The following is a 57,671-nucleotide window of genomic DNA, read 5'->3' on the forward strand; positions in this document are numbered from 1 at the left end:
TACAAAGTACTCCACCGCATTATTAGGGAAAAATTCCTTAAACTCACTGTATAATTGACCCGCTAATGTCTTATTATGAGCAATAATTAATGTTGGTTTATTCACCTGTTGAATCACATTGGACATCGTAAATGTTTTACCTGTACCTGTTGCACCAAGCAGGGTTTGGTGCTTTTCACCACGCTCGATGCCTTCAACCAGTTCCTTGATGGCATTCGGCTGATCGCCTTGTGGCGTATAATCAGATACTAATTCGAATCGATTCTCCGTTTCCATTTGGACAACCTCCGTTCATACACTATTCATCAATAGTCTACCACAATAGTTTATCATTCTAACATAAAACGAACAAACATTCGGTTTTTATTTTATAAAATTGATGAAAGTAGCATTATATAGTTGTGGATTGCATGAAATTATCATGTATTTGCACATTAATCTAATGTTTTGCATATTCGCGAGATTAACTGCACATTTGATAGCAAAATTGCATATTTCACTCGCTTTATTACACATTTGCGAGGAAAGCTCAAAAAATCTCACTACACAAAACGGTAGTGAGATTTCACTTTCAATTATGAATAAGACTGATCGTATTGGTTCACTTCAAATAAATCAATCAATTCTATATCCTCATGTTTATCTTTAAACCAACGAAGAGAGAAATCATTTTTAAATAACACAAGTGGATTTCCTTCGCGGTCAACGGCAAGCATATTTCGTTCATCGAACATGGACTCATCTACCTGGTCTTCCGGAATCCAGCGAGGAATCCGTTCACCCATGGATGTTAACTCCACTTCGACATTGTACTCATTTTTCATTCGATATTCAAACACTTCATATTGAAGCTCTCCAACGGCTCCAATAATATAGTCTTCAAATCGATAACGCTTGAATAATTGGATCGCTCCCTCTTGCACAAGCTGCTCCAACCCTTTTTTAAACTGTTTCGACTTCATTACGTTTTTGGCCGTCACTTTTTTGAAAAGTTCTGGCGGGAACTGTGGAAGTTCATCGTATTCGAAGTTCTGTTTTCCGGTCACAATCGTATCGCCAATTCGGTAAATATTCGGATCATAAATTCCGATAATATCACCGGCGTAGCCTTCTTCTACCGTTCCTCTTGATGAAGCGACAAACTGCTGGGACTGAGCCAGCTTGAATGTCTTACCTGTTCTTGAAAGCGTCACATTCATTCCACGTTCGAACTTTCCGGAACAAATCCGCACAAATGCTATTCGATCCCGGTGTTGCGGGTTCATATTGGCTTGAATTTTGAAAACAAAGCCGGAGAACTCTTCATGATCGGGTGAAACGATCCCTTCCGTTGAACGTCGCGGTGCCGGTTCAGGGGCGAAGTCGATAAATGTATTGAAAAAAGTTTCCACCCCGAATGGTGCAAGTGCACTTCCGAAGAAGACAGGCGTTTGGTCTCCCTTCATCACTTTTTCCAAATCAAAACCATCACCGGCCTCATCAACGAGCATCATCTCATCTTCTGCCTCTTGATAAGTCGGATCATCTGTCAACTCTTTATGACTGTCAAGCTGATCGTATGGGATGTACGTCTCTTCTTCGTTCCCGGTGAACTGAACAAACTGCTCATTGTGACGATCAAACACACCTAAGAAACGCTTACCCATGCCTGCTGGCCATGTCAGCGGATACGTTTCGATATTTAATGTGGATTCAATCTCCTCCATCAATTCAAGCGGTTCGCGTCCTTCACGGTCCATCTTATTGATAAAGGTAAAAATCGGGATTCCCCGCATTTTACATACTTTGAAAAGTTTAAGCGTCTGCGCCTCAATCCCCTTCGTGGCGTCAATCACCATAACGACACTATCAACCGCTGTTAATGTTCTGTACGTATCTTCACTGAAGTCTTCGTGCCCTGGGGTATCCAGAATATTAACCTGATAGTCTTTATACGGAAAATTCATCACACTTGAAGTGACTGAGATTCCACGCTGCTTTTCAATTTCCATCCAATCAGATGTGGCAAACTTGCCCGATTTCTTCCCTTTAACCGTCCCTGCTGATCGAATCAGATTTCCAAACAGCAGCATCTTTTCGGTAATCGTTGTTTTCCCGGCATCCGGGTGAGATATAATCGCAAACGTACGACGTTTTTTCATTTCATTCTTTATAGTCATCGTGATATCCTCCAAATCGTAGTCTCTTACATTTTATATGCTTCAGGCAGGATATACGTATCACATTGGCCTCTTCACTCCATACAAAAACCGCTCACCCGAAGCAAGCGGTCTCCTCAATTTATCTTACTCCATACACTTGAAAGTAGCACAACCCACCCATAAAATCAATCGTGATATTTCCTTCCACCTCAGGTCATCCAAAAAATGGATGACCTGAGGTGGAAGGAAATGGTGTAATAGAAATGTTACCCCTTCTCCTGTTATAATGGAAAAAAAGATAGTTAGGATGCCATCTATGCAGTCATACCTTTTACAACCTAATGATATTAAGAAAATAACAGGTGCTACGTTTTATGAACGGGGCGAAACATACTACAACCAAGGGAAAGTGTACGGTCTTTCTCACAATAGCGCCATCAGATCCTGGCGTGCGGTAGTAACGGGTACTCATGACTATGAAGTACGCGTTTTCTTTTTTGAGGATGATGATCTGGAGGCTACTTGTGAATGTCCTGCCTATGACTCTTATTATAGTTGTAAACACATCGCTGCTGTGCTGCTGGCTATTCGTGAGCAAGCCATTTTAAAATCAGCACCCAAAACGGAAACAGTTTCTCCTTCGAGAGAACAGTTTTCCTCCATGAGTCATGATCGATTATTCGCGAAACGCCTATCAGAAACATTTCGTAACCGACAGGAAAATAAGTATGCGCAGTCTGTAAAACGCCCTTTGCAGATCCAATATTTCCTGCATGTTCAATCTCTGTTAGGGAGTAAGAGCCTCGGAATTGAACTTAAACTGGGGGAAAGCTATCCCTATGTGATTAAAGATATCCGCCAGCTTCTCCAACATGTGCGGCAAGAAGAACCCTATAGACTCTCTAAAAAGTTCAGCTTTGACCCTGCTGAACATTATTTTACAGACGAAGATAAGCAAATTTTCGACTCGCTATTTAAAGCTTATGAACAAGAGCTATTTTACGATCGACATTGGAATGGTGGAGAACAGAAAATATTAGCCATCCCTCCTTCACTCGCACCAGAATTACTTCAAATGCTTGAAGCAGCAGAGTGTGAAGTGATCGAACGCGGAGAAAAAGTTGGGCCTTTGCAAGTAGAAAAGGAATTCCCTAAGCTCTCCTTTTATATTTCTGAAGAGCGAGGAAGCTACCACATGCATATGAACCAGCTTAAAACCTTTGAATATGTGAAAGATTATCACATGCTCTATAAACAGGCTTGCTTTTACCTTCTCGATCAAACTAAAGAAGAAGTCGTCCAAACTCTGCACGCTCTACTGCCTTACAATTCAAACGGAAACCATACAGTTGGCCAGATGGATATGGAAGGCATTGTATCTTATGTACTGCCAGAGCTTGAATCCATTGCTCATGTTCAATTGAATCACACGGCTAAGGAAAAAATAATTCAGGAGGAACTCAAACCTAAAGCCTACCTCGACTTTGCAGGCTGGGCATTAACCGTTGATGTCCAATTTCATTACGGTGAACATATGATCCAGCCTTTTAAGCAATCGAAAGATTCAAATCAACTGATCATTCAACGTGATAACGATACAGAGCAGGCCATCATCCAAATCATTGAACAGGCCGAATTTAAATTTGACGGCGAAACCGTTTATATTGAGGATGAAGAGGAGCTTGAAGAGTTTATGACTGTCTATCTTCCGAAACTGCGGGAGCTGGCAGAAGTCTACACCTCTTCTTCAGTACGCTCCCTGCTCGAAGACCAGCATCGTGAGCTGATCCCATCCGTTCAAATCGAAGGAGATGGCAGCTGGCTCGATATTCGTTTTGGAATAGAAGGGATATCAGATGATGATGTCACGGCTGCACTTAGAGCAGCCATTGAACGCAAGAAATATTACCGACTGTCGGACGGTGCTTTTCTATCACTTACGTCAGAGTCCTTTGAGCGTTTTCAAAGACTGGCAGATGAACTTGAATTAACCACCTCTGATGTTGACGATCACTCATTACAAGTAGCCAAAGTACGCAGTTTGCAAGTTGATGAAGCCCTTCAGCTGGAAGCTAAGGAGCGCAATGAACGGTTCGATCAACTTGTTCAGCGATTACGATCACCACAGTCGCTTATGATTGATCCGCCTGAACGTTTAGAAGCGGATCTTCGTACTTACCAGCTAACCGGCTTTCGCTGGCTGAAGACACTGGCTGCTTATGGATTAGGCGGTGTTTTAGCTGATGATATGGGGTTAGGGAAAACAGTCCAAAGTATTGCCTTTCTTCTCTATGAAAAAGAAGAACAACTCATGGACAATCCTGCTCTTATCGTTGCCCCCGCATCCCTTGTCTACAATTGGAAAAAGGAGTTCGAGAAGTTTTCTCCAACCTTATCTGTTCAAGTCATAAATGGGGATCCTCTCGCAAGAAGGGAACAGATTGAACAAAGTACGGCTGACATTCTTATCACCTCGTACCCGTTACTGAGACAGGATGCTCCAGCTTATAAACAAGTGAACTTCCACGCTATGATCTTAGACGAAGCTCAAGCGATTAAAAATGAGGCTACGAAAACAGCCCAAGCTGTGCGCAGTCTCCAGGCGAAGCACCGTTTTGCCTTAAGTGGAACACCTATCGAGAATTCCTTGCACGAACTCTGGTCGCTGTTTCGTACGATTATGCCGGGCTTTTATTCCAGCAAGAAGAAGTTTCTTCAAATGAAACCAGAGAAAATCGCTCGCATGACGCGGCCATTTATTTTAAGAAGGATGAAGACAGAGGTGCTGGAAGAGCTTCCAGATAAAATTGAGACCGTGCAATATTCCGAACTGACACGACCACAAAAAGAAGTCTATTTAGCTTATTTAGAAAAAATCCAATCCGATATTCAGGAAACCATTGCTCAGAAAGGATTCCAGCGGGGTAAACTTGAGATCCTGGCCGGGCTGACCCGCCTTCGCCAAATCTGCTGCCACCCCTCTTTGTTTTTGGAAAACTATGAAGGAGAGTCAGGCAAGCTTGAGCAGCTTAAAGAGCTGGTAGCTGAACTGAAGGATGGCGGGCACCGTATCCTTATCTTCTCTCAATTCTCAAGCATGCTCAAAATCCTCCATCAAGAGTTAACTAAAACGGGGCTGGATGCCTTTTATTTAGACGGGCAAACGAAGAGTGAACAGCGTGTTGAAATGGTAGAACAATTCAACCAGGGAGAAAACGATGCTTTCCTCATCTCCTTGAAAGCCGGAGGTACAGGATTAAACCTTACGGGCGCTGATACTGTGATACTTTATGATTTATGGTGGAACCCGGCGATTGAGGAGCAAGCCGCCGGCCGGGCCCATCGAATCGGTCAGGAAAAAGTCGTCCAAGTGATCCGAATGATTTCAGAAGGAACGATTGAGGAACGTATCTACCAGCTTCAGCAAAAGAAACGTGATTTAGTTGACCAGATTATCCAGCCAGGTGAATCTATGCTCACATCATTAAGCGAAAAAGAGATCCGGGAACTGTTTCAATAATAGACACGTCCCTCTTATCGTTTTACAAAAAAGCTGACTCCGGTGAGTTCTAAACTTATCCGGCGTCAGCTTTTTATCATAAAAAAACGCTGTGAAAGATTATCTCTCACAGCGCCAGCTTATCATATTCCTTTTTTATCTAATTTAAACCAATACCCACCGAGAATACTGCCGCCAATTACCGTTGTGACCGTAGAAATGATCATATGAAGTGATGAAGCAATTACTACATTTCCTGTAACCACAATGACAAACCCTACGACAGCATTGGATAAAATCGAAATCAAATACAACCAGGATAAGGCCACATGGTATTTAAATTTAGATGCATAGATAACAAACCAGATGGCCGCAACAAATATAACCACTGTAGCTACCCAGTGAAGGGAATAAATCATATTAGCGATGGCTTCACTTCTGATTAAATACTCCATAGCCGGAATGTCCAATAGTACATTACTTGCTGCACTATGTTTAAAGAATGCTCCTAAAATGATTTGAACCATGTATATGGAAAAACCAATTAAAAAGGCACGGTAGCTCATGCTCACCGTCGACCAACTCGTCTTATCCAGTTCTACTTTTTCGTTATGAAGACTGTAGCTTAGCAGCACTAAGATAAGCAAGAGAACTTGACTGAATGTCACATCAAGAGTTGTGAATCCAGGAGGCGTTCCCAGCAAAACATTGAAGCCGCCTATCAATGATTGAAAGACCAGCATGGCAAGACTCATAACTGCCAAAATAAAGACAGAACGCCTTTCCCGATGTTTTGCAATAGCTCCCACGGCATTAACAAACGTCAGCATAGCCAATAACGGCACCATTAAGCGATGGGAATATTCGATGATCACGTGATAATTTGTAATATCCGGAAAGATTGAACCATTACATAACGGCCATGTCGTTCCGCAAGCATCACCTGAATCCGTCGCTACAACCAGATTACCAAGGATGAGCGCAAGAAAAGTGATGAAAGTTGTTAAAATGGAGAATTTCTTCATCGTCTTACCCTTTCTCTATTGAAAATAATGATGAATAGTAAATGTCCTATCTATCAAATCATATCATGAAACAGCTTGAAACAAGAGTACAATGTGTACACATCCACATGAATTTTTTGTGAACTCGCCTCATCTCATAGTCTCCCATAGCCAGATAGCTGAGAAAACTCTCTCACAACAAGCCTTTCGGCCATTTATAGATCAAGCTGCTGTTTATTTGTAAACAGGACAGGGAAAGCAAAACTTGAAAGGAGCGAACTGTAACATGAATTACCAGGCTTATGTTTTTGATGCCTACGGAACGTTGTTTGATGTTCATTCTGTGAAAGATGCGATACACCGCTGCTACCCTGAGAAAGGACCCGACATTAGCGAAGACTGGCGAAACCGTCAAATTCATTATTGTATGATTCGCCAGCTTATTCAAGGGTACCAGCCCTTTGATCTTGTTACAAAGTGGGCTTTATTAGATGCCCTGACTACGAATGATGCAGGCTTTAACGATGAAACGGTTGATCAGCTTATGAACCAATATCAACATCTGAAGCCTTACCATGAGGTCTCCCAGCTAGCTGTGAATAATCCCGATAAAGAATTGACGATATTCTCTAACGGAACGCGTTCGATGCTGCAGCCTTTACTCGAGAACAATCAACTTACGAATAGCTTCTCTCTTCTTAGCGCAGATGATCCAAAAGTTTATAAACCACACCCAGATGCTTATCAATTTGCACAGGAAAAATTGGACCAGGAGAAGGATGACATACTTTTCTTCTCCAGTAACCCGTGGGATATTGCCGGTGCTACACAATACGGTTTTCATACTGCCTGGGTAAATCGTAATAAGATGAAGTGGCCTGAACTTGGACTGCAACCGACCCATACACTTAAAGACCTTTCCCATATTCCAGACAAGCACTCATAAAAGGATGGCTTCGGACCAAGCAAGACATAGATCCGAAGCCATCCTTTAATTCCCATCCATATCCTGATAAAAACAGATCGTGCCCTTTCCATGTTGTTTACCATAGTACAAGGCCTGATCAGCCGTCGAAAAAGTTCGTTTTTTGAAACAACATCGTCTGGATAACAACATAAAAAAAGACACAAATAGGATTTTTTGCCCATTCGTGTCTTTTTTATTTCAGACCGTTTGTCTCTGTTGTAATTGTGTCTGTGGCTGCTTTTGCGCCTCTGCCTGGGCTTGTTTAATTAAACAGCGCCCTTTGCCGTGGGGAATACACATTGGTGTACCAAAAATCGGATCCTCACGAACATCACAAGTCATTTCGAAGACGTGCTGCATTAACTCACAGTTGATCACTTCTTCAGGTTTTCCTTGTGCGTACACCGTTTTATCCTTAACCGCTACAATATGATCAGCATAACGACAAGCAAGATTAATATCATGCAAGACCATGACAACAGTACGGCCATTATCCTGATTGAGATCAAATAATAAATCTAGAATGTCAATCTGGTGTGTCATATCTAAGTATGTGGTCGGCTCATCCAGTAATAGTAAATCCGTGTCCTGAGCCAGCGTCATAGCAATCCAGGCACGCTGCCGCTGACCGCCTGACAAAGAGTCTACCGAGCGCTCTTTTAACTCAGTTAAGTTTGTATCTGCGAGAGCCTTATTAACCGCATCCTCATCTTCCTGAGACCAGCGCTTTGCCCAGCTTTGATAAGGATAGCGTCCTTGTTTTACAAGCTGATAGACACTTAATCCTTCCGGTGTTGTCGGACTTTGCGGTAAAATCGCCATTTTTTTGGCAACATCTTTCGTACGCATTTTTGATATGTCTGAACTATCAAGCACAACTTCACCTGATTTTGGCTTGAGCAGTCTCGCTAAGGAACGGAGCAGAGTTGATTTACCGCAGCCATTCCCTCCGATTAAAACGGTTACTTTTCCTTTAGGTATCTTAATATCTAATGAGTCTATGATAATTTGGTCACCATATCCAAGTGTGAGATTGTTTGCCAACAGTGAATCCATCTGTTATATCTCCCCTTTACAAACGCTCCGAGGCTCATTTGTATATTGGTTGCGTAATCAGTTACTATTCTGAAAAATTTCACGATCTATTTGTCTGCACTTTCTAGTTTATGAGCAAAGTGGACCGTTGTCAATGAATTTGAGAATCATTTTCATTAAGAAAGTCTATGTAAAGTCGTTTTGAACTAGAACAAAAAATGCCCAAAAGCCTTGAAGTCAAAGCTTTTGGACACTTTGTTATTCTGCCAATTGTTTACGGAAAGATTCCTGAACAAATAGGATTCCTAATTCATGATGCTCCCCTTCATACGTGGCTCGCTGGGTAAACCGATTTTCCCCTCTAAAGTCCTTTACCTCAATTTTACTCAGAGCCCGATTGGTTTGTAGTGCTTCATAAAACTCTTCAACAGAGGTAACAGGGATTGAATTAACACGCACAATCAGCTCCCCAGGCAGTAAGTCCATCTTATCCGCCGGACTTCCGGGTATAGTTCCAAGAATACGTACCCCACGGTGATCAGCCGTGAAAAAAGGCTGACGTTTTTCATGCATGCGGTGAAAAGCATAAACCATTTCCCTGCCCAGCAGACATACGGCGACTGCAGCCAGAGACAAAATGGGCCAGTATAAGCTTGCAGCCGATAACACTAAGGCGACAATCGCAATGATCAGTGTTTGTCGCCCTGCCTTCATCGCGACAAGTTTTGGTGTTTGAGCTCTTGCTACCCATTCCCAGCCTACTAATAACGGTACAAAAATTAACCCATAGCTGTTCGCACCAATTGAAAATATTGGCCACCAGGGAGCAAATGGTTCAATCGCACCAGCCGGAAGCAACCCCACCATCGGGATGAGCACTAACTTTTTCACCCGATGCTGACCGACCATCTTACCACGATTACCCTTTACACGTTCTGGAAACGTTCGCCTGGATGACGTTTTGGCCAAAATTACCCCTTCAATCAGGAACAGCACACTCATCATTAACGCCACTCCTTCAAGAGAGGTATTTTCAAGTGCGTCTGCCCATCCCTCTGGAAGGAAACCTGCTGGCATGTATGGAACGGCCATAAGTAACAAATATGTAATCCCAAATGTGTAAGCAGCCGACAGCCATGTTAGTTTCAAGGTTAAACTCAATAGAATCGTTACAAGGCTTAGCAGCAGTAAAAAGGGATACGTGACAACGATCCCCCCGCCAATCGCCAGTACAGATAGGACAGCCCCGCCGACAAGCGAGACACGCCATGTACTTCTGCCCTCAGCAAAAATATCATACACTCTCGTTCCGAAGGTGCTCCGTTCTTGTTTTATTCTACGAACCGACAACATAAATAGCAGAATCACAGACCAATAAAATAGAGGCTGAACAAAAAGTTTCGCCAACCCATTCCCTATCTCATCCCACCAAACATCCACAAGCCATTCTCCTCTCGATGATTCATGAAAAAGTCCGCAGTCAATGACTACGGACTTATTTCGCTAAAAAACGATTCAACTCCTGCCTATTGAAATAGAACTTCAAGAGCTTTTTTCATTTGACGATCATTCTCTTCATCACGTACTTTTTTCACGATCAGTTCTTCCAGTTTACCAGCTGTTTTGGCATCGACTTCGCCCGTTACGTTCAGCTGATGTTCAGACTGAAACGTCTCAACAGCCTCTTTCGTTTCTTCGCTGAAATAGCCATCCGTTCTTCCAGGTGAGTAGCCTAACCCTTTCAGCATTTCCTGAATACTTTTGATCTTATCCCCATTATTATTATAGGTCAGAGGCTCTTCTATTTCGACAGGACTAGTATAGAAATAATCAGGCTGCTTCACTTTAACCGTCGGTTCGATTCCTTTTTCATGAATCCAGTTCCCTTCAGGTGTCAGCCATTTGAATAGAGTCAGCTTGATCGTGCTTCCGTCTCCCATTGGGATCGTCTGCTGGACGGTTCCTTTGCCGAATGTTTTAGTACCGACAAGTTCATATCCGCCGGCCTCGTGCATGGCACCGGCAAGAATTTCTGAAGCAGAAGCACTCCCCTCATCCATTACGACTGTAATCGGATAATCTTTCTTAGACTCAATATCTGAGAAATATTTGGAGACCTCTCCTTTACTATTTTTCACTTGAACAATCGGGTGATCTTTCGGAATAAATTGCTTTAATATTTCCTGAACGTCTGTAAATAAGCCACCAGGGTTGCCACGAACATCAATCACTAAGCCTTCTATTCCGTCATTCTCCAATTTCGTCAGAGCCTTTTTAAAATCCTTTGCTGTTTCCTCTGAAAAAGAAGTAATTTCAATGATACCTGCTTTTTTGCCCTCAATAGTTTTCGTATCTGTATATATGGTTTCAAGTGGGATTTTATCACGAACGATATCAACCTTTAATGGTTCACTAACTCCTGGACGGTCGACTTTCAAGGTAACTTCGGAGCCCTTCTCACCGCGAATTTTTAACACAGCTTCATATAAATCCAATCCCTCTAAGCTTTCACCATCGACTTTCAGGATTTGGTCATTCGGCTTTAACCCTGCTTCTTCAGCAGGGGAGCCCTTAATCGGCGCCACAATCGTTACTTTATCGTTTACCATGCTTACTTCCGCGCCTATTCCCTGAAAGGAAGATTCGATCGTTTGATTAAATTGCTCCATCGTTTTCTTATCCATATACACACTGTATGGATCTTCTAATGTATCAAGCATCCCCTGAATAGCTCCCTCAACCAGCTGCTGCTGATCGACATCCTTCAAGGCATTACTTTTAATAATACTGAAGGCTTGGTCAACTTTTTTCAAGTTTTTATTGCCAGCCATTTTTTCTATGAACTCTTTCTGCTCTTCCTCGGAAAGACTGCCAAAGTTCTCCGCTTTTTCACTCGCGTTAGCCAGTCGTTCGGCTGGTGTTTCGTTCTCCGCTCCAAAATACTGCATCCCTATATACGAACCAGCAGCCCCGATCAGAACTGCAAGAATTACAATGAGTGCAGCGTAACGCGTCTTTATATTCATCGCCTTCACCCTTCTGTGAATAGTTTTCTATGAATGATTCTATCCTAGCAAACAAGGCACCACACCGTAAATGTGCGATGCCTGTACTACTTATGATATGCCGCTGCTCCTAAAGGCATGTCCAAGCTTCTCTCATTTTTCATATATTAATTTAACCTTTGGACTGCTATTACAATTAACTAAATAATACCACATATAAAGTCTTAACTATAACAAAAACATGAAAAAGCATACTTCTGGCATAGCTGAACCGGTCCGAACGATAAGAGAGGAATGATAGAAATCCGTGAAAACGGTGAATCATTTTTTCCCGGAATATGAATGAGCCCACGCACATTACGCAACATATAAAGAAAAGTTACCATTAAGGAGATCACCCTATTATGATATTCTTTATTAAAATACTAACCTTATACTTAGTCACAATCGCCATCATGAGAATCATGGGAAAATCGACGATTGTACAAATGACTCCCTATGACTTAGTGGCCATCATTATCATCGGTACACTTGCTTCAGAACCCCTCATCAGCACAAAATTCATTCCAACCATTATCGCGCTAGGTATTCTCGTGCTATTGCACGTTCTTTTTTCACTCTTAACACTCAATCAGATTGGCAATCGCTTATTCTTAGGACAGCCTACCTTATTAATTAAAAAAGGCGAAATCCTCGAGGATAACTTAGAAAAAGCCCACCTTTCCGTCGGTCAGCTGCTGTCCATTCTTAGAAGTAAAGGATACCCGAAAGTAAGTGATGTCGAATATGCCTTGCTGGAACCAATTGGAGAGCTGAGTGTTATCCCTACTGCAGCAAATACTCCCGTGACCGTCGAACATATGAATATTACCATCCAGGATGAGGGACTGCCTATTGCCGTGATTGTTGACGGGAGAATTCAAAACCATAATTTAACCTTATTAGACCTTGATAAAGACTGGCTGGATAAGGAATTACGACATCAGGGGTCCGTACCTAAAGATATTATCTATGCCTTTGTAAATGAAAAAACAAAGCGGTTGATGATCAATAAGCGTAAATCTAAATCATAAAATTAAATTATTCTCTTGCACCTCAGCATGCCCTCCCTTAAGGTTAAAGAAACGACTACACGGGAGGGATTTGTATGTGGAAGCAAACGAGGTTAACGGAGTTATTAGGTATTGAACTTCCAATTATTCAAGCAGGAATGGCAGGCGGAATCACCACGCCGGAGCTGGTCGCTGCTGTCTCAAATGCGGGGGGCTTAGGATCTTTAGGGGCAGGATATATGGACCCTGATGAAATGCAAACCGTAATAAAAAGTATCAAGCAGAAGACTCATAAACCCTTTGCCGTCAATGTCTTTGTCCCTGGAAAAATAAGCAGTACCTCAACTCAAATTGACGCTTCAAACAAATTGTTACAACCCTACTTAAAGGAACTAGGAATCCAGGAAAGTTCAGGCGAAATCAAGCACGTATTTGAACAACAATTAGAAAAGATTATAGAAGAACACGTACAAGTTTGCAGTTTTACTTTTGGACTTCCTCCAAAAGAATGGATCAACAAATTAAAAGCAAACGATATTAAGTTAATTGGAACAGCCACTACAGTCGAGGAGGCCATACTCAACGAGGAAGCCGGAATGGATGCAATTGTTGCTCAAGGGTATGAAGCAGGCGGTCACCGCGGAACATTCAACGGCTCGTTTCAAAAATCAATGATAGGAACGATGTCACTTGTTCCCCAAGTGGTCGATAAAGTATCTATTCCTGTCGTTGCTGCTGGTGGAATCATGGACGCACGGGGACTCCTGGCCTCTATGATGCTCGGTGCGCAAGGTATACAGATGGGGACAGCCTTTGTCACAAGTAAAGAAAGTAGTGCGAAACACCAGCATAAGCAAGCCATCCTTACCAGTTCAGAGGATGCTACAGTGATGACTTCAGCTTTTAGCGGTAAAACGGCCAGAGGAATTGATAATCTCTTTATCAAGGATATGGCCCCTTACGAACATTCTCTACCTGACTACCCGATCCAAAATAGCCTAACAAAAGAAATAAGAAAAACGGCTGCTATCCAACAGAAGCCGCAGTACATGTCGCTTTGGTCCGGGCAAAGCCCGAGATTAAGCAGGGAGGACCGGGCAGAAGATATCCTGTCAGCCATGGTTACAGAGGCAGACTCCATTCTTACCTCCTACTCTCCACCTTTCTAAAGAAAAACATCGGACCTGAAGGGATCAACTTCCAAGGTCCGATGTTAACTAACAAAAATTCTTAAATGTACTTATTGAAAAGATCGACTATGCTTAAGCCAATACTAACAAATAGATTTGGCAAATGGCTCTGAATAGGAAAACCTGTCCCTGTATGATGAGCAGACTGAGCACTGGCATCTTTTTCGACAGAGGAATCAGGATCTTTTAATTGGAAGGAAGATAATACCTTACCAGCTTGATCGGTGATCTCCAATACTCCACCCGCTTTTACCTTTTCAACGACCTGTTTCGTTTTAAAGTGTGTATAGTAAAGCTTTTTCGGGGCAATATACTCTTTTCCATCTACATGATAGGCAGTGCCCTCTGAGATACTGGAAGTTTGAAAATTTTCAAACCCATAATTCAACAGTTTAATCGTATCATTATAGGCTCCTCTTTGGAACTTGCTGTTTAAGGTAATGATGATTAAGCTAATGTTATCTTTCTTTGCCGTAGTAGCTAACGTAAAGCCTGATTGGTTGACAAATCCCGTTTTTCCACCAGTTACGACCTTATCATAAAGTTTTTGCCTCGTTAATTTATGATGGCTATAAAGAGTAGTATCCCAGGCGGCGCCATCCCATTTCAGCTTTTTCGTACCAAAAATTGTTCTAAATACTTCATTATTCATGGCATATTTCGTGATCTTGGCTAAATCCTCGGCTGTTGTTACATGATTAGGGTTAAATAGGCCATGCGGATTTTCAAAATGAGTATCGCTTACACCGATCTCGGTTTTTAAATAGTCATTTAACTTCTCAGCAAACTCCTCGACACTGCCACTTATATGTTCAGCAATCGCTACACCAGCATCATTTCCCGAATTAATCAGCAGCCCTTGAAGCAGCTTCTTCAATGTCGCTCGTTCGCCTTCTTTTAAATATACACGCGTACCTTCTGTATGCCTGGCATTGCTGCTGACTGTTGCAACTTCATCCAGATCAACATGTTCGATCGTATAAATCGCTGTCGCAATCTTAGTCAAACTAGCTGGGTACATCTCTTTTTCAGCATTCTTTGCATATAGTACTTCACCTGATTTTGAATCCATCACGATGGCGGCTTCACTTTTTAGTTCAGGGGGAGATGGAGAATCCGTTTCGCCGAAAACGGTTGGGACGATGAACACTTGTAAAGTTAGAATGACGGTCACTATTGCTACAATTTTCCTCATGGTTACTCTCTCCCCTTTCTGTAAGAATTTACTCCTTTAAACAGGTATCCCCAATATTATAAAAAGCTATAACGTTCTCACAAATATTGGGATATATGTGAACTTGCGAAAAATGCACACCATGTCTCTAGAAGATCACGGTGTGCACAAGTTCTTTTGTCAAAAATTAAAAGTTTACATGGTTTCTTGGATTTACAGCATTGCTTTTCGAAGCATTCCAAGGTCCCTCATGAATTTCAAAATGCAGGTGCGGTCCGGTTGAATTACCAGTTGACCCCATTAACCCTAGCGTAGTTCCCTGACTAACAGATTGGCCAGTACTAACATTACGGTTTTGCATATGTGCATAAACGGTTGTGTAAACTTGACCATTCATATAGTGAGTTAAGAAAACAACATTTCCATAACTTTCGGAATAATAGGAGCGTAATACCGTTCCTGAAGCAGCAGCTACTACTGGCCTGCCGTTTCCACCAATGTCTATTCCTGGGTGGTTGCCTCCCCAACGAGCTCCAAACCCTGAAGTAACAGGTCCACTTGCAGGTCGAATAAACTTACCACTTGCAGATGGAAGGGAAACGGATGCTGGAGCAGATGAACTGCTGGCACTGGCGCTAGCACTACCATTACTGGAACTGTCTGATTCAGCCGCCTCGCGTTGTCTTTCCTGTTCTTTCTGTTTTTCAATTTCTGCCTTGATCTGAGCTCGTTCTTCTTTCGCATTTTGGATCGCTTGTTGGATCGTTGCTTCCTGGTTACTTAAAATGGCTTGTTCTTCCTCAAGTTCCATCTTATGTTTGTGAAGCTGTTCATTTTTAATCTCAAGCTCTTCCATGAGCTCTTTCTTTTCTGCCATCTTAGCATCAAGCTCTGCTTTAATAGACTCTAATTCTTGTTTTTGCTGTTCTAGTTTTTGCTTTTGCTTCTCTAATTCTTTCTTTCTTTCTTCCACTTCAACTTTCTTTTCTTCTAAAAGTTTCTTATCCGCCATATGTTTATCAAGAATATCTTTATCTTGGTCCATAATCGTCGTCACTGCAGATGCACGATCAATAAAATCACCGAAGTTTTGAGCTCCCATTAAGACTTCCAAATACTTAATATCTCCGCCACTTTGCTGCATGGCACGTAAGCGTTTGGTTAGAAGCTTCTCTCTTTTATCAATACGCTTTTTGAGAACCTTAATTTCCTCTTCCAGCTTTTTGATCTCTGCTTCGTTTTTCTTGATCGCTTCTTCATTGTCTTTGATTTCCGCTTCTTTCGTACGAAGCTGTTCCTGAATGTCTGTCAGTTCTTGATCAAGAGACGCCATTTGAGATTGAGTTTCTGCTTGTTCCTCTTCATTTTCTTCAATCTTTTCTTTCGTTTCACTTGCTTTCTCAGAAACATTGCCCTGTTTTTCATTTACATTTCCTTGTTCTTCTTCGAGATCACTTAGCTTGTCCTTTACATTATCGAGTTCTGAATTCGCCACTACGCTTCCAGTAGAAGTCAGCAGAGAGCCTAGTACGAATAAAAAGGCAACTAAGACTATGTTTATTTTCTTCATCAAATTCTTTCCCCTCTCCCCAATGGTCCTAGACTTTTAAGAACTTACGAACACTCATCACGCTTCCCCAAACGCCAATAAAGGCTCCGATTGCCAGAATAATTCCTGAGAGCTGCAAGGCAAATGGGTAAAACGGCAGCAGTTCAATAAATTCGAATTTAATGTTATCTCTTAAGTTGTAGTACAGATAGTAGTAACCTGTAACGACCGCAGCAATTGGAACAATTGATCCAAGGACTCCCAGCAGCAGGCCTTCTATGAAAAACGGCCAACGAATAAAGCCATTCGTGGCTCCTACTAGTTTCATAATTCCAATTTCCTTACGGCGTGCAATAATTGTGATTTTAATTGTATTTGAAATGAGAAAAATGGCAGTAAAGACAAGCCCGATTATTAACGCAAGTCCTATCGTTCTTGCATATTTGTTGAATTGGAAGATTTGCTGAACAACTTCTTCCCCGTAATCTACCTGATAGACGTTATCCATTTTCTCAATTTTTTCTGCTATATCAACCGTATCGATTGGGTCTTCCGGTTTAATGACAAAGGCATCATTTAACGGGTTGCTCTGTTTAAACAGTTCGAAGGCTTGTCCCTTCTCCCCGAGACTATCAATCAATTGGTTTAATTCTTCTTCTTTCGAGGAAAAAGTAATAGAGCCAACCTCAGGTATATCTTCAATTTTTTCTCTTAAATTATTGGTTTCATCTTCTGAGGTAGTTAAATCAAGCAGAACTTTTACTTCTACATCTTCTTCCACATTCGATGCTATTTCGTTCAAGTTGAGCATCAGTGCCAGAAAGACTCCGACGAGCAGTAAAGTTGTCGTCACGGCACCGATAGCCGAAACAGTCATCCAGCCGTTACGCCAAACACTTTTACTTCCTTCACGTGTGTGCCTGCCCAGGGTTCTAAATTTCATAACCGTATTCCCCCCGTGCTTCATCACGCACAATTTGGCCATCTTCAATAGCAATTACACGCTTACGAATGGTGTTGACGATTTCCTGACTATGAGTAGCCATTAGAACGGTAGTACCGCTAGAATTTATTTCTTCAAGAATATGCATAATCTCCCATGATGTATCAGGGTCAAGGTTTCCCGTAGGCTCATCCGCAATCAGCAGCTGAGGATGATTTACAATGGCACGGGCTATGGAAACTCTCTGCTGTTCCCCACCTGACAATTCATCAGGGATAAAACGTGCTTTATTTTTTAAGCGAACTTGATCTAAAACATCCATAACTCGACGTCGAATTTGGTTTGGAGATTCTTCGATAACCTCTAAAGCAAATGCGACGTTCTCATAAACTGTTAATCTAGGAAGCAGGCGGAAATCCTGGTACACAACCCCGATATTACGTCGCAAGTGAGGCACTCTCCGCTCTTTAATAGTCGCTAAATTATAATCATTAATTACAATTGATCCCTTACTTGGTTTCTCTTCACGGAACATCAACTTTATAAAAGTTGATTTCCCTGCACCACTTGGACCAACAATGTATACAAATTCTCCTTGATCAATATGTACATCGACTCCGTTAAGGGCCGTAACACCATTAGGATAAGTCTTGTAGACTCCCTTCATATCTATCATATTTCTATCACCTAAACTCCTTAATTGATGTAAATCTAGGATGCGTCCCCTTCACTTTCTTAAACGAAAAGTCACAAGTCCTCATTTATTATAACATCTTAATTCGATTTTTTTAGACATAAAATTATTACATTTATATTTCAAGAATGTAATCATATAGCTACTATTCGGCAAAAACTTCAAAAAACCTGCCGACTTTTGGAGAAACCTATACTTATAATATAGCTTCAGCCAACATGTTGAAAATCCGTTTTTTCTCATAAGATAAACTCTATCAATTACTTAAATAAGAAACGGTAAAAATGAATTTCTGCCTGCTTTTCACTTAAATTTTTCGCACGAAAAAACCCGGCTGATGTATCAGCCGGGTTGGTGGTAAGTATCACTATTTTTTGTTAGCTAACCAATTAGCTAAATTTTCAACGTTCTCTACATTACCGCCTTGTGGTGGCATTTGCCCTTTACCATTCTTAATGATGTCAGCAATTTCTTTTGCTGAATACTTAGAGCCAATTTGCTTTAGGCTTGGTCCTACTGCACCTGAAAGATCTCCCCCGTGACAGCTCGCACAGGTCTGCTCGTAAGCTTGCTCAGCTGCTTGTACATTTACTTCTGATTTAGCTTGTTCTTCAGATGACGAACCGCCATTGTCTCCTCCCCCGGATTCGGCTCCTTCCTCACTGCCGCCGCCTCCGCCGCAAGCACCTAACATTAAAGCTGTTCCAAATAATACAGTCAGTAATTTCTTATTCAATGTTGTACCTCCTCATAGACAAATTTAGTCATGATAGTATGTAGTATTACCCAATGTCTGTAATTTAAAACTTAATGATCCATCTCCATCAACATAATGTTTTATTCCAACAAGTTGCCTGGTAATACCTTTTACACCTCGTGTTTATCATACCCCTGCTTAAGGTTTTGATGCTTCCTTCTCTATAATTCCATAAATGGCTGCTAACACATCATCATGCATATCTGGCCGTTCAAGCGCCATGGCGATCGTGGTTTTAATAAATCCTAGCTGGTCGCCCACATCATAACGATCGCCCTAATCGCCTTTTTAACACTCCTAGTGAATATGTCCTTCAACTAGGTAGCTGGTTATTATCAGGATAGCAATTTTTTCTAAAAAAAACAGCCCTGCCATCTTGATCATAATGAGCCCCTATCATCTTCATGATAGGGGCCATGTTGTTAATCCATTTGGGACCGTAAATATGCATTGATAAATTTATCGAGTTCTCCATCCATGACCCCTTGAGTATTCCCAACATCCAAATTGGTCCGATGATCCTTGACCATGGAGTATGGGTGGAATACATAGGAGCGGATCTGACTGCCCCAGCCAATTTCTTTCTGCTCACCGCGAATATCATCAATCTCAGCCTGCTGACGTTCAATCTCAAGCTGATAAAGCTTCGATTTCAGCATTTTCATGGCCTGTTCCCGGTTTTTAATTTGAGACCGCTCAGACTGGCATGTTACTACAGTATTGGTTGGGGTATGGGTGATCCGAACAGCGGAATCGGTGGTATTTACATGCTGCCCGCCTGCCCCGCTTGAGCGGTACGTATCAATTTTTAAATCTTCGGTGCGTACATCAATTTCAACTTCATCATTAAATTCAGGCATAACTTCACATGAAGCAAACGACGTATGACGGCGCCCTGATGAGTCAAATGGAGAAATTCGCACAAGCCGATGCACTCCTTTTTCGGCTTTCAAATAACCGTAAGCGTTATGACCTTTGATGAGAAGTGTAACACTCTTCACACCTGCTTCATCCCCCGGAAGATAATCCATAGTTTCTACAGAAAAACCTTTCTTCTCTGCCCATCTCGTATACATTCGGAGCAGCATGCTTGCCCAATCCTGTGATTCTGTACCACCAGCGCCTGGGTGTAATTCAAGGATGGCATTGTTCTTATCGTAAGGCTCACTTAACAAAATATTTAATTCAAACTGATCCAGATCATAAACGAGTTTCCCGACCTGTTCCTCTAGTTCTACCCGCAGGTCTTCATCCTCTTCTTCCTTTACCAGCTCATAGGATACTTCCAGGTTCTCGTGTGTTTCTTCATGATCCTCTAGAGTGTGAACTAACCCTTTCAGAGCATTTACTTCATTAATTACTTTTTGAGCTGTATCCTGGGCATCCCAAAAACCGGGCTCTGTCATCTGTTCCTCTAGTTCAGCAATGCGAGTCTTTTTTTGATCGGCGTCAAAGAGACCCCCTAAAGTCCGCTAATTGCTTAGCTGTGTTGTCTAATTCATGGCGAATTTCTGCCATATCCATCACAATCACTCCTATTTCCCATTCGTTGTTATACACAAGGCAAGACACCCTCATTTACGAGAGTGCCTCAACTATTTATTACTTCCCGTGACAGTTTTTATACTTCTTGCCGCTGCCACACGGACAAGGATCATTTCGCCCGACGGTATCTTTCTTCACATAAGGCGTTTTCTTTTTACTTTCTTTACTCTCGTTGCTCGTGCCTGATACGGCTTTCGCTCCCTCTGCCACTTCCTGACGCTGCAAGTTATTTCTAATTTGAGCTTTCATGACATAACGGGAGACTTCTTCATCAATGGACTTAACCATTTTTTCAAACATGCTGAAGCCTTCAAATTGGTATTCACGCAACGGATCGTTCTGTCCATAGGCCCGCAAATGAATTCCCTGACGAAGTTGATCCATTTGGTCAATGTGATCCATCCATTTCTGGTCAACCGTGCGAAGCAGGATCACTTTCTCAAATTCGCGCATTTGCTCTGCTGAGAGTTCTTCTTCCTTCTCATCATAACGCATCTTGACTTTTTCCAGGATAAGCTCCTGCATTTCATCAGGTTCTTTCCCTTTCAAGTCGCCTGCCGTGATGTCCCCTTCTTCTAGGAGGTTCGCCCGCACATATTCAACAATCGATTCAAGCTCCCAGTTGTCATCTTCATCATCCGTAGTATGGACCTGAACCGTTTCAGCTACTGTACGTTCAATCATTTGTTCGATAATCTCACGCAAACCTTCTGAATTCAATACATCATAGCGCTGTTTATAGATAACTTCACGCTGCTGACGCAGGACGTCATCATAAGATAGGACTGTTTTACGCGCGTCAAAGTTGTTCCCTTCCACACGTTTTTGGGCTGATTCCACAGCACGGGAGATCATTTTACTTTCAATCGGCTGAGAGTCATCCATTCCTAAGCGATCCATCATGCTGCGCATATTATCAGAAGCGAAACGACGCATTAATTCATCGTCTGTAGACAGGTAGAACTGGGACATCCCTGGGTCTCCCTGACGTCCGGAACGACCACGCAGCTGGTTATCTATCCGGCGTGATTCATGACGTTCGGTACCAATAACCGCCAGACCGCCAGCTTCCACAACGCCTTCTCCCAATTTAATATCCGTACCACGTCCAGCCATGTTGGTGGCAATGGTGACGGCACTCTTCTGACCAGCATTCTCAATAATCTCAGCTTCACGGAAGTGGTTCTTCGCGTTTAACACATTGTGCGGCACCTTGGCTTTGGTTAAATAACGAGAAATAATTTCCGACGTCTCAACAGCAACCGTACCTACAAGCACAGGCTGTCCATTCTGATAACGTTCTTTAATATCTTCCACCACAGCACGGAACTTACCATCCATCGTTTTATAAACGAGGTCGGCTTTATCATCACGAACGATTGGCTTATTCGTCGGGATGACCACAACCCGCATGTTATAAATGTTTAAGAATTCCTCTTCTTCCGTTTTTGCCGTACCCGTCATACCAGAAAGCTTTTCATACATTCGGAAAAGGTTCTGGAACGTAATCGATGCCAGGGTCATGCTTTCGTTTTGAATTTGCAAGCCTTCTTTTGCCTCGATAGACTGGTGGAGCCCGTCACTATAACGACGGCCTTTCATCAGACGTCCGGTGAATTGGTCAACGATAACTACTTCACCTTCATCCACGACGTAATCCGTGTCACGATGCATCGTTACATGGGCTTTCAAAGCCTGGTTAATATGATGAATCAACGACACATTTGATAAATCGAACAAGTTCTCAATTTTGAAGAAGCTTTCTGCTCTATTGATTCCTTCTTCGGTCAATTGAACGTTTTTTGTTTTTTCATCATAAGTGAAATGTTCTTCTTTACTAAGCAAGCGTACGAACGCATTCGCTGATTGATAAAGGTCAGCCGATTTAGAGGCTGTTCCGGAAATAATCAATGGCGTTCTGGCCTCGTCAATTAAGATCGAATCCACTTCATCAATAATAGCAAAATGAAGCGGGCGCTGAACCATCTGCTCTTTATAAAGCACCATGTTGTCGCGCAGGTAATCAAAACCGAATTCATTGTTTGTGCCATACGTAATATCGGCAGCATAGGCTTCGCGCTTCTCATCCTTAGACAGATCGTTTGTGTTTAAACCGACGGTCAATCCAAGGAATTTATACAGCTCGCCCATTTCCGATGCGTCACGGCTCGCTAAATAATCGTTTACTGTAATAATATGAACGCCTTTGCCCGTAATCGCATTAAGGTATGCCGGCATCGTGGAAGCAAGGGTTTTACCTTCCCCTGTCTTCATCTCAGCAATATTCCCCTGATGTAAGGCAGTCCCGCCTATAAGCTGGACTGTAAATGGGCGCATATTAAGCACACGTTTTGATCCTTCACGAACAACCGCAAATGCTTCAACAAGCATATCATCCAATTTTTCGCCTTTTTCATAACGTTGTTTAAATTCATTTGTTTTTTCTTTTAACCCATCGTCTGAAAGTTTTTCCATATCAGATTCTAGGGCATCAATTTGCTCAGCTATCTTTCCCAGACGCTTGAGTTGTCGTGTATTATCATCACCAAATATTTTCTTTAATGTTCCAAGCATGGCAACCGCTCCTCTATTGATTTCCAATCTTCGGTTGAGTAGTATAATCCACTCTTTATCATAACACTAAGAAGAGCACAGTGCCAACAAATCAAGTCAGGCTATAACCCGCTGTATTCACCGGTTGAGCTCGCTCTGTCAGACAGATGAATAGACAATCCGGGGATGGATTGTCTATTGGAGGAGGCGATTATGAGGAGGCAGAGGTGACCAAACGGGGCTGACGCTCACGTACCAATTTATGCTCGATCCCCAACTGTCGTTGATCAAGGTCATAAACACGGCGATTCGTGGCTCCAATAATTTCTACGAGTTGGGCAATTGCTTCTTCTTGTTGCTGCATCCTTTGATAAAGGTGAGCACAATTAGAGCAAAGGTAAGTATGTTTCATTCATTCGCCTCCTTGGCAGGTATGATACAACTTAGTTATACCACCTTTTAACTCGCATAGGTAACTATGTAAAACTTCTCTTCAATGGTGTCTAATTGTTGCAAAAAACGAATTATTCAGACAAAAAATGACTTTTCTGCGCAAGCTGGCTGTGTACAAATAGTAAGACTATAGTTTTTTAAAATGAATGCTGCAGTCGGCCTCCCCCATAGAAAAAGCAGCCCTGGTTGTCCAGGACTGCTGCATGTAGTAGAGACTTATCAAGTTTCGATCAAGCCATATTTACCATCTCGACGTTTATATACGATATTCGTTTCATCTGTTAATGCATTGGTGAAGACATAAAATGCATGCCCAAGCATATCCATTTGCAGTGCAGCTTCTTCACTATCCATTGGCTTAAGATCAAAACGCTTCGTTCTTACAATTTCAATGTCAGATTCATCTTCCTTATCAAGCACTTGTTGTTGGGCTTCTCTTTCCAATTCAGCAAAGACGTACTTAGGAGCACCCTCTTGGCGAGTCCTTCGATTGACTTTCGTTTTATGCTTTCGGATTTGTCGTTCGAGTTTATCCACCACAAGGTCGATGGCAGCGTATAAGTCAGTATGGTGTTCCTCTGCACGAAGAAGCAAGTTCTTCATCGGGATCGTTACCTCAATAGTCTGCTCATCATTATAGACACTTAAATTTACGTGAACCTCCGAAGTTAGTGGAGTGTCAAAATAGCGTTCTAGCTTGCCCACCTTTTTCTCCACATATCCCTTAATGGAATCAGTCACCTCAAGATTTTCACCACGAATATTGTAATTCATTACAAGTGTCCTCCTTTCATCCTTATGTAGTTTATATTCTACCATACCCTGGCTCATTCCTGCATAAACTTTCGGAATTTTTTGACGAAAACTTGTCACTAAATGCTGGAAACTGCCAGACTATAGGATAACCAAGGTTGTAATATGTAATAGGAGAACACTTTTTTGAGAGATACTGCCGATAAATCTGGTAGTTGCGACAAAATTTCGCATGCATAAATCGTAAAACTTTTAATAAAAAAAGCATCTGGTTATGCGGGCCAGATGCCATAAACGTCAATGAGCTAGATAGGAATCTAAAAAGGAGCGCATCTGCGAGTGCCAGCTTTCATAGACGGGAATTACTTCTTTGACAAGCAGATTGCGCTTTTCTTGATTGGTCTCCAATGTCGACCATTTCTCAAGCAATTTAACGATATCGTGGAAATCGTCAAGCAAAAGTGTTGAAGGCGCATCCTCTTTAAACCATTCCACCAATTGATCATTGGAGTCACAAATTTGCTGGAAGGCCAGCAGCACATCCTCAAATACTTGCTGAGCCTGAGGAGGTGCTTCGATATTCAGGTTATTCTCTAAGTATTCAAACCCTTCACTTATGACGGATAACACTTGTTTATATTCTTGCAGCATTTGGTGCTGTGCACCTGTTAAATGTGACATAGACATCTCCTATTATTTTTTATGATCCATAAACATCCCGTCATAACCAGAAACACTCTGATACGGATTCGTATAACGCTGTTTGCTGGACCTCTGCTTTTTCATATTTCGCAAATCAACTTTTAACTCATTTAAGATGTGCTCAAGTCTTTGATTAATCGTCGGTTCCCGTTGCAGCACTTGGTTAACGATATCCTGCTCTCTAGACGTTTGCGGTTTCGTCAGCACTGGTAAAATCTGTTCGCGCCCATCAAGAAGCTCGTCAATCTGTGTAATCATCGCTTCCCTGTTTTGATCCGTGACTTTTTGCTGTACGATTTCATCAAGTTGTTCTGTTATCGAAACAAACTGTTCCCACACTGCCACTACGCATTCCCGCCTGTACCATGCTGTGCTCTTCGCGTATGTAAAATGACTTCCTTCCACGTATCCCGAAACTCCGTAACCATCCCTTCCACTTCATCCAGGATTGTAGAGTCGTTCTGACTATTCGCTTCCATCAGCCGATGATTTATATACTCATACAGCGGGAGCACCTCTTGTGAAACGGCATACTCCGGATTCATCGTGATCATTAATTCTCTTATAATGGCTTGGGCCTTCTGAATTGACGTATTTTTCTGCTCAATAGAGTTATCGTTTATGGCCTTCTTAGCTGAACGAATAAACTTGATGCATCCATTGTAAAGCATAAGCGTGAGCTCCCCTGGAGAAGCTGTTTCTACTGAATTATTCTGGTAGGCTTGAATAGACATCCGCCTGACACTCCTTTATCAAAATAACTTAACCAAAGTTGGACATCAAAAAGGCGGACTGAGAATTCATTCGTTGAATCACCTGTTCCATACGCCCAAACTGTGCCCAGTAACGGTCTTCAACTTGTGTGAGACGATTCTCGAAGGCCTCCATCCGGTCTGCCATATCCTCGAGCTTGCGTCCCATCATATATGATTCCTCGGTACTGGACGGCTTCCCGGCTTTCCGCTCAATCGTGCCTCGTGTTTCAGCGATCGTAGCTTCCAGCTTATCGACGATGCCCTTACTTCCTGTCGCTGCATTTCCAGAAAACAATTCCTGTACAGCTGCCGGATCTTCTCTCAACGCTTCCCGAAGCTTATCTTCATCAATGAGTAATTTACCACGCTCTAAATAATCAGGACTTGTAGTAATCCCAATTTGAGAGATTTGAGTAAAAACCCCTCCTGTATCGACACTGCTATACCAGTCTGAACGCATCCCGAACAAAGCGCCTTGAATCGTTGAGTCGCTGCGTAGCATCCCGCTTTTCGCTTTCTCCTCCCATAACTCAATCTCACTTTCTTCCAAATCTTCCTTTTGCTTTTCCGTTAAAGGCGGGAAGTCACGGTACCGCTTCTCTGTTACCTGCTCGTTTAATTTTTCAATAACGTCATTATATTTATCGACGAACTTCGTGATATTCTCTAAGGCATTATCAATGTTATTGGACACATTTACGTTCACAGCCGTATCCATCGCCTCGTGGAACTTGAAGGTCACACCGTTTAACGTATAGTTATTCTTATGAGTCGTAATCTCTAAAGAACCGTTATAGGTAAACTTAGCATCCACACCATCCATCTCGTTGGTGAGGGCAAGCGTATCGGTTAGAAAACTAGCCCCAGAACCGCTGAATTCAATCTCTGCTCCCGCGGTGTTAAAATTACCTGTCTCTGTTCGCTCCAGCATTACCTTATCGGCACTGCTATCATAAAAGGCCCGCAAACCTAAATTAGAACTGCTGATCTTATCAAGCAAGTCATTCAGCGACTGAGATTCATCAATCGTAAACGTCTTTGATTGCGGACCCTCGTCATTGTGTGTGTTGATCGTAAACGTACCTTCATTTAACCAGTTCGCAAATTTATCCTTTTGTGAAGCGAGCGACTGATCGGGATCAATCTTTCCGGTCCCGCCTGAAATCTCACTAGTACTCAGGTTATAAGCTGCCGAAGCAAGCCGATTGACTTGAACATTGTAATTGCCAGCCCCTGCCCCTGAGGTGGCTTCTGCACTGATTGCCGATGAAGGAGAAGAAACTTCTTTTGATTGATAGGTTTTTGATAGATTCATGTCAAGAATCATACCATCAAGCTCAAATAGCTGTTTATTGACATCACGGTAGGCATCACGCTTCCACGTTAACCACGTTTTCTCCTGCTCCATTTTGTTTAAGGGCTGGCGCTCTGCCTTCATCAAGTCATTAACAAGCTTGTCAATGTCCATCCCCGAAGCCAGACCCCCGATCCTCATATCACTCATCTTCTCACCTTCTTATATTTTATCATCAACGATCAATCCGATAGACTCAATCATTGCCGCGTAGAAATCCAGCATATTTTTCGGAGGAATTTCCTTTACAACTTCTTTTGTTTGGCTATTTACTATTTTAACGTAGTATTCCTCTAATTTTTCATGAAATTGGAACTGTAAATTCGTAGGTGCAGGTTTGAGGATGTCATTTAACGCATCGATGACCTGCTTCATTTTTTCCTTATTAAACTCTTCCTGATTTTTAAATGGCTTGTGTAAACCTTCTTCTGAATCTCTTGTCCTGCTCAACTTCTGAACAGATGTACGTTGGCTAAGATGCGGTGAATGACTCTGCAGAAGTTGTGAGCGGGCCTGAACTTTTGTTACATCCACCTTCAACAACTCCCCTGTTTTCTTTTTATATCGGCAGTAGACAGACAGAGTTGAATACATAATCGGAAAAAATCAACTTCAGCAATAATTCCTGTTCAACCAGGCAAAAGTACCGGAAAAACAATTGACACCCCAGTCAACAAATCGGTATAATTTAATACAATGTTTAAAACCGACTTTATTTATAGGAATTATCATAATAAGGAGGTAGTTCATTGTTTCTAGAGATGCAGCATGTTGGAAAAACCTTCACCGACCAAGAACAACAGGACTTTGAAGTCTTTTCCAATATCGACTTAAGCATAGCCGAAAACCAATTCGTTTCAATCCTCGGACCTTCCGGCTGTGGAAAATCAACCTTACTTTCCATGGTCGCCGGACTTGAACGCACCACCGAAGGTTCCATTACCCTTCAAGACAAGGAAATCAAGCAAGCTGGCCCCGACCGCGGCATGGTCTTTCAACAGCCATCCTTATTTCCATGGCTCCACGTTCGTGACAATGTTACGTTTCCTCTAAAAGGGACAATGAGCAAAAAAGAAGCAAACGCGCGTGCCGACCACTTTTTGAAAATGGTTCACTTAAGCCGCTTTAAAGAAAAATTCACCTACGAATTATCAGGCGGGATGCAGCAGCGTGTTGCCATTGCTAGAGCCTTAGCTATGGATCCCAAAGTTTTACTAATGGATGAACCATTTGGCGCCCTCGATGAACAAACCCGCCACATTTTACACGATGAATTGATTAAAATCTGGCAGGAAACACAAAAAACCATCCTGTTCGTCACCCACAGCATTTCAGAAGCTATTAAACTATCAGATCGCGTCGTCGTGATGGGTACACGTCCCGGACGTATCATCGCCGACTTCACCATTGATAGTCCAAGACCGAGAAAACGTGATGATGAACAAGTCATTGAACTCGAAAAGAAAGTCATGGATCTGCTTGAAGGCGAGATTAATAAAGTTTTAAAGGAAGAGCTCTCAAATGAAATTGAATATAGTCGTTAAACGCGTACTGTTTCTAGTCGCAGTCATTGGATTATGGCAGTTGGTATTTTCAGCTGGAGTGTTTCCTAATATCATCTTGCCTTCACCTGGGAAAGTTTGGACAGCATTATATGAAGGATTCGCAAGCGGAGATTTTTTGGAGGCATTAGGAGCGAGCTTTAAGCATTTGCTGCTCGGCATGTCGATGGCCATCGCGCTTGGCACAATCGTCGGTGTTATTTTTGGTAAATCAAAACAAGCAGACGAAACAGCCGGTATGTACTTAATTGCCTTGCAAAGTATTCCGAGTATCGTCTGGGTCCCGCTAGCTATCATGTTATTCGGATTCACCGAATTTGCCGTTATTTTTGTCGTTGTACTAGGCGGAACCTTCGTCATGGCCTTAAACGTCAGGTCGGCGATTCACAACGTTCCCCCACACCTCGTGCGGGCAGCCAGAACGATGGGGACAAAGGGCTTCGGGTTATTCTACCGCGTCGAAGTCCCAGCAAGCATTCCCTATTTTATGTCCGGCGTCCGACTTGCCTGGGCGTTTAGCTGGCGCGCCTTAATGGCCGGTGAATTATTAAGTAATGGTCCAGGGCTTGGCTACTCGTTGCGATATGCCCAGGATTACGCCCGCATGGATCAAGTAATTGGCATTATTATTATAATCGGAGTCATCGGCGCGATCGTAGACCAGCTCGTTTTTTCCAAGTTAGAGAAAAATGTGATGAAACGCTGGGGATTAGTTAAGTAAAGTGAAAAGCAAAAGCACGCTGGAGTTAGCCAAAAAAAGAAAGGATGAAATCATACAATGAAGAAATTATTATCTATTATTTCCCTCGTTACTCTTACCCTGCTGCTGGCTGCATGTGGAAGCAGCGAAGAAGAAGCCAGCGGTGACGGATCAAAAGAAATTACAATCGGGTACTTCCCGAACATTAACCATGTAGCCGGGATGGTTGCAGAAGAAAAAGAACTTTACTCTGAAACCTTGCCAGATGGAACTACCGTAAACTATAAGTATTTCCCTGACGGATCAGCCTTTATGACCGCTGTTGAAACAGGCGAAGTACAAGGCGGACTCGTTGGACCTGGCCCAGCCATGAACCACTTCACAAGCGGCGCTAAAATTAACGTCGTAGCCGCAGGATCTACCGGTGGTACCGTAATTATGGCTAGAAAAGGTGCTAACATCGAAACACCAGAAGACTTAAAAGGCAAAACGTTCATCTCTCCACGCGTTGGCTGCACACACGACGTCCAGTTCGAAACGATGATGAAGGAAGAATACGGTATCACATCAAGTAGAATCGATGGAACGATGAAACACGTGACAGGGAAACCTGCTACTTATAACGCTATGTTTAAAGCAGGAAAAGTCGATGCTGCTACAGTCCCTGAACCATGGGCATCCGTCATCGAAGCACAAGGGAATGGCGAAGTTCTCGTCGATACACCAGACGTAGCATACGGCAAAACATTGCCAGCAGCCGTTTTCGTAACCTCTCAAGAGCTCGTGAAAAATAACCCAGAGATGGTACAAAGCATCGTAGACGCACACAAACAAGCAACAAAGTTCATCCAGGAAAAACCTGAAGAAGCGAAAACAATCGCGATCGATAAAATTAAAGAAATCACTGACCAGGAACTATCTAAATCCGTGATTGATAATGCATGGGAACGTATTAACTTTACGTATAAGGTTGATGGAGAGGTCTTACAGGACTTTGCGAACTCTTCATATGAGCTTGAGTTTTTGAAGGAAAAACCTGATTTAGAGGGATTAGTTGATACGAGTTTTATTGAGGAATAATGAGGAAGGCCAGCCGGGAGCGGCTGGCTTTTTTGTTTGAGATAAGACATTTTTAGGGAATTTGTAGGTTGATGTATCATAAACAGATATAATGAACTTATAACAGCTTTCATATGATTATAGCGGGAGAGAAAAAAGTATCCAATTAACCATCTTTCATCCTATAATGGCTAGTATTAGAATAATTTCATGTATATAAAAAAGAACCCCAAAAATGAGGTCCTTTTTTGCCTTAATATTAACGTAGAAGTTGTAATACTCCTTGAGGCATTTGATTGGCTTGCTTCGCCACTATGTCTTTCGAACATAGAATAGACTATATCTTCACCCGCTTACTTGGGGCTGGGCACTTCGAACAAGCGAATTGTCCTACGAGATTCATAGCCATAGCTTTCACCTTAGACCGTCTTCTCTAGTCGTTGAACCTTCTCCAGAGTTTCCTCACAGGAGCTTGGCTGCTGATTATCCATTATACATCTTTATCATTCTTCACCATCACGCTTACCGTTTTCAGTTACGTTGTGGTTGATAAAGCTTTAGGAAGTTCCAGCAATTCACCCAGTTATACTCTAGCTTGTTACCAGGCTAGACGCCCTTCAATCATTACCTTAAGAGTTGCAGTACCCCTTGAGGCATTTGATTGGATTGAGCCAACATCGCTTGAGATGCTTGTGCAAGAATAGACGCTTTAGTCTGTTGCATCATTTCTTTGGCCATATCAACGTCTCGGATACGTGATTCAGCTGCTGTTAGGTTTTCAGCAGATGTTCCTAGGTTATTGATAGTGTGCTCTAAACGGTTTTGTGTAGCACCAAGTTTCGCACGTTCTGCTGAAACAGTTTCAATTGCAGTATTTATTGTTGTAACAGCAGAATCAGCCGCACCTTGCGAAGAAATGTCAATACCTACTGCTCCCTTTTGCCCGTCAGCTAAAGTCTGATCTGCTTGAAGAACTAGTTTACTACTTGCATCATAATACCCAGCTTCTGTTCCTGCTACGTCATCAGCAGTGCCAGCTATACCATCTGTTCCATCATTACCAGCAACAGCAGCTTGCCATGTAGCTGTACTCCCATCAGCCATTGTTAACGTACCATTTGTATCATCAGTAGTAGAGGCCGTATATGACTGACCAACTTTTAAGGCATCTGCTCTCATATCATTCACGGAAAGAGTAAGATTTTGTCCTTCGTTAGCACCAATATGGAAAGTTCCTGAAAAATTACCATCTAGCAAATTCTTAGTATTAAACTCAGTGTTCTCACCAATACGAGTAATTTCTGCTGCAAGTTCGTTTACTTCTTTTTGAAGTTCTTGACGATCTGTATCAGTGTTCGTATCGTTGGCAGATTGCACAGAAAGTTCACGCATACGTTGTAGGATTGAGTGAGTTTCGTTTAATGCACCCTCGGTCGTTTGAATTAATGAGATCCCATCCTGTGAATTACGCTGTGCTTGTTCCAACCCACGAATCTGACCACGCATCTTCTCAGAGATAGCAAGACCAGCCGCATCATCAGAAGCATTGTTAATTCGTAGACCTGAAGACAATTTTTCCATTGAATCAGATCTCATATTGTTCGCTTGTCCTAATTGACGGTACGTGTTAAGTGCCGCAATGTTGTGATTAATTCTCATGTTACTAATTCCTCCTTGAATAGGTCATCCCACGTCCTTGTGAGATGCTGTTTAGTTACAAAACAAAAGCCGGCCGACTCAGTAATGTGTTACATTACTTATATCGGACGACTTCACATAGAGTTTAATCTTTTTTTGAACTTTTTAGCAGATCCAGCAAGGTTTCTGAAAACATTGTCGCTTCCTCGTTCTCCTCTTGAATCGCTGCATACACTTCTTGTCGGTGGATCTCCACATGCTTCGGCGCCTCGATCCCAAGCTTCACCTGCCCGCCTTCCACTGACACAATCTTAAGCTCAATTTCATCACCAATCCGGATTGACTCCCCAGCTTTGCGATTAAGGACGAGCATGCTGTTCACCGCCTTTTCCTTGCACAAGCGGACATCTAGTTTGATAGTTTTCTTCCGCTAAAATGACCTGCTTCGCCTTTCCATTATGTACATTCACTAGTATAGGAGCTTGCAAGTTCAGTGTTGATTCATGAAAAGGCTCGCGCAGTGTCACCACACTATACACCGCTACATCCTTTGGTTTCTCAATCTCTAATTCCAGTTGGGCTCCATCTCCAATTTCAAATTCATACGTTTTCTGAAATAGATAGGGGCTCGTTACAATCAGGGAGACTTTTTTGTCCTCACAGGATTGCAGCGCATAATAAAGTCCCGCTTCATCCACCGGTAATAGAACAAAAGCATGATAGCTCTCAAATCCGGGCAATCCCTGCTCAAAATGAACCGTTTCTTTCTCTTTGACCTCTACCGTTCCAAAATATTTTGTTTCCACCTTCATCTCTCATCACACTTTCCAATCAATTTGAATATCTGTGTATTGCTTCATAAAAATATCAACGTTGCCACGCTGATACGAAATGTCCGGCTTGCGAGGTTCCGCTGAAATAATTGGTTCTTGAGGTTCAACGTTAATATCCACCTGTGCTGGCTCATAGTGAAGATCAACCAATTCATAAGCCGGCCGTCCCCCTGGCTGAAGCGTAAACTCATACTTAGCATTTTGCTTCGCATGGGCCGCAATCGGATTTCCTCCATCTTCGATTCGCATCAGTTCGTCTCCTTCGCGGGAAACACGAGCAATCCCTTCGAGCCAAATTTGCCTAGCGTCACTCACTAACTCATCTGAACGCGCGAACACGTTTTTCAAGTCAAGATTATGCCAGGCTTTGGTTTGGTCAATGGTTAACTTCCCAGGACGAGTATCAATCGTCATTTGCGCTTTCGGCTGCTGGATGGATTGCTTAGCTTGATGTTGGCGAATCGTTTGCTGCCCTGGTTGAGTTCTGATTCCGATTCGAGCATCTGTCGATTGAAGTTGAAGCTGAGGTACAGACATTCCGAACCCTCCTTCAAGAAAAACTGGCTATAAAAGGAGACTGCCTCAATGGAGAAGCAGTCTTATCTTAGAAAATCCATCAATGTCGGCTGGATAATACGTGAGCCAACTGCTAACGCTGCCCGATGAATACTTTCCTGCGTTTTTAAATTCGTAATCACTTTTTCGATATCAGCATCTTCATTCTCAGACATCATCTTCGTAGCACTAACTTCCTGGGCTTCGATTCGATCTTCAATCAATTCCACCCGGTTCATCCGAGCACCAAGATCGGCACGTTCATTGACAATGTTATCGATGTGTTGATCGAATGTACCAAGAAAATCACTAAGCTCTTCATCACTGCCATCACCTTCTAACGCATCAGCAAAAGCTTCTATATCTTCAAACAGCTTTTGGCCGAAAACAGGCTGTGGATTGACATTCACTTGAATTTTCACCCCAGCCGAAACCTCAATCTGAACAGGTGTTTGAATACTATCAACAGTAAAGCCAGACAAATCAACAGGAGCTTCCGTCGTATTGGCTCCGTTAAAAATATACTTGTCATTCACTTTCGTATTGGCGATCGTTCCAAGATGCTCTTTTAACTGCCGAATCTCTTTGGCAATGTTAGCCCGCTGCCCATCTTCATATGTCCCATTACTGGCCTGAACTGTGAGCTCACGGATCCGCTGCATCGCCTGCGTAGCCTTATCCAGCGCAGCATCACTATTATCCATCCAGTTATGTACCGTCCCAATATTCCGCTTATACTGCTGAACCTCGCTCAGCTGTGAACGATAGTTAATCCCTTTCATCGCTACCACCGGGTCGTCAGACGGCTGACTGATTTTCTTACCCGTGTAAAGCTGTTCCTGATATTTACCCATCTGGCTGTAACTGTTGCTCAAGTTGCGAAGCATATTGTTCGTTAACATTCCCTGGGTCACACGCATGTGCTACTCACCTACCTTCCCATTTGATTAATAATTCGATCCAGCATTTCGTCGACTACCGTTATATTTCGAGCCGCTGCATTATACGCATGCTGGAATTTAATCATATTGGTCATTTCTTCATCTAAAGAAACCGCACTGACCGATTGGCGCTGCTGATTAACAGAAGCACGTAACGTGGCTGCGTTGCTTTCCATTCGGTAAGCTTCCTGTGCTTCGACAGCCATCGTCCCAATAATCGATTCGTAAAAAGTACTCACCGTAGTTTCTTCTCCTAGAATAGCAGAAGCCTGATCCCGCACATTAGCTAACTCACCAGCATTGCCGCCATTGCCTGCCAGTTCTCCATTCGCTGCTGCAATATGATCTGAATCGTTTTTAATCTCTTCGGTTAAATCCAAAGCGCCTGCTAAACCACGCACGACGCCATCTTCATCTGTTGACAAGGACTCATCAATGTGAAAAAAGTCAGGCGGCTGCGTACCGTTTTCCATCGAGTTGAGCGATTCTCCACTCTTCTGTACCGCATTGAAAGCTGTCGCATAGGCTGTAGCCATCTTATCTAGATCATACTGCATAGCCTCGTAGGTACCTTTTGCTTCACCACCGGCCATATATCCACCAGACTCGATCAGACCAGTTAACTTCCCTTGTGAAGAAAAGTCCTCTACCTGGTAAGTCGCCGTACCGACTGTGATTGACTCAGCTACAGGTGTACCGTCTGCAGGATAATTGACCGTAACCTCGTTCACCGTATTATTCGCACCATTGACTAAGGTGGAAGCAGGCGACAACGCCTGTCCTCCTACCCCGACAATGGAAATCGTCGCTTTCCCCATCGCTAACGGGTCAGCAGATTTCGCTGTATCCTCATAACTGACGTCAATATTCACCTGCCCCGACAACTGATCAATTAAGCGATCCCGCTCATCATACAAATCGTTCGGCACATAACCATGCGGCTCCACCTCGGCAATCTGCTGATTCAAATTATTTATCTGGTTGGCGAGTGAATTGATTTCTTTCGTGGTCACGCCAACTTCGCTTTTAATATCATTTTGCATTTTATGTATAGTACTAGATAAATAATTAAATGTCTTCGCCACAGCCAGACCGCGCTGCACGACAACATCACGAGCCCCTGAGTTTTGCGGGTTAACCGACAAGTCCTGCAGCGATTGCCAGAATCGATCCATCGTTTTAGCCAGACCGCTGTCAGACGGCTCATTCATAACTGATTCCAAGCGGCCAAACGCATCAGAACGAGCTTCATAGTAACCTGTTTTACTATTTTCGCCGCGAAATTGATCGTCTAAAAAACCAACCCGAATCCGTTCAATCGAACCAGCCTGAACACCGCTTCCCATTTGACCTGGGATCTCAGGACGATTCCTTGATGCTGCCGGGAACGGCCCGGTTTGTTCAAAATTAACACGCTGACGCGTATAGCCAGGTGTATTGGCATTGGCAATATTATGCCCTGTAGTATATAAAGCCGCTTGCTGGGTAAAAAGCCCGCGCTTGGCCACTTCTAAACCGTGAAAGGTTGAAACCATATGAACTCTCCTCTATTATCTTATGCCTTTGAATCAAATACAGAGCGCTTTTGCTCCCCTCCTTGGGAAGACGTGCAATAATTCATATTCGTTAAGGACGGCTGCAGCATATCTAAGGACATCGTAATGAACTGTAACGATTGCTTCGTTAGCTCCGCATTTAACACTTCCTGCTGCTTCAAGTCAGCCAGGACAAGAATGAAGGCATCATAAGCCTCTTGGAGCCGCTCCCTCTCCTGTCCTTCTACAACCTCCAACATCTCAGAAACCGTCGGAGCCTCACCAGCAAGCCCCGCCGTTTCCGCCCAGGCTGCAGTACTAGCCATCCGCTGCTTCTCAACAGTATTAATCCCCTGGACATGCTTCCGCTCTTGAACAAGAATATCCTGTAACGCTTCCGTTTCATTCGATTTCAATATTTCCGTCTTACGCATTGACAGGGCGAGCAGGCTTTCATGAAGCTGTTGCAATCGCCCCATCTGCTCTATGATGCTATCGATCGTCACGGTCATTCTCCTTTATCCCTTTTTCGAAAAGAAATCAATCATCTTCTGAGCCGTCGCACTCGAATCCACCTGATACTTACCGTTCTCAACAGCCGCCTTAATCTCATCCACATGCTTCTGACGAGCTTCATTTTTCTGCTCAGACCCTTGAAGTGCCTTACCCTGGTGAGAAATTTCGACCTTATCCCGCTGACTCTGCATTTTCCTTTGCACGTCAGGCTGCTGTGTCATGTGCTTCTTGTAAGGGTTAAAATTAGAATGGTTTGGACCATTGATCTTCATTTCATTCACCTCTCGTTCAAAAATCTTTACTATATTTATCGGACCGCTTCCTTATAAGTTTAGCCTTTATCCTGCTTAACCGAATAATAAGTCACCCGACCCACATCGTCCTGCCTATTACGCTCTTGAAGCTGTTCAATCTCCTCGTGCTTTTGGACCCCGCGCTCAATCTCCTGCCGGCACCCTTCACAAAGACGCCCTTCACGAATCTGCGCCCCGCACTTTTCACAATCATACGTCAACTGAGGGAACTGAGCCGGATGCAGACGCTTTGACTTTACAAAACTGCGAATCCTGACCTCCTCAACACCCGCCCCTTCCACAATCTCCTGCATATTCGCCGTCCGATTCTGCTTCTTACGCAGAAACGTATATACCACTTGAAAGTCACGCTCCTCCTGCTTCACACAATTCGGACAAACAGAAGCTGTTCCCTTCATAAACAACCCATGGCACCTCGGACAATTCGCTAAATCAGTCATCTTCAAATTTCCCCCTGTATTCCTCTTTTTCTATTATATCGGCAAACTCCCCATAAACCAAAGAGCCGTCAGCGAAAAAGTGTAAACGAATAAACAGCCGGACATCCCGCCTCCTTTAACAACATCGCCAAATGCCGCACCGTCATCCCCGTCGTATAAATATCATCCACCAGCACCACAGGCCCAGTAACCCCTCTCACCAACTCAAACGGATTGCCCGCCTCCATCCGCTCCCTGCGCCCACGCTTCGACTGCTTCTCACTTTCCCTTCTCGTAAAAAAGTCGTGAGAATCAAACCCGAGCATTTGAATAATCGCATCCGATTGATTGAACCCCCGCTCCAGAAGCCGCTGCTCACTAAGCGGAATCACCGCAACATCAGCCCCCACATCACGATAGTGCTGATGATACGTCGTCTGTACAGCTTCAGCAAAGGCCCGAATCAGTATAAAGTCCCCACGATACTTCCATTTAGCGACAATCTCCTTCGCAAACTCATTATACGCATACACCGCCACATTTTTCTCAAGAACCCCCGCATATACATTTGATTGCTCCCAGCGCTCACAGTCATAACAAATACCCCGCGCATCTTCACGTCCGCACCTCGGACAGCCAATCTGATCAATGCGCTTCAATTTATCTGTGCACCCCTCACATATCCTCCTGCTTTTCTGAGGAAGCAAAAAGTGTCTCCAGCTGACCTGCGCCACGATCTCGTCGAAACAAATTAAGCATCTCATTGACACTTTCCCCGCTTATTCATCCTTAAAATCGCTTCCTGGGCATGTAGCATTGCGTTCGTTTTACCGATATGAAAAAAGAGCACGTCACCAGTTGGATCATGTTGGCTGCGCCCAGCGCGACCAGCAATTTGCACGAGTGCTGCCTCATCAAATACCACATGACCTGCATCAAGCACATAAACATCAACAGACGGAAAAGTCACACCCCGCTCAAGGATCGTTGTGGTCACTAAAATGGTGTGTTCTTGATTACGAAAAGCGCGAACTTTCTCCTCGCGTTCAGGGTCTTCGGCATGGACAGAGGTAATATCAGGATAAAAGGGTTGTAAGATGTCGGTAACTAACTGGGCGTATTCAATCGTAGAAGTAAAAAGTAGAAGTTGTCTACTCCCAAGTTGCTGGGACTGGACAGTTTGAAGGATTGATTTCGGGAGCCTGCGATTGGCCAACTCTTTTCTTAACCATGGACTGAGTTTTAACTTCGGAACAGGCAAGGGATGACCATGGAATCGCTTGGCGATAAATACGGCGGGAAGCTGCTTTTGCTTGATCCGCTTCTTTTCCTTTAGCCTCGGGGTTGCCGTTAAATAGATGAAAGAAGCCTGCAGCTTGGCGGCCCGTTTAGAAGCAAATTGGAGCGAGCGATCATTATGATAAGGAAACGCATCTATTTCATCAATAATCATCACATCAAAGGCATACGCAAAACGATAAAGCTGATGTGTGGTCGCTAACAGCAATTGTGCATCAGCTGTTTTTTCCTCACTATCTCCATATAACGCTTGAATCGTCACATCAGGGAAGGCCTGCTTAAGCCTTGGAGTCAATTCACGGACTACATCTGTTCGAGGCGTTGCCAGACAAATGCGCTTGCCCGCCTTTAAGGCGGCTGTCAGACCAGGAAACAGCATTTCCGTTTTCCCGGCCCCGCAGACCGCCCAAATGAGCAGCTCGTTTTGACCATGGTCAATAGCCGATACAATTTCATCGGCGGCCTGTTGTTGATCAACAGTAAGCTCCCCTCCCCAGGCACAAGGATTTTCAACCACTGGCCAGGGATACTGAGGACTTCCTCTAAATAGCGGTTCACATTCGATTACACGCCCCATCATAATACAGTTCCTGCAATACACACATAATTTACCACAAGCGGCATGGGGCATGGTCGCAAATAAATGACGCTTATCATTCCCACATCTTGTACAAGTAAACATCGACCTTCTTTTTTCAATAGATGTCACACTTTCAACATAACCTGCTGTAATGTACGATTGTAATTCCTCATCCAACAAGGGAATTTCTTGACGTGTCAGAAGTTTACCGCTCAACCATTTGTGGGGTTCATGTTCTGGAAACGGATGGAGTGAAGCAAGTTGAGGAGAAGCTGAGGTTTTAAACGTGGAGAATAAACGTAACAGGAGAATCACCTTCCTAATATTTTTTAAAGAGAAACCTGCCAATGTCTAACTGGCAGGTTTACTCATCATTCAGGACTTCTTATACCAGCCAAGACCCATAGCCCCTTCACCAAGATGCGACCCAATGACGGGACCAAAGTAGCTGACGGTCACCTCGACATTTTCAAACTGCTCTTCAATAGCGCGCTTAATTTGCTCGGCTTCCTGACCTCTATTGGCATGAATCACACTTGCCTGGAATGTACCTTCACGAGTTATATCCTCCTCAAAAAGAGTGAGAATCCTTTTGAGAGCTTTTTTACGCGTTCTTATTTTTTCAAATGGAACGATTTTTGTATCGACGAAATGAAGCACAGGTTTTACTTGAAGAAGACTCCCTACGAAAGCCTGCGCCCCATTCAGCCTTCCGCCTCTATGCAAATGGCTTAAATCGTCAGCCATAAAGTAGGCTCGCATTGACGATTTCATCTCTTCTAATCTAGCGATAACTTGCTCTGGTGTTCCTCCATTGTTTGCTAGTTCAGCAGCTTCTATCGCATAGAAACCCTGCATAAGACAGCTAATTTCAGAATCAAACACATGCACCTCAAGGTCTTCCACCATTTCGCTTGCAGCAACCATCCCTTGATACGTTCCGCTAATGCCGCTTGATAGGTGAATCGCTACAACAGCATCATAGTCGCGCGCCAGCTCCTCCAGCTTATCCACCATAAGTCCAGTGGAAGGCTGGGAAGTTTTTGGCAAATCGCTGTTCTCTTTGACCATGTCATAGAAATCATCTGCAGTGATATCGATTTCTTCCTGGTAGGACTCATGACCGAAGATCACGTTCAAAGGCACCATGTGGATGTGATTAGACTGGCGTACTTTCTTGGGTATGTAGGCTGTACTATCCGTAAGTACCGCAGTTTTCATAGGATCGATCTCCTCCAATCTATTGTTAAAATATATGTATAGCTTGTCTCATTATTCTTTACCTACATTTTACATCAAGGGATCATCCTTTGCATCTACAATATAGAAAAAACGGTGTTATCCTATTAAGATAATTCGTAATCGATTGCACTACATCTCGGAATCCCAGCGAAACCTCAATAATATATTTTCACCACAAGAAAACCATCGGCCGTTTTCAGTTTCCTACACATAAATAAAGGATCTGAAGCAAAATTGCTTCAGATCCTTTATTTATTGGTTTATACAACTTCCACCCAGCCATTCTTAATTGCTGTTACAACGGCTTGCGTACGATCGTTTACGTTCATTTTCTGTAATATGTTGCTGACATGGTTTTTTACTGTCTTTTCACTAATATACAGCGCCTCAGCTACGCCACGGTTGCTATTTCCATCAGCGAGGAGCTGCAATACTTCACATTCACGTCTAGTTAAAAGGTGAAGTGGCTTTCTGTACTCAATCGCACGATAAGCATTACCTTCCTTCGTTTCAGACAGCCTGCGATATTCAGCGACTAAATTATGAGTCACTTTTGGATGTAAATAAGAACCGCCTTCACCCACAACTTTAATGGCCTCGATGAGTGAATCGGAATCCATTTCTTTTAGCAAGTAGCCTTGCGCCCCTGTTTTCAAGGCATGAGTTACATAGTTTTCGTCGTCATGAATCGACAAAATAATGATCTTTAAATCTGGGTATCTACTAGTAATTTCCGCTGTTGCTTCCACACCGTTCATACTAGGCATGTTAATATCCATCAATACGATATCCGGGTTATTCTCTTCGATAAGGTCTAAAGCTACATCACCATCGTCCCCTTCGGCAACTACCTCAAAGCTCGTTTCAAAATCGAGAATACGCTTTACGCCTTCACGGAATAATTTATGATCATCAATCAAGACTAGTTTTGTCGTCATGAATCTTCCTCCTAATAATACATTCGATTGTTTTCTGGTTCGGTAGAATACGAATGGAAATCGTCTCTTATTTTATCTCTGTTTAATATGTTTTCGTTCATTACCCTAATCCTATTCCTATTATAAACGATTCAAGTCTTTTTACATAGTTGAATTATAGATTAACTAGTAATTGGAATTTGAATCATGACGATGGTCCCTTGACCTTTCGAGGAATCTATTTTCAATTCCCCGTGCACCATGTCTACACGTTCCCGCATACCCATGAGGCCGAAGGATTTCTCTTTTTTTATAGACGGGTCAAAGCCCTTCCCATCATCTTTAATTAAAATGTTCGCGTTCTCCGGCTTCATTTCTATGGCTACGTGAATCTTAGAAGGTTCTGCATGCTTCACAGCGTTCTGAACAGCTTCTTGAATCAGCCGAAATAAAGCAACCTCGTACTTACTTTCAAGTCTTCTCTCTTTTCCTATCGAAGTAAAGGAAATCTTGATGTCATTATACTCTTCGGTTGTCGCTAAGTATTTCTTTAAGGTGGGCACCAAACCTAAATCATCTAATGCCATTGGACGAAGGTCATAAATAATACGACGCACTTCATAGAGCGCGGATCGCACAAGTTTACGAACATTTTTCATCTCATCAAGGGCTTCTTTAATCCCCCGCTCGTTGAATGTCCGCTCCACTAAGTCAGAACGAAGCATCACGTTAGCCAGCATTTGTGCTGGTCCATCATGAATTTCCCGGGACAGCCTTCTGCGTTCTTCCTCTTGTGCTTCAATAATCTGCAAACCAAATTCCTGTTTTTCCTGAGCGGATTCTAAAGCATTGGTCACCTGTTTGAAGTCTTCTGTTAAGTAGTTCAACACAATAGAAATCTTGCCCGCTAAAGCTTCTGCACGCTGAATCGTGTCGTCCAGGTTACGCAGTCTAAGTTCAATCTCCTGACGCCTGAGCCTCAGTTGTTTTTCTTTCTCCCTCGTCATGGATAAATCCATTTGCAAGGAATGTGTTTGTTCATAAACTTTACGAATTTCATGCTCTGAATACTGTTGAAATTGCTTGCTGACTTCCGAGAGACGTTTTTTGGACGACCGAACCTTTTGCTCAAGATGGTCTCCATCATCAATTAAGTCAGTAACCTGCTCTCTGATACGGAGTAGCTCTTTGTTCAGTTTCTCAAATTCGCTTCGGGAGTCTTCACCAATCTGGAAAATTTCATCTTTACTATTCGTAACCGTATCGACCATTTCCCTGATCACATAGTCGAGTGCTTTATTCCCAGATCCATTCTCGTTCATAACAAGTCTCCTCCATCAATATTCACATACTCATTCGATCGACCTACGTCAATTTGTGGGGGTTATGTGTAAAACCACTATATTTTTTCTCTTTTCCTGTTTTATCTATATTTGCCCATACCTATAAATTCGTTATATAATAAAAGCTTAGGAGGTTCAACCAAAACCATGTTAGAAAGTTATTATACCGTAAATCATCAAGGGTCAGAAGAGCTTACCATACAGAAATCTCGATTTATCGGACATGTTAAACGTTGTGAAACAGAGGAAGAAGCTCAAACCTTCATAGAAAATATGAAGAAACAATATAAAGATGCTACTCATAATTGTTCAGCTTATATGATAGGGGAACACGACCTGATACAAAAAGCCAATGATGATGGTGAACCAAGCGGGACAGCAGGTGTACCTATTCTTGAAGTCCTTAAAAAGATGGGACTAAAGGATACCGTCGTCGTGGTCACTCGTTATTTTGGAGGAACAAAACTTGGGGCAGGTGGGTTAATTCGTGCCTATTCCAGCGCAACATCGGAAGCCATTAAATCGACAGGGGTCGTCAAAAGAGAGCTTATGCAAACAATGAAAGTCTCCATTGACTACACACAGCTCGGTAAAGTGGAAAATGAGATCAGGAATTCCAGCTATCATTTAGATGACATTCAATATTTGGAAAAAGTTGAGCTAGACGTGAAAGTCGAAACCAATCAAATCGAAGCATTCGAAACCTGGATCACTAATTTAACAAGTGGACAAGCATACGTTTGCCACGGAGAATGCAATTATTCTGACACACCCATTTCTTTGTGAAATGGATGTTTTTGAGAATTGTTACTTTTTAAAGGGGAAGATTAGTTATGAAAGGAAGTAAATTAAAAATATTTTTATGGTCCTTCGGTGCCGTCCTGCTTATATTTGTAGGAGCTACAGTGGGATATGCAGCTTTTCTAACAGACAAGGCACGGGAAGTAGCTAAAGAATCGCATGATACATTAGAGCGCGGCGGAAAATCCGATATGCGTACAGAATCAGTACAGCCTGAATTTGACAATACTTCTATTTTATTCATTGGCGTTGATGATAGTAAAACTCGCTCCAATGGTAATCCGGCTGGACATACGAGTCGTTCCGACGCCTTAGTGCTGGCCACTTTTAACGACGAAGAAAAGTCGATTAAATTATTGAGCATTCCACGGGATTCATATGTCTATATTCCAGAAGTAGGGTATCGCGACAAGATTACACATGCTCACGCATTTGGCGGAACAGATGCAACGGTGAAAACAGTAGAAAACTTTTTGGATGTTCCGGTTGACTATTATGTTCGGTTGAATTTCAACTCGTTTATCGAAGTCATTAATGCCCTTGGCGGAGTTAAATTTAACGTTCCATTTGCCTTAACGGAGCAAAATAGTAAAGACACCGAAGGCTCAATTCACTTAGAAGAAGGGTTACAAACCGTATCAGGGGAAGAAGCACTGGCTTTAGTACGCTCCCGTCAATATGACAGTGATTTAGCACGTGGTGAAAGGCAGATGCAAATGATAGAAGCCATCATCGACAAAGCCTCTCAAGCTGGATCCATTACTAACTACAGTAAAGTAATTGAATCGATTGGAAATAACCTAAAAACGAACCTCACCTTCTCTGAGATGACAGCGTATAAGGATTATGTTCTCCAGCAGGATGGATTGGATTTTGATGAAATGCAGCTTAACGGAAAAGGTACTTACATTGATGGAGTATGGTACTACAAAGTAAACCAAACTAGCCTGTTAAATGTTCAGAACTCCCTGCAAGCTCATTTAGGAGTAAACCAGTCTTCCAATAATAACGCATTCGCCGGTGATGACCGGGAAGATTCCAGCAACTCCATACGATAATTTGATTATTCCCCGGGAAATATCGTCAAAATGAATGGCAATGTAACAAATGCTATGCAAAACCTACTTCATCCTAACGTCATGAAGTAGGTTTTGTTGTATGGACGTTTATTCTGTTGCTAATTCGTGAATAGAAGAGAAATGAATCCAATTATGCAGAGAAGAGTGATATATTCAAATTTGCACAGAATACTTAAGACGACGGAAATTTTATAAAATCATAGGGGGCTTTATTCTTTCATGGCTGAAAAAGAAAGACAACAACTAAAACGTTCACTTAAACCACATTGGGTCTGGGCTATTGCCTTTGGATCTGCCATTGGCTGGGGGGCTTTTGTACTTCCTCCAGATTGGATTAGTCAGGCTGGGCCTGCAGGAGTCATCATCGGGATCTTGCTAGGTGCAGTTCTAATGATGGTGATCGGGGTGAGCTACGGATTTTTAATTGAAAAATTTCCTGTTACCGGCGGAGAATTTTCCTATGCTTACATAGGATTTGGCAGGGGGCTGGCCTTTTTTGCAGGCTGGTTCTTAACACTTGGATACATTTGTATCGTTGCCTTAAATGCTTCCGCTCTTGCACTATTAGCAAAATTCCTCTTTCCCGAATTTGTGCGAATCGGCAACCTTTATACGGTTGCAGGCTATGATGTTTCCATAATCCAAGTATTGATCGCAAGCGCGGCTTTAATTATTTTTGCCTTATTAAATATTAGAGGAACTAGCTTTTCAGGACGAACCCAGTTTGTTTTTAGTATGATCCTTATTTTTGGAATTTTACTTCTGGCTGGAGGTGCGATTTTTGCTGATGGACCTAGCATCTCCAATCTCTCACCTGCTTTCCTGCCTGACCAAACGGCTATCGCCTCTATATTGACGATCTTAGCGATTGCTCCATTTGCTTATGTAGGATTTGATAACATCCCTCAAGCTGCGGAAGAGTTTAAGTTTGAGGCCAATAAAGCCTTCGGACTTATCATCTGGTCCTTGGTAGCTGCAGGGCTCGCTTATGCTGTGATGATTTTTGTTACAGCAAGTGTCATGCCGTGGCAGGAGCTGCTTGCCCAAATCGAATCCCAGAACTCTGTATGGGGAACTGGTGATGCGATTGAAAGTTATATGGGACGGACTGGCGTATTTATCATCGCCATTGCTGTCGTCATGGGTATTTTTACTGGTCTTAACGGCTTCTTTATTTCGTCAAGCCGTCTGACATTTGCTATGGGGCGGGCACGCATCTTGCCTAATGCCTTTCGAAAACTTCATAAAAAGTACCACACTCCCTATGTCGGGATCTTGTTCACGTTGATTGTCTGTTTAATCGCTCCATGGTTCGGCAGACAAGCCTTATTATGGGTGGTGGATATGTCTTCAACAGGTGTAGCAATTGCTTACTTTTTCTGTACAGCCACTGCGTATAAGATATTCAAGTGGTCAGATAAACAAAAGGATACACACTATGCAAGTACAGTGGCACCAGGAAGAAAGCTGTTATCACTAATTGGTTTGATCAGTTCGCTTGGATTTCTAGTCCTGCTGCTCGTGCCACAATCCCCGGCATCCTTAGGTAAGGAATCCTACATTGTTCTCGGTGTGTGGATCCTGCTTGGAATTGTTTTCTATCTTTTCAATGCACCACGCTATAACAAAATAGAGGAAAAAGAAATGAATTACCTTATTCTCGGTAAAGAAGAGCTATAAAAAAGAAGACTCACCTTTAGAAGGTGAGTCTCCTTTTACATTTAGAACTCCACTAGTTCTGTTTCTTCCGTTCTCATAGACGACACAGGGGTCCCTGAGCTGATCAGCCACATGTCTTCCTGATCATCATAAGTGAGATCATAATTCCAAATATAAGTGTTCTCTTCTTTCAGCCTCTCTGAACTGTCTACGTTCTCATCAAAATAACCTGATTGAAATGTAATCGACGCATACATAGTGGAAGTAAACGGACGTTTTCCTTCTTCGCTGGTGATCTCCATACTGCCTAAGTCAAAAACGATCTTCGTTACTTCTCCCTCAAATTCGGCGCCCATTTCTTCAAGTTTTTCTATCTCATTTTCAGACGCTTCCAAATATTCTTCACTTTGCATTCGTTTGAATTTGGAAATATCTTTCGCTTCGTAAGCAGCAACATATTCCTTCACATGGTCAGTAACTGCCTGTTTTAAATCCTCTTCAAGAGAACCAGAAAGACTTTCAAGTGTAGCCTCCGGGGTTATGTTTTCAAACTCTAGAGAGACGGGTTGGGATGTTTGGTATGTATTAATCGATATAATCTCATCATGCTTTTTACCGTTAGCCTTAACAATTCCTTTCACTATATGGGAACCAGGCGTTAAACCTGCTAACTCATATACTGAATTCCCTGTTATCGTCCCAATCTTATTTCCATCAAGAAATAAGGCTACATTTTCTGCATTCGACGAAACATCTACGCTAACGGGATCCAATGTCAGAGCATATTGATCAAAGAGCAGCCATTGTGATCCTTGATTTTGTAAATGAATGATTGAATTAGATCCACTGCTATCCTCTTCTCCATCCGACACAGACCGTAAATAACTCAAGGTAGACACAAACTGATCTGAATGTTGGTTATAATAGTCGACCATCAATTCAGCTTGTTTCACATTAAACGACTGATTTTCATGGTTAAATGCGACTAAATCCACAAGCCGATTCGCATCTTCCTCTTTAACAGCCTCTTCAAACTCTTGAACGACGTGCTGGGCGGACGTTACTTTAGTTAAGTACATCCAGAACGTAACAGCAAAGCCTGCCAATAAAACAAACGTAATAACGGTTATAAATATTTTTCTCCAATTTCTCTTACGGTAGGAGCGCTGCTCTTCCATATGATCACTATAATAATGACTAGCATTTAACCACTCATGATTTTCTGCAAATTCCGCCGGCTGTTTTGCCTTTCGTGCTGAATTGCAATCTTCACATCCCTGTTGCGAAGGAGGTATTTCCCTTCCGCATTTTCGACACTCCCCCACAAAACTCCCCCCTTTCTGAACAAACTAATTCCATTTTACCATATCGTGAAACTTCCAGCAGGGTAATTTTCATTTATTTTACAGTTGGGGAAGGGCAGCGGGAGCCCCGAATGAGCACTCACATCAACATGCCGTGAAATAGAAAAGAGGCCTCTCTACAGCGAGAAGCCTCCAATTTATTCAGATCTGTCGTTTCATAAAAAGTTGTCTAATTTCTTCTTTAGTTAAGCCGATGTCCCTTGCCTGCTTTATCAAAGCGATCCAATCAGCATCCAAACTCCTCTTACTCTCTACCTTTTCCAATGAATGATTCTCCCTCCATCATTCACCCTCAGGCAACCCGGCCGCCATAACCATTCTAGGAGTATGTATAAAATACGGGGATGGCGTTAGACCCGTAGCTTTGCGTCCTTATTTTTCAATAAGTTTGCTTTTTGCAGGGAAAGTTGTTTGTTATCCTAATTATAAGCTAGGATTGTTAAAAAGCAATTGTTTTTTACGACAAAATCCGATAATTTTCGTGAGCCACTACAGTTCGTTCATAATCAAATTCAATCTCTTCAAAATTCTCCATAATTGTCAAATCTACAATCACCGATCGTTGGCATTGACTCGGGAGGACCTCTCCTTTAAAACGTATATTGTTTCTCTCAAACTCTACAATGTTACCGGGATTGGCTTTTTTCGTATCTGCTTTAAACACGTATAAGACCCCTTTCAAAAAAACAATATAAATGTAAGCTTACTTCAACTTTCTCAATTCAACAACCTTTTCAAATGAATTGTAAAAAAATTGTAACAAAAAAGAAACGGAGCACACAGCTCCGTTTCTCTTATGAATTACCGTAGTAATAATAGTAGTTACTGTTCTTCTTCTCCCGATCATTTAATACAACACCTAGGAGATTAGCCTTAGACTGCTCTAACAGTTCTTTAGCTCGCTCGGCGGCCTGGAATTCTGTTTGGCCGCTGCGAACGACCAGCATAACTCCATCCACTTCTCTTGCTAATACTTGTGAATCGGATACAGCAAGTACTGGGGGGGTATCTAGGATGAGCAAATCATAGGATTGACGCGCTTCCATCATTAATTTATGCATGGCCTTGGAACCCAATAGCTCCGACGGGTTCGGTGGGATCGGCCCACTAGGCAATACATCTAAGTTATCAACAGCCGTAATTTGAGTGGTTTCTTTCAATGTCTGACGGCCCACTAAGAAATTGCTTAAGCCTTTTGTGTTATTTAACCGAAAGGAATGATGAACAGTAGGTTTTCTTAGATCAGCATCGACTAACAATACGCGCTTACCCTGTTGGGCGAAAACAGCTGCCATGTTAGCAGAAGTCATCGACTTACCCTCAGAAGGTCCTGCAGAAGTAATCAATAATGATTGAAGCTCCTTGTCCACAGAAGCAAACTGCAAATTAGCTCGAATCGTACGATACTGCTCAGCAATTGGAGATTTAGGGTTATCGTTAGCAATAATTTTTCTTGCTTTCATAGCAACTTGTTTTTTCCTTGACTTACGTACCAACGGATTCACCTCTTACCTTTGAAGCTCTACTTGTATGTCTATTCATTGTTTCAGGACCTAAATCTTCCTCTGATACGGTTGAAATAACACCCATTAATGGAAGACCTAATGTTTTCTCGATATCCTGCTCAGTCTTAACAGTGTTATCCAGGTATTCAAGTAAGAAAGCTAATCCGACACCGACCATTAGACCAACTACTAAGGCAATAGCTATATTAAGCATTGGTTTTGGACTGACCGGCTGTGGATTTTCCACTTGTTCAGCTGGAGATAAGATATTGACGTTATTAACGCTCATTAAATCCGGAATCGTTTCCTGGAACGTTTCCACAGTACTATTGGCTAGTTCAACTGCCATAGCGCGGCTTTCATCCGTGACCGTCACTGTAACAACTTGAGATTGTTCAGCACTTGCCACTTGAATTTTGTTACTTAACACATCAGATGAAATATCCAAGTTCAATGATTCAATGACTTGATCAAGAATAGCCGGGCTTTTAATAATAACGTTATAAGTATTTATAAGTTCAACATTCGTACGTATATCGTTAATATCATACGGGGATTCCTCTTGCTGACTCGCAGATTGATTAACAATAAATTGGGTTGAAGCCTGATAGGTAGGCGTTAACACAAAAAATGTAACAATTGCACTTATTACTGCAGCTCCTCCGGTGACTGCAATAATCATCCAAATTCTCTTTTTCAATACTTCAAAAATCTCTTTCAGAGAAATCGTTTCCTCCATAGATGTACCTCCACTTATGTAAAATATTCAAAAATATATTCACATTATATCACAGTATGTCAGGTTTTGAAGGAACTATAGCAAAATTTTACTAAGTGGTAATATAAATTTCATAGATACACATTAAACATGTTGTTTACTCTATGCCTTATCACCTAGTAAAGCAAAAAAGATCTCTTTACAGGAGACCTTCTTTACTCTTTACTTCTGGACGCTTCTATTCGGTTTAAAATGGGACGATATCTTTCACCGGCCGCCCCAGTAATTTCAACCATTAACTCCACTGTAATCAGGATAATCGTTCCCATCAGCAGGGAACTTACTAATGTGGCTTGTGAGAAAAACACTGCAGATAAACTAAAGAGAGCGCTCATCGTATAAATCATAATTACGGTTTCAGGATGGCTGTATCCAAGTTTAAGCAAACAGTGATGTAAATGAGCAGAATCAGGCTTCATTATGGGTCGTCCTGTCATGGCACGACGAAGAATCGCAAATATTGTGTCTGATATTGGTACACCCAGGATAATAATTGGGATAACTAAAGAAAAGAGGGTTACATTTTTAAATCCGAGTAACGAAAGAACACCAATCATAAACCCTAAGAACATAGCTCCTGTATCGCCCATAAAAATTTTTGCTGGATAAAAGTTGAACACAAGAAACCCTAAAGTAGCCCCGAACATCATTAGGCCGAGAAACATAACGAAAGAATTTCCCATCGTTATAGCCATTCCTGTAATCGTTAATAAAGCAATGGCAGCGATTCCGGCAGCAAGCCCGTCCAACCCATCCACAAGGTTTATGGCGTTAGTAATGCCAACAATCCAGAGAAGCGTGATAGGGAAACTAAGAACTCCGAATTCTAATTGTCCCCCATAAGGAAGATTAATGAATTCAACTTCCACACCATTCAGAATCACAATTACAGCCGCTAAAGTTTGGCCGCTTAACTTATACCAAGGGGCAAGCCCGTAAATATCGTCAATAATTCCCGTGGCCACAATAATTGTAGCTCCAACCATAATGGGCCATGTGTACATACTTTCCGGCATAAACAAACTGACTCCAAGCAACACGCCTATGAAAATCGCTAAACCGCCTAATCGTGGCATTAAACGCTTATGGACTTTTCGAGAATCAGGAGAGTCTGTCGCCCCGATATAAATAGCTAATTTTTTCACAAAAGGTGTCAATAAAATTACAGCTATAAAGCAAAATAAAAAGGCCTTGAACTCCATGAAGGAACCTCCCTTCCTTTGTCATCCGTGATTTATAATCTTCATCCATTGCACTCTACTTTTGTCGGTATTTCGGGAAATAAATGATAAACCTGATTTACTTGAGCTGCAAAATGATGTAATGAAAATCGACTGGATGCAAATTCGCGGAAGCTTTCTCCTATCGATTCAAGCTCAATCCCTTTTAAGGAATAGGCTTGATTAAGCGCCCCTGCAATCACTTCAGCCTCAGGCTGTTCAATGATCCAACCGTATTTCCTGGAAGGGATAAGTTTATCGACACCTCCAACATCCGTTGTTATAGCAGGAACCCCCGCCCTAGCTGATTCCAGTAACACAAGAGGAAAACTCTCACTTTTAGATGTCAGCAGAGTCAAGTCCATCATCGGAAGCAAAGCTTCCACATCTGGTCTAAATCCTAAGAAGTGTACATGATCTTCTATCTCCAATGCTTTGCATTGTCTTTTTAATTGATCTTCTAGCGTGCCATCACCTATAAGCAGTAAATGAGCTCTCTTTTCTCGCTTAAGAAAAGTTGCAAAAGAGTTAAGAGCCAGCTCGTGCTGCTTCACTGCTTCAAAGCGGGCTACCATAGCCACTAAAAAATCTCCTTCCCTAAATCCGAGTTCTTCCCTCTGTAAGTTTACTTCAGGTCTTACTGAAAAATCAATGCCATTATAAATGGTGGTAATTTTATGATCGGGGACGTTCATTTGCAGAAGTCTCGTGCGAAAACGCTCAGAAATGGCCAGACAATGATCTGCAGAACGGATCGCCCGCTTATGAAGATGCATAAACAGCTCACCTTTCATCCCATGGCCAATAAAGTCATCATTGGGGTCACTATGAAGGGTAAGAACCCAAGGTATCGAAATTTTAGATTTAAGCATCCTCAGAAGTACGTTTGCTCTTGGTCCATGTGTATGGATGATATCAATATTTTCTTGCTGAATATACCTTTTTATTTGAAAAAGAACTGAAAGGTCAAAGGGAAAAGCTTGCTTAAATTTTTCAGTTTGGATTCCTAACTGATCAGCACGCTGCACCATCTCTCCTTCTTCTAAAACACCTAAAATAACTTCATCATGATCCAATTTGTTTAATAAAGATAAGATATGATTCATGCCACCGCCAGTTTCGTTTCCTGCATTTAAATGTAGAACTTTCATAGCCTTATCCCCCAATCTCCACCGCACTTTGCTCTTAGAATGTCACTTTCTCCGTAAGATATGCCAAATGAATCGTGGCAGCTGTAACATCCGTTTCCAGCGTGATGGTTGTTTAATTAATCTATAAAGCCATTCAATATTCAACTTTTGCCAGCTCTTCGGTGCCCGCTTCACATAACCAGCTAAACCATCAAAACTTCCTCCAACTCCCATAAAAAGCCCCTGACTAAACTGATTGGAATGTTCGTGTATCCACTTCTCCTGATTTGGAAACCCTAACCCCACAAAGACCAAATCAGGGTCGGTTTTCTTAACATCTTGAGCGACAGAAGCATCATTAATATCAAAATAACCATGATGAGAGCCCGCAATAACCAAATTTGGGAATTTAATTTTAATATTGGCCATAGCCTTGTTCAGGACATCTTGCTTAGCACCAAGGAAATAGCACCTTAGACCATCATGATTCGCTTTTTCTAACAGCTGATACATCAAGTCATAGCCAGCAATCCGTTCAGGTAAAGGCTGACGTATTAACTTGGAGCCAAGGACGACACCGATACCATCTGCAATGACATAATCCGCTTTCTGAAGGATTTGTTTATAGTCTTCATCCTCTTCTGCCGCCATTACGATTTCTGGATTAGCTGTAACTACAAACAACTTTTTCTTTGCTTCGATGCCAGGATATAAATGATCGTGCAACAATTGTTGATTATTTATTTTTACAAAAGGAATTCCTTTAATTTCAACATACGCCTGATTTTTTTCCATGACAAGACACCTTTCCATGCTTTTACAAAAAATAATACAAAGTTAACAAAAATATACACTAGCTTTATTGCCTTGCACATTGTATCAGGTATATTATAAAGGGTTGGTCTAAAAACGACAATTAATACCTTAAGCCATGCATTTATTGCATGTTCACTAAGAGTTTAATTAAAATACAATACTGATCCTGAAATCTATTGAAAATGAGTTTATTTTCAAATTATCATCTTTATTTGAAGAGCTCCTAATTGGCTTTATAATCACAATAACGAAATGAACGATGTTAAACTTTTTAAAAAATTATTTATTGAGATCTAAAGAAATCAAAATGAACTCTTTGGCGTGGAAAGAGACTTGTAAAATGCCTCCTGAGTGTAGATTTGCAAAAAATAACCGAACTAAAATTGTAATAACACATTTAATTGCTCGGCTCGCTACTACGAAAATACATACACCAACCCCGTCGTAACTTTGAAAGTTGTAACTTTAAAGAACTGATCAGATCACTCGTCAGGTGTACGGACTACTGGTTGATGCTCGAGGTGGATTCAATTAACTAATTAAAAAGGTACTGCTGACTAGTTGCCCAGTCGGCGCAGCAGAAGATTCTTTTCCCTTCTCATTGGAGTAGAGAAGTTTGAAGAAGTTTACTATGAAATTCGCAAAAAAAGATGCTTAATGAATGATTCATAAGCATCTTTTTCTTGTTATATTAGTGACAGGCTACTAAGGCTTTCCTTTTGTTTTTCTAATGCATCTTTTCGGAATTTTTTTTTCTCGGAATTACTCATTTTTTTAAATTCTTCTACAAATTTCTCATACCGTGGTAAAACGTCCTCCGCCGAACCAAAATCCTTTACCATACCGTAATCTAACCATAGAATCTTCTCACAAAATTGTTTCATCTGACCAATAGAGTGACTCACGAAAACCATGGTTTTACCTTGAGCTTTAAATTCTTTCATTTTATTAAGGCTTTTTTCAGCAAATGCCTTATCACCCACAGATAGCGCCTCATCTATAATTAATATATCAGGATCAACATTTATAGAAATCGCAAAACCTAATCTTGATTTCATACCACTTGAGTAAGATTTAACGGGTTGATCAATAAACTTTCCCAGTTCAGAAAACTCTATAATTTTAGGTTCAAGTAAATCAATTTCTTTCCTAGTAAAGCCCAACATTAAACATTTCAGTTCAATATTATCTCTTCCTGAAAGGTCATTTTTCAATCCTGAAGCTACTGCTATGAGGGCTGCTTGTCCATCTACTTCAACTTCACCCGTAGTCTCTGGCACTATTCCAGATATAATATTGGATAAAGTAGACTTTCCTGAACCGTTCACTCCTACAAACCCTATGATATCACCTTTCTCTGCTTCAAAACTAACATTCGCCAAAGCAAAGAAATCTTCACCATAACTTTTTGGAGTAAGCAAATCTAAGATTCTCTCTGAAGTTGAAGAATATAATTTATACTTCTTAGTAACATGGGAGACTTTAATGGCCTTATCCATCTAATCACCTCCATTTTATAAATAATCAATAAAATGTCTTCTAAATTTAATGTGTAATACCGCACCAAATACCAAGAATACAATCGTTAATCCCCAAAAGTACAGTGTATACTGCCAATGCTCTATAAAGTACCACTCTACACCAAAAAGAGCAGCTCTATAACCCTCAATTAAATAATATAAAGGGTTTAACTTCATAATCGTAGGGAGCGGTTCTTCTAGCGTAGAAATCTCCCATAAGATAGGTGATAAATAAAGGAACATTTTTAAAGTTGAATTAAGGAACATATGCACATCTCTAACGATTGTTGACAAGGTAGAGGTGATCAATGAAATAGCAAAAATAAGTGTAAATGTAGCAAAGATCAAATAAACAAATTGGAGATAATAAACATTTATAGGATAACCTGACAATTGAAATATGATAATTACTATAATCAACATCAGTAAATGAATATAGAATTGGGAAAATATAATATAACTTGGTATGACACTCATTGGAAAGTTCATTTTAGAGAGCATTTTCAGCCTGGAATAAATGGATTTTGAGCCTTGAATTGTTGCTTGGTAAAAATAAAACCACAGCACTATTCCAGCCATAAGCCAAAATATAAAAGGCACTTGTTGTCCATTTACATTCATATTTCCAGTTTCACGGATTCCAACACCGAATACAAACCAATATATCAGAATTTGTATTAATGGATTTATGACTTCCCAGGCCATACCCAAATAATTATTATTATTTTTACTTTTCAATTCATATAAAGAAAGCCTTCGGATTAGATAAATATTTTCTAATTGTTCCTTAATCACATGTATTACAGACTTCATAAGTTTTTCCTTTCAGATAAGTGAATTCAAAAAACAATAATACTATATTTGAAGTATCTTGTGAATAACATCTTTCTAGTTAGTACTAATAGAAGGTAATGCTTTAATTAGTCTCTCAACAAGAAATCCATCACACGTTTTGATGAAATACCTTGTTCTAATTTACAAAACCTTGAATAAAAAGATTTCTCTTTTTCACTGAATTGATGGCCATTATTTTCTATTTTTATTATTTCCTTCACTATACTAGAAGTTGTATTAAGTAAAGGCCCCGGGGCTTCCTTCTCAAAGTCAAAATAAAACCCTCTTAACCGGTCTCTATAATCATCAAGATCGTAAGTGAAAAATATCATTGGTCTTTTTAAATTTGCATAATCAAAAAACACAGATGAATAGTCAGTGATTAAAATATCCGAAACCAAATATAATTCCCTTATATCTTCATAACTAGATACATCCAAAACAAAATCACCGAGATCGGATAAGTCAATATTTTCCGCGACCAAGTAATGCATTCGTAATAGTATTACATAATTTTCCCCTAATTCTTTCTTCATTTTACTCAGGTCTAGCTGTAAATTAAATTTATATCGACCCTTTTCGTAAAACTGGTCATCTCTCCATGTTGGAGCATAAAGAATTACTCTCTTCTCAATTGGTATACCTAGCTTTTCCTTCAGATAAAAAATTTCTTCACTATTATTATTCGTATATAGATAGTCATTTCTGGGATATCCTGTTTCAATTATTCTTCCTTCGTATTTAAAAGCATTTTTGAAAATTTTTGTTGAATATAAATTCGGTGAGACTAAATAATCCCATTTACTTGCTTCATATACAAAGTTCCTTCTATACCTTTCAGTGTCCGTACCCGGCATTTGAACATTTTCTATATCTACACCTAACTTTTTTAGAGGTGTACCATGCCATGTTTGTAAATAAATAGTCCTTGACGGTTTTATCATCCATAGTGGCATACGGCTATTTACTACCCAAATTTTTGCTCTAGACATAAGATAGAGCCACCTAAGTGACAACCTTTTCACAAATCTAATATCATAATTTTTAAACTTATTAATGTATCTTCTATCTGCAGCCCAAATTAATGTGTAATCCTTATATTCTCTACTCAAATATTCATAAATAGCCCTTGGGTTATCACTGAATTGTTTCCCATGAAAACTTTCAAAAATAATAAGCCTTGAGTTAGTAGGAAATATACTAAAAAACCTCATTCCTAACCTGAGCATTCTAGTAACGACATTATTCATTTTTATTTTATTTACTACTTTTTTCATATACTTAAACCCCATAGACTTTAATAGAAGACACTATTACTCGAGAAGACATTTTCAACGTCCCCTCGAGTATCTCAATTTATTGAATTTCCTTTATGCTCTCATATACACGTACTGAATTATTTTGATCACTATGTTCAAAGAACTCGTCTATACGCTCTCTATAATTATCTGGAAGTTTACAATCGCTATCAAGATAGTTTTTAACTTCACTAATAATTTCAGGTAACGTATTAATTACTGGTCCAAATCCCATATTTTCGTATTCGAAGTAACCACTAGAAAAATGTCCACTATGAAATTCTTCCTGGTCAAACTGAAAATAAATTACTGGCTTTCTTAAATATGCAAAATCAAATGCCACAGACGAATAATCAGTAATCATAAGACTTGATTCATTAAATAATTTATTATAAGTTACATCATCAGGGTTTACAACTTCTACTATATCATCTTTTTCATCAAAGTCTTGAATTTGTTCTTTAAGGCTAGGGTGGATCACAAATTTTATACTATAATTTTTTTCCTTTGCTTTCCTAATTAATTCTTGATCGTTAATAAGACTATTATACATTTTAAAATACTCAGTATGAGCAAATCCTTCATTATACACTCTTTGGAAGTTATTATCTAACTTCGATGCAATGTTCTGCCTCCATGTTGGCATAATAACAATTTGCTTATTAGATTTATCAATTAACCTGTCATGCCGTGGGAATCCAGTTAACTTTACTTCTTTTTCGGTATAACCGTATTTACCATTTACAATTGAGTTCTTTTCGTAAGGAGAAGCACATACAAAAAGCTTAATATTCTTTTGATATTTATTTAACCATCCTGACAAATCGTTTTGCGTTACCCCATGCTGTAAAAATACATAATCATAATTCAACAGATCTTTGTAGTAAACCTTCATAGATTGAAATGGGTTAATAATAACTTCATCTGCATGAGAAGAGATAAATTTATTCGTAAACATCAACATTAATTTGTGATAGTACGTACCATAAGGAATTACCTTACCATACTTTTTCATTCTTTCAAAGTCTGAGCTTTTCTTTGAAATAACAAAGTATTTCTTTATACCGTCATCTTGGTTTACCACATGTC

The 57,671-nt window shown here is 41.5% G+C and carries 57 protein-coding genes and 1 riboswitch (2 of these 58 cut by a window edge); of the genes, 10 read left to right on the forward strand and 47 right to left on the reverse strand.

The annotated features are described in order from the left end of the window. A protein-coding gene (gene uvrB, locus P9989_RS15440; RefSeq protein ID WP_283075758.1) for an excinuclease ABC subunit UvrB crosses the window boundary here: on the reverse strand, nt 1-276 show its 5' portion. The gene continues 1,710 nt to the left of window position 1, outside the view; 276 of the gene's 1,986 nt are visible here — the first part of the coding sequence; it begins with the start codon at nt 274-276; the stop codon falls past the left edge of the window. A 299-nt stretch (nt 277-575) separates the two neighbouring features. After that, entirely contained in the window at nt 576-2,159 is a 1,584-nt protein-coding gene (locus tag P9989_RS15445; protein ID WP_283075759.1) for a peptide chain release factor 3, read from the reverse strand. A gap of 298 nt (nt 2,160-2,457) precedes the next feature. Here P9989_RS15445 and P9989_RS15450 point away from each other — a divergent pair, with 298 nt between their 5' ends. Then, a complete protein-coding gene (locus tag P9989_RS15450; protein ID WP_283075760.1) occupies nt 2,458-5,661 on the forward strand; it encodes a DEAD/DEAH box helicase in 3,204 nt (1,067 codons plus the stop codon). 122 nt (nt 5,662-5,783) lie between these two features. On the opposite strand, the gene P9989_RS15455 is transcribed toward P9989_RS15450, so the two are convergent. After that, on the reverse strand, nt 5,784-6,665 hold the full coding sequence (locus tag P9989_RS15455; RefSeq protein ID WP_283075761.1) for a COX15/CtaA family protein: 882 nt from the start codon (nt 6,663-6,665) through the stop codon (nt 5,784-5,786). A 265-nt stretch (nt 6,666-6,930) separates the two neighbouring features. On the opposite strand from P9989_RS15455, the gene P9989_RS15460 reads away from it, so the two are divergent. Then, a complete protein-coding gene (locus P9989_RS15460) occupies nt 6,931-7,590 on the forward strand; it encodes a haloacid dehalogenase type II (protein WP_283075762.1) in 660 nt (219 codons plus the stop codon). 219 nt (nt 7,591-7,809) lie between these two features. Here P9989_RS15460 and P9989_RS15465 read toward each other — a convergent pair whose 3' ends face one another. From P9989_RS15465 to P9989_RS15475, 3 genes are all read right to left on the reverse strand, one after another. Then, entirely contained in the window at nt 7,810-8,667 is an 858-nt protein-coding gene (locus P9989_RS15465; RefSeq protein ID WP_283075763.1) for an ABC transporter ATP-binding protein, read from the reverse strand. A 237-nt stretch (nt 8,668-8,904) separates the two neighbouring features. Continuing rightward, complete coding sequence (locus tag P9989_RS15470) at nt 8,905-10,086, reverse strand: PDZ domain-containing protein (RefSeq protein ID WP_283075764.1); 1,182 nt, start codon at nt 10,084-10,086, stop codon at nt 8,905-8,907. A gap of 86 nt (nt 10,087-10,172) precedes the next feature. Next, nucleotides 10,173-11,672, reverse strand: a complete 1,500-nt coding sequence (locus P9989_RS15475; RefSeq protein WP_283075765.1) for a S41 family peptidase — start codon at nt 11,670-11,672, stop codon at nt 10,173-10,175. A 383-nt stretch (nt 11,673-12,055) separates the two neighbouring features. On the opposite strand from P9989_RS15475, the gene P9989_RS15480 reads away from it, so the two are divergent. Beyond that, nucleotides 12,056-12,724 (forward strand): DUF421 domain-containing protein, encoded by a 669-nt coding sequence (locus P9989_RS15480; RefSeq protein WP_283075766.1) that lies wholly within the window; start codon nt 12,056-12,058, stop codon nt 12,722-12,724. A 74-nt stretch (nt 12,725-12,798) separates the two neighbouring features. Beyond that, nucleotides 12,799-13,872 (forward strand): NAD(P)H-dependent flavin oxidoreductase, encoded by a 1,074-nt coding sequence (locus P9989_RS15485; protein WP_283075767.1) that lies wholly within the window; start codon nt 12,799-12,801, stop codon nt 13,870-13,872. Between the two features lie 61 nt (nt 13,873-13,933). Here P9989_RS15485 and P9989_RS15490 read toward each other — a convergent pair whose 3' ends face one another. The 15 genes from P9989_RS15490 to flaG form a co-directional block, all read right to left on the reverse strand. Further along, on the reverse strand, nt 13,934-15,088 hold the full coding sequence (locus tag P9989_RS15490) for a D-alanyl-D-alanine carboxypeptidase family protein (protein WP_283075768.1): 1,155 nt from the start codon (nt 15,086-15,088) through the stop codon (nt 13,934-13,936). 166 nt (nt 15,089-15,254) lie between these two features. After that, entirely contained in the window at nt 15,255-16,637 is a 1,383-nt protein-coding gene (locus P9989_RS15495; RefSeq protein ID WP_283075769.1) for a murein hydrolase activator EnvC family protein, read from the reverse strand. Between the two features lie 28 nt (nt 16,638-16,665). Continuing rightward, nucleotides 16,666-17,559: a permease-like cell division protein FtsX gene (gene ftsX, locus P9989_RS15500; RefSeq protein WP_283075770.1), complete on the reverse strand. Its 894-nt coding sequence runs from the start codon at nt 17,557-17,559 to the stop codon at nt 16,666-16,668. Beyond that, nucleotides 17,549-18,235 carry a cell division ATP-binding protein FtsE gene (ftsE, locus tag P9989_RS15505; RefSeq protein WP_283075771.1) on the reverse strand — a complete coding sequence of 229 codons (687 nt, stop codon included), beginning with the start codon at nt 18,233-18,235 and terminating at the stop codon, nt 17,549-17,551. The genes ftsX and ftsE overlap by 11 nt, the downstream gene beginning before the upstream one ends. A 385-nt stretch (nt 18,236-18,620) precedes the next feature. Further along, on the reverse strand, nt 18,621-18,989 hold the full coding sequence (cccB, locus tag P9989_RS15510; protein ID WP_283075772.1) for a cytochrome c551: 369 nt from the start codon (nt 18,987-18,989) through the stop codon (nt 18,621-18,623). A gap of 159 nt (nt 18,990-19,148) precedes the next feature. Next, nucleotides 19,149-19,271 carry a hypothetical protein gene (locus P9989_RS15515; protein WP_283075773.1) on the reverse strand — a complete coding sequence of 41 codons (123 nt, stop codon included), beginning with the start codon at nt 19,269-19,271 and terminating at the stop codon, nt 19,149-19,151. A gap of 161 nt (nt 19,272-19,432) precedes the next feature. After that, nucleotides 19,433-20,534 (reverse strand): peptide chain release factor 2 gene (gene prfB, locus P9989_RS15520; protein WP_283078947.1). Its coding sequence is split into 2 segments (ribosomal slippage): nt 19,433-20,461 and nt 20,463-20,534, totalling 1,101 coding nucleotides; the frame shifts between segments, so codons are not numbered across the junction. A gap of 78 nt (nt 20,535-20,612) precedes the next feature. Beyond that, entirely contained in the window at nt 20,613-23,129 is a 2,517-nt protein-coding gene (gene secA, locus P9989_RS15525; RefSeq protein WP_283078948.1) for a preprotein translocase subunit SecA, read from the reverse strand. A 190-nt stretch (nt 23,130-23,319) separates the two neighbouring features. After that, entirely contained in the window at nt 23,320-23,520 is a 201-nt protein-coding gene (locus P9989_RS15530; protein ID WP_283075774.1) for a hypothetical protein, read from the reverse strand. 260 nt (nt 23,521-23,780) lie between these two features. Further along, entirely contained in the window at nt 23,781-24,335 is a 555-nt protein-coding gene (gene hpf, locus P9989_RS15535; protein ID WP_283075775.1) for a ribosome hibernation-promoting factor, HPF/YfiA family, read from the reverse strand. A 276-nt stretch (nt 24,336-24,611) separates the two neighbouring features. Then, nucleotides 24,612-24,995, reverse strand: coding sequence for a DUF8042 domain-containing protein (locus tag P9989_RS15540; protein ID WP_283075776.1), 384 nt, complete (start codon nt 24,993-24,995; stop codon nt 24,612-24,614). A 12-nt stretch (nt 24,996-25,007) separates the two neighbouring features. Next, nucleotides 25,008-25,361, reverse strand: coding sequence for a flagellar protein FliT (gene fliT / locus P9989_RS15545; RefSeq protein ID WP_283075777.1), 354 nt, complete (start codon nt 25,359-25,361; stop codon nt 25,008-25,010). After that, on the reverse strand, nt 25,361-25,750 hold the full coding sequence (gene fliS, locus P9989_RS15550) for a flagellar export chaperone FliS (RefSeq protein ID WP_283075778.1): 390 nt from the start codon (nt 25,748-25,750) through the stop codon (nt 25,361-25,363). Before fliS ends, fliT begins: the two co-directional genes overlap by 1 nt. Nucleotides 25,751-25,778: 28 nt before the next feature. Further along, entirely contained in the window at nt 25,779-27,275 is a 1,497-nt protein-coding gene (locus tag P9989_RS15555; RefSeq protein ID WP_283075779.1) for a flagellar hook-associated protein 2, read from the reverse strand. A gap of 12 nt (nt 27,276-27,287) precedes the next feature. After that, a complete protein-coding gene (flaG, locus tag P9989_RS15560) occupies nt 27,288-27,659 on the reverse strand; it encodes a flagellar protein FlaG (protein ID WP_283075780.1) in 372 nt (123 codons plus the stop codon). A gap of 215 nt (nt 27,660-27,874) precedes the next feature. Here flaG and P9989_RS15565 point away from each other — a divergent pair, with 215 nt between their 5' ends. From P9989_RS15565 to P9989_RS15575, 3 genes are read left to right on the forward strand one after another with little or no spacing between them, the layout of a single operon-like run. Continuing rightward, nucleotides 27,875-28,669 carry an ABC transporter ATP-binding protein gene (locus tag P9989_RS15565; protein WP_283075781.1) on the forward strand — a complete coding sequence of 265 codons (795 nt, stop codon included), beginning with the start codon at nt 27,875-27,877 and terminating at the stop codon, nt 28,667-28,669. Next, the gene (locus tag P9989_RS15570) at nt 28,647-29,408 is read left to right on the forward strand and encodes an ABC transporter permease (RefSeq protein WP_283075782.1); all 762 of its coding nucleotides are present in this window, start codon (nt 28,647-28,649) and stop codon (nt 29,406-29,408) included. The genes P9989_RS15565 and P9989_RS15570 overlap by 23 nt, the downstream gene beginning before the upstream one ends. Before the next feature lie 57 nt (nt 29,409-29,465). Further along, complete coding sequence (locus P9989_RS15575; protein ID WP_283075783.1) at nt 29,466-30,467, forward strand: ABC transporter substrate-binding protein; 1,002 nt, start codon at nt 29,466-29,468, stop codon at nt 30,465-30,467. 603 nt (nt 30,468-31,070) lie between these two features. Here the strand turns inward: P9989_RS15575 and P9989_RS15580 are convergent. The 14 genes from P9989_RS15580 to P9989_RS15645 all read right to left on the reverse strand — a co-directional run bounded on the left by P9989_RS15580 (nt 31,071) and on the right by P9989_RS15645 (nt 42,557). Next, nucleotides 31,071-32,105 (reverse strand): flagellin N-terminal helical domain-containing protein, encoded by a 1,035-nt coding sequence (locus P9989_RS15580; RefSeq protein WP_283075784.1) that lies wholly within the window; start codon nt 32,103-32,105, stop codon nt 31,071-31,073. 124 nt (nt 32,106-32,229) lie between these two features. Then, entirely contained in the window at nt 32,230-32,457 is a 228-nt protein-coding gene (gene csrA / locus P9989_RS15585) for a carbon storage regulator CsrA (RefSeq protein ID WP_283075785.1), read from the reverse strand. Then, complete coding sequence (fliW, locus tag P9989_RS15590; protein ID WP_283075786.1) at nt 32,444-32,896, reverse strand: flagellar assembly protein FliW; 453 nt, start codon at nt 32,894-32,896, stop codon at nt 32,444-32,446. Before fliW ends, csrA begins: the two co-directional genes overlap by 14 nt. A 6-nt stretch (nt 32,897-32,902) precedes the next feature. Then, nucleotides 32,903-33,454, reverse strand: coding sequence for a DUF6470 family protein (locus P9989_RS15595; RefSeq protein WP_283075787.1), 552 nt, complete (start codon nt 33,452-33,454; stop codon nt 32,903-32,905). Between the two features lie 62 nt (nt 33,455-33,516). Continuing rightward, the gene (flgL, locus tag P9989_RS15600; protein ID WP_283075788.1) at nt 33,517-34,392 is read right to left on the reverse strand and encodes a flagellar hook-associated protein FlgL; all 876 of its coding nucleotides are present in this window, start codon (nt 34,390-34,392) and stop codon (nt 33,517-33,519) included. An 11-nt stretch (nt 34,393-34,403) separates the two neighbouring features. Beyond that, nucleotides 34,404-35,948 carry a flagellar hook-associated protein FlgK gene (gene flgK / locus P9989_RS15605; protein ID WP_283075789.1) on the reverse strand — a complete coding sequence of 515 codons (1,545 nt, stop codon included), beginning with the start codon at nt 35,946-35,948 and terminating at the stop codon, nt 34,404-34,406. A 20-nt stretch (nt 35,949-35,968) separates the two neighbouring features. Continuing rightward, on the reverse strand, nt 35,969-36,460 hold the full coding sequence (locus P9989_RS15610; RefSeq protein WP_283075790.1) for a flagellar protein FlgN: 492 nt from the start codon (nt 36,458-36,460) through the stop codon (nt 35,969-35,971). A 6-nt stretch (nt 36,461-36,466) separates the two neighbouring features. Then, complete coding sequence (gene flgM / locus P9989_RS15615; RefSeq protein WP_283075791.1) at nt 36,467-36,736, reverse strand: flagellar biosynthesis anti-sigma factor FlgM; 270 nt, start codon at nt 36,734-36,736, stop codon at nt 36,467-36,469. A gap of 59 nt (nt 36,737-36,795) precedes the next feature. Then, nucleotides 36,796-37,218, reverse strand: a complete 423-nt coding sequence (locus P9989_RS15620) for a TIGR03826 family flagellar region protein (protein WP_283075792.1) — start codon at nt 37,216-37,218, stop codon at nt 36,796-36,798. A 68-nt stretch (nt 37,219-37,286) separates the two neighbouring features. Next, nucleotides 37,287-37,856, reverse strand: a complete 570-nt coding sequence (locus tag P9989_RS15625) for a ComF family protein (protein WP_283075793.1) — start codon at nt 37,854-37,856, stop codon at nt 37,287-37,289. A 101-nt stretch (nt 37,857-37,957) separates the two neighbouring features. Then, nucleotides 37,958-39,253, reverse strand: coding sequence for an ATP-dependent helicase ComFA (locus P9989_RS15630; RefSeq protein ID WP_283075794.1), 1,296 nt, complete (start codon nt 39,251-39,253; stop codon nt 37,958-37,960). 198 nt (nt 39,254-39,451) lie between these two features. After that, nucleotides 39,452-40,297: a DegV family protein gene (locus P9989_RS15635; RefSeq protein WP_283075795.1), complete on the reverse strand. Its 846-nt coding sequence runs from the start codon at nt 40,295-40,297 to the stop codon at nt 39,452-39,454. 281 nt (nt 40,298-40,578) lie between these two features. After that, nucleotides 40,579-41,256, reverse strand: coding sequence for a response regulator (locus tag P9989_RS15640; RefSeq protein ID WP_283075796.1), 678 nt, complete (start codon nt 41,254-41,256; stop codon nt 40,579-40,581). Between the two features lie 161 nt (nt 41,257-41,417). Beyond that, nucleotides 41,418-42,557, reverse strand: coding sequence for a sensor histidine kinase (locus P9989_RS15645; RefSeq protein WP_283075797.1), 1,140 nt, complete (start codon nt 42,555-42,557; stop codon nt 41,418-41,420). Nucleotides 42,558-42,725: 168 nt separating this feature from the next. On the opposite strand from P9989_RS15645, the gene P9989_RS15650 reads away from it, so the two are divergent. From P9989_RS15650 to P9989_RS15660, 3 genes are all read left to right on the forward strand, one after another. Further along, nucleotides 42,726-43,364 (forward strand): YigZ family protein, encoded by a 639-nt coding sequence (locus P9989_RS15650; RefSeq protein WP_283075798.1) that lies wholly within the window; start codon nt 42,726-42,728, stop codon nt 43,362-43,364. Nucleotides 43,365-43,411: 47 nt separating this feature from the next. Further along, the gene (locus P9989_RS15655) at nt 43,412-44,437 is read left to right on the forward strand and encodes an LCP family protein (protein ID WP_283075799.1); all 1,026 of its coding nucleotides are present in this window, start codon (nt 43,412-43,414) and stop codon (nt 44,435-44,437) included. A gap of 240 nt (nt 44,438-44,677) precedes the next feature. Beyond that, nucleotides 44,678-46,138, forward strand: a complete 1,461-nt coding sequence (locus tag P9989_RS15660; RefSeq protein ID WP_283075800.1) for an APC family permease — start codon at nt 44,678-44,680, stop codon at nt 46,136-46,138. 41 nt (nt 46,139-46,179) lie between these two features. Here P9989_RS15660 and P9989_RS15665 read toward each other — a convergent pair whose 3' ends face one another. From P9989_RS15665 to P9989_RS15720, 12 genes are all read right to left on the reverse strand, one after another. After that, nucleotides 46,180-47,442 (reverse strand): TcaA second domain-containing protein, encoded by a 1,263-nt coding sequence (locus tag P9989_RS15665; protein WP_283075801.1) that lies wholly within the window; start codon nt 47,440-47,442, stop codon nt 46,180-46,182. Between the two features lie 180 nt (nt 47,443-47,622). Then, the gene (locus P9989_RS15670; RefSeq protein ID WP_283075802.1) at nt 47,623-47,745 is read right to left on the reverse strand and encodes an anti-repressor SinI family protein; all 123 of its coding nucleotides are present in this window, start codon (nt 47,743-47,745) and stop codon (nt 47,623-47,625) included. A gap of 28 nt (nt 47,746-47,773) precedes the next feature. Next, a riboswitch (cyclic di-GMP riboswitch) is annotated at nt 47,774-47,884 on the reverse strand. 54 nt (nt 47,885-47,938) lie between these two features. After that, complete coding sequence (locus P9989_RS15675; RefSeq protein ID WP_283075803.1) at nt 47,939-48,145, reverse strand: YkvS family protein; 207 nt, start codon at nt 48,143-48,145, stop codon at nt 47,939-47,941. Between the two features lie 130 nt (nt 48,146-48,275). Continuing rightward, the gene (locus tag P9989_RS15680) at nt 48,276-48,977 is read right to left on the reverse strand and encodes a CpsD/CapB family tyrosine-protein kinase (protein ID WP_390304900.1); all 702 of its coding nucleotides are present in this window, start codon (nt 48,975-48,977) and stop codon (nt 48,276-48,278) included. Continuing rightward, nucleotides 48,967-49,725, reverse strand: coding sequence for a YveK family protein (locus P9989_RS15685; protein WP_283075804.1), 759 nt, complete (start codon nt 49,723-49,725; stop codon nt 48,967-48,969). The genes P9989_RS15680 and P9989_RS15685 overlap by 11 nt, the downstream gene beginning before the upstream one ends. Before the next feature lie 194 nt (nt 49,726-49,919). Then, a complete protein-coding gene (locus tag P9989_RS15690) occupies nt 49,920-50,966 on the reverse strand; it encodes a glycosyltransferase family 4 protein (protein ID WP_283075805.1) in 1,047 nt (348 codons plus the stop codon). A gap of 41 nt (nt 50,967-51,007) precedes the next feature. Next, nucleotides 51,008-52,135, reverse strand: a complete 1,128-nt coding sequence (locus tag P9989_RS15695; RefSeq protein WP_283075806.1) for a glycosyltransferase family 4 protein — start codon at nt 52,133-52,135, stop codon at nt 51,008-51,010. Between the two features lie 42 nt (nt 52,136-52,177). After that, a complete protein-coding gene (locus tag P9989_RS15700; protein ID WP_283075807.1) occupies nt 52,178-52,909 on the reverse strand; it encodes a WecB/TagA/CpsF family glycosyltransferase in 732 nt (243 codons plus the stop codon). Between the two features lie 707 nt (nt 52,910-53,616). After that, nucleotides 53,617-54,429: a teichoic acids export ABC transporter ATP-binding subunit TagH gene (gene tagH, locus P9989_RS15705; protein WP_283075808.1), complete on the reverse strand. Its 813-nt coding sequence runs from the start codon at nt 54,427-54,429 to the stop codon at nt 53,617-53,619. 15 nt (nt 54,430-54,444) lie between these two features. Further along, nucleotides 54,445-55,263: an ABC transporter permease gene (locus tag P9989_RS15710; protein ID WP_283075809.1), complete on the reverse strand. Its 819-nt coding sequence runs from the start codon at nt 55,261-55,263 to the stop codon at nt 54,445-54,447. 107 nt (nt 55,264-55,370) lie between these two features. After that, nucleotides 55,371-56,561: a CDP-glycerol glycerophosphotransferase family protein gene (locus P9989_RS15715; RefSeq protein ID WP_283075810.1), complete on the reverse strand. Its 1,191-nt coding sequence runs from the start codon at nt 56,559-56,561 to the stop codon at nt 55,371-55,373. A gap of 79 nt (nt 56,562-56,640) precedes the next feature. After that, nucleotides 56,641-57,671 carry the 3' end of a bifunctional glycosyltransferase/CDP-glycerol:glycerophosphate glycerophosphotransferase gene (locus P9989_RS15720; protein WP_283075811.1) on the reverse strand. 1,726 nt of this gene lie beyond the right edge of the window, so 1,031 of the gene's 2,757 nt are visible here — the last part of the coding sequence; its start codon lies off the right edge, out of view; the stop codon is at nt 56,641-56,643.

The organism is Halobacillus naozhouensis (assembly GCF_029714185.1).
Lineage (GTDB): Bacteria > Bacillota > Bacilli > Bacillales > Halobacillaceae > Halobacillus_A > Halobacillus_A naozhouensis.

Excerpts from the sequence above, each read along its gene's own strand:
- P9989_RS15445 (WP_283075759.1), bottom strand. The coding sequence starts at position 2,159 with ATGACTATAAAGAATGAAATGAAAAAACGTCGTACGTTTGCGATTATA.
- P9989_RS15450 (WP_283075760.1), top strand. The coding sequence starts at position 2,458 with ATGCAGTCATACCTTTTACAACCTAATGATATTAAGAAAATAACAGGT.
- P9989_RS15455 (WP_283075761.1), bottom strand. The coding sequence starts at position 6,665 with ATGAAGAAATTCTCCATTTTAACAACTTTCATCACTTTTCTTGCGCTC.
- P9989_RS15460 (WP_283075762.1), top strand. The coding sequence starts at position 6,931 with ATGAATTACCAGGCTTATGTTTTTGATGCCTACGGAACGTTGTTTGAT.
- P9989_RS15465 (WP_283075763.1), bottom strand. The coding sequence starts at position 8,667 with ATGGATTCACTGTTGGCAAACAATCTCACACTTGGATATGGTGACCAA.
- P9989_RS15475 (WP_283075765.1), bottom strand. The coding sequence starts at position 11,672 with ATGAATATAAAGACGCGTTACGCTGCACTCATTGTAATTCTTGCAGTT.
- P9989_RS15480 (WP_283075766.1), top strand. The coding sequence starts at position 12,056 with ATGATATTCTTTATTAAAATACTAACCTTATACTTAGTCACAATCGCC.
- P9989_RS15485 (WP_283075767.1), top strand. The coding sequence starts at position 12,799 with ATGTGGAAGCAAACGAGGTTAACGGAGTTATTAGGTATTGAACTTCCA.
- P9989_RS15490 (WP_283075768.1), bottom strand. The coding sequence starts at position 15,088 with ATGAGGAAAATTGTAGCAATAGTGACCGTCATTCTAACTTTACAAGTG.
- P9989_RS15495 (WP_283075769.1), bottom strand. The coding sequence starts at position 16,637 with ATGAAGAAAATAAACATAGTCTTAGTTGCCTTTTTATTCGTACTAGGC.
- ftsX (WP_283075770.1), bottom strand. The coding sequence starts at position 17,559 with ATGAAATTTAGAACCCTGGGCAGGCACACACGTGAAGGAAGTAAAAGT.
- ftsE (WP_283075771.1), bottom strand. The coding sequence starts at position 18,235 with ATGATAGATATGAAGGGAGTCTACAAGACTTATCCTAATGGTGTTACG.
- secA (WP_283078948.1), bottom strand. The coding sequence starts at position 23,129 with ATGCTTGGAACATTAAAGAAAATATTTGGTGATGATAATACACGACAA.
- P9989_RS15530 (WP_283075774.1), bottom strand. The coding sequence starts at position 23,520 with ATGAAACATACTTACCTTTGCTCTAATTGTGCTCACCTTTATCAAAGG.
- hpf (WP_283075775.1), bottom strand. The coding sequence starts at position 24,335 with ATGAATTACAATATTCGTGGTGAAAATCTTGAGGTGACTGATTCCATT.
- P9989_RS15540 (WP_283075776.1), bottom strand. The coding sequence starts at position 24,995 with ATGTCACATTTAACAGGTGCACAGCACCAAATGCTGCAAGAATATAAA.
- fliS (WP_283075778.1), bottom strand. The coding sequence starts at position 25,750 with ATGTCTATTCAAGCCTACCAGAATAATTCAGTAGAAACAGCTTCTCCA.
- P9989_RS15555 (WP_283075779.1), bottom strand. The coding sequence starts at position 27,275 with ATGAGTGATATGAGGATCGGGGGTCTGGCTTCGGGGATGGACATTGAC.
- P9989_RS15570 (WP_283075782.1), top strand. The coding sequence starts at position 28,647 with ATGAAATTGAATATAGTCGTTAAACGCGTACTGTTTCTAGTCGCAGTC.
- P9989_RS15575 (WP_283075783.1), top strand. The coding sequence starts at position 29,466 with ATGAAGAAATTATTATCTATTATTTCCCTCGTTACTCTTACCCTGCTG.
- P9989_RS15580 (WP_283075784.1), bottom strand. The coding sequence starts at position 32,105 with ATGAGAATTAATCACAACATTGCGGCACTTAACACGTACCGTCAATTA.
- csrA (WP_283075785.1), bottom strand. The coding sequence starts at position 32,457 with ATGCTCGTCCTTAATCGCAAAGCTGGGGAGTCAATCCGGATTGGTGAT.
- fliW (WP_283075786.1), bottom strand. The coding sequence starts at position 32,896 with ATGAAGGTGGAAACAAAATATTTTGGAACGGTAGAGGTCAAAGAGAAA.
- P9989_RS15595 (WP_283075787.1), bottom strand. The coding sequence starts at position 33,454 with ATGTCTGTACCTCAGCTTCAACTTCAATCGACAGATGCTCGAATCGGA.
- flgL (WP_283075788.1), bottom strand. The coding sequence starts at position 34,392 with ATGCGTGTGACCCAGGGAATGTTAACGAACAATATGCTTCGCAACTTG.
- flgK (WP_283075789.1), bottom strand. The coding sequence starts at position 35,948 with ATGGTTTCAACCTTTCACGGTTTAGAAGTGGCCAAGCGCGGGCTTTTT.
- P9989_RS15610 (WP_283075790.1), bottom strand. The coding sequence starts at position 36,460 with ATGACCGTGACGATCGATAGCATCATAGAGCAGATGGGGCGATTGCAA.
- flgM (WP_283075791.1), bottom strand. The coding sequence starts at position 36,736 with ATGAAGATCAATGGTCCAAACCATTCTAATTTTAACCCTTACAAGAAG.
- P9989_RS15620 (WP_283075792.1), bottom strand. The coding sequence starts at position 37,218 with ATGACTGATTTAGCGAATTGTCCGAGGTGCCATGGGTTGTTTATGAAG.
- P9989_RS15635 (WP_283075795.1), bottom strand. The coding sequence starts at position 40,297 with ATGAAAACTGCGGTACTTACGGATAGTACAGCCTACATACCCAAGAAA.
- P9989_RS15640 (WP_283075796.1), bottom strand. The coding sequence starts at position 41,256 with ATGACGACAAAACTAGTCTTGATTGATGATCATAAATTATTCCGTGAA.
- P9989_RS15645 (WP_283075797.1), bottom strand. The coding sequence starts at position 42,557 with ATGAACGAGAATGGATCTGGGAATAAAGCACTCGACTATGTGATCAGG.
- P9989_RS15650 (WP_283075798.1), top strand. The coding sequence starts at position 42,726 with ATGTTAGAAAGTTATTATACCGTAAATCATCAAGGGTCAGAAGAGCTT.
- P9989_RS15655 (WP_283075799.1), top strand. The coding sequence starts at position 43,412 with ATGAAAGGAAGTAAATTAAAAATATTTTTATGGTCCTTCGGTGCCGTC.
- P9989_RS15660 (WP_283075800.1), top strand. The coding sequence starts at position 44,678 with ATGGCTGAAAAAGAAAGACAACAACTAAAACGTTCACTTAAACCACAT.
- P9989_RS15685 (WP_283075804.1), bottom strand. The coding sequence starts at position 49,725 with ATGGAGGAAACGATTTCTCTGAAAGAGATTTTTGAAGTATTGAAAAAG.
- P9989_RS15690 (WP_283075805.1), bottom strand. The coding sequence starts at position 50,966 with ATGGAGTTCAAGGCCTTTTTATTTTGCTTTATAGCTGTAATTTTATTG.
- P9989_RS15695 (WP_283075806.1), bottom strand. The coding sequence starts at position 52,135 with ATGAAAGTTCTACATTTAAATGCAGGAAACGAAACTGGCGGTGGCATG.
- P9989_RS15700 (WP_283075807.1), bottom strand. The coding sequence starts at position 52,909 with ATGGAAAAAAATCAGGCGTATGTTGAAATTAAAGGAATTCCTTTTGTA.
- tagH (WP_283075808.1), bottom strand. The coding sequence starts at position 54,429 with ATGGATAAGGCCATTAAAGTCTCCCATGTTACTAAGAAGTATAAATTA.
- P9989_RS15710 (WP_283075809.1), bottom strand. The coding sequence starts at position 55,263 with ATGAAGTCTGTAATACATGTGATTAAGGAACAATTAGAAAATATTTAT.
- P9989_RS15715 (WP_283075810.1), bottom strand. The coding sequence starts at position 56,561 with ATGAAAAAAGTAGTAAATAAAATAAAAATGAATAATGTCGTTACTAGA.